Origin of the sequence: Ottowia sp. (genome assembly GCF_035444425.1) — a bacterium.
Taxonomy (GTDB): Bacteria; Pseudomonadota; Gammaproteobacteria; order Burkholderiales; family Burkholderiaceae_C; genus Ottowia.
In genome coordinates this window covers 51,026-106,336 of sequence record NZ_DAOMOQ010000006.1, presented here as the reverse complement: position 1 = coordinate 106,336, position 55,311 = coordinate 51,026, and the positions used below count along the sequence as shown (strand labels likewise).

The window sequence follows — 55,311 nt, the reverse complement described above, 5'->3', positions numbered from 1 at the left end:
GCTCGACGCCGATCCGGCGCATGGCTTCCTCCAGCGGCGCAGGGTGCGGCTTGGCATGCGGCGTGGTGTCGCCGCTGACGATGACGCTGGCCGAGGCGAACAGGGTAATCGAAGCGGTGAGCGGCACGGTGAAGCGCTGTGACTTGTTGGTGACCACGCCCCAGTTCAGCCCACGCCGGTGCAGCGTCGACAGCAGGTGGTCGACCTCGGCAAACGGCGCCGTCAGCCGCGTCATCCGGCGTTCGTAGTTGCCGAGGAACTCGTCCTTGAGGGCTTCGAAACCAGGATCATCCGGCGTCACGCCAAAGGCGACACCGAGCATGCCGCGCGCGCCGGAGCCGGCGCTGCTGCGGTAACGCTCCACCGGCAGCGATGGCAGACCGCGGCGCACGCGCATTTCGTCGGCGGCCAGCGCCAGGTCGGGCGCGCTGTCGATCAGGGTGCCATCGAGGTCGAACAGCACGCAGCGGATGTCGCGGAACATGGCGCGCGTCAGGCCGCTGGCACCGGCTTGCGCGCCGCCACCATGTAGTTGACGCTGGTGTCCGCGCTCAGGCGAAAGCGCTGCGTGAGGGGGTTGTATTGGAGACCGCGGCTGTGCTGCAGGTCGAGCCCAGCCTCACGGCAGAAGCGACCCAGCTCGCTCGGCCGCAGCAGGCGCGCGTACTCGTGCGTGCCGCGCGGCACCAGGCCGAGCATGTACTCGGCGCCGACGATGGCCAGCAGAAAGGATTTCGGGTTGCGGTTGATGGTGGAAAGAAACACCCAGCCGCCCGGTCGGACCAGCGCCGCGCAGGCCTGCACGATGGCGGCGGGATCGGGCACGTGCTCCAGCATCTCCATGCAGGTGACGGCGTCGAACTCGCCGGGCATCTCGGCGGCCAGCGCCTCGGCGGCGACCTGGCGGTAGCTCAGGCCCGTCACCTCGGCCTCCAGCGCGTGCAGCTGCGCCACCTTGAGCGACTTGTCGGCCAGGTCGATGCCCAGCACCTCGGCGCCCTTGCGCGCCATGGCCTCAGCCAAGATGCCGCCGCCGCAGCCAACGTCGAGCACGCGCTGCCCGCTCAAGGGGCTGATCGAGTCGATCCAGTCGAGCCGCAGCGGATTGATCTGGTGCAGCGGCGCGAACTCGCCATCCAGGTCCCACCAGCGGTGGGCCAGCGCGGAGAACTTGGCCAGTTCGGCCTGATCGACGTTGGCTGCGTTCATGGGCGCATTGTCCCATGGCTGTCCGCGTGTCCGGCCTCGATCGGCGACTGGCGGGCCGCCCGAACGCGGCTATGGTGCCAGCCCGTGCGCGCGGGCGAAGCGCGCTCGTTCATCCCGCACCGCCTGCTGCGTGATGCAGGCCTGCGGCGCCGGTTTGCCCGCCTGGCGCCAGCGCTGGCGGTAGTTCTCGCTCTGGTACGGATCGACGATGACGTAGCCCGCTTGCTTCGGGCAGCGCTGGGTGTCGGCGCAGTCGTGCCAGGTGGCGCCGTAGATGACTCGGCCGTCACGCGTCAGGCCCGGGAACGCGGTTGCGAGCACGCGGTGCCTAGCGTGCTCGAGCCGGACGGATTGACCCAGTTCGCGGTCGTGCACGTACACATAACCAAGGTCGCTGTACGTCAGCCAGGGAGCACCCTGCGGTCGCGAATAACCGAACACCGCCTTGCCGGGAGAATCGCCCAGGTCGGCGCGCAAGCCGCACTCGTGCTCAGTGGCATCGGCCTGGGCACTCAAGCCGTAGACGCGCATGGATGGTCGGCCGCTCCGCGGCACCTGGGGAATGGCGGAAAACTCGGCGCCATCGATCGAGATCATCGGCAGGGCATAGACGTCGCCATCTGCAGCCTTGCGGTCCGCGCAGATGAAGCGCGGGCCGGTGCTGGCGACCACGCGCGCCTGGCGACCGTCGTCCTGCACCGTGATGGTGGCCAGTTGCAGCGGACCGACGCCCTGGTCGTCGGGGTTGGCGTTCTGCGGCCAGCTCAGGGAACGGATGTGGACCAGTGCGCGTGCGGTGTCGGCAGCCGCTTGCGGGGCCAACTCGGACGCCGCCGCGTAGAAACCGGTCATGCCGCCGCGAAACAGCGGCCTAGCCCTGGTTTGCTGGCGCAGGACCTCGGCAAACCGGTAGTGTTCACCGGTCACGTCGACCAGGTAGCGCCACGTGCCCTGGACCGGAAACGTCTCGTTGGAAAACGGCGTGCGGTAGGCCTTGATCGGACCGCTGCCGGTGGCGGGCAGCTCCATCAGGCTCACGCGGCCGAGTTGGGCGCCCGAGTACGAGCGCAGGACGTAACGCCCGTCCGGACTGATGCGCTCGTAGGTGCCCAGCGCCGCCAGGCCGTGCGCGTCGCGCCCGACCTGTTCGGCGTCGAGCGGCAGGTAGCTGATGTAGGGGATGCACACCTCGGCGCTCGTCGTTTCGGACGCCACCGCTGGCCAGACGCATGCGCCCAGCATGGCGACCAGGGAAAGCGTTCGGCGAGATGCCTGGCTCAGGAGCATGCGACGGCCTCCCGACGCTCGTTCAGCACCGCCAGCCAGGGGCCATCGGGCATCACGCCGAGTACCGGCCACGCATGCCAGCGGCCGCAGCGCCCGACCAGGGCGCTCGGCGCGTGGTTGAGCAAACGGCAGTCGGCTGCGACCTGCTGATCGAGTACCGGCGCAGCCCTTAACTCAGGCAGACCGGCCGCTTCAAGGCCTGCCTCCCATTCCGATGACGGCACACCGGGATCCCGAAACGCCACGATCTGGAACCCGGCCTGCTCGGCCAGGGCTCTCATGCGCGGCCATTCCTGCAAGGCGTAGGGCATGCGCGGCGACAGCACGACCAGCACCGTGGGCGCTGCAGGAGGCGAGACCGACTGGTGCAAACCCTCTTCGCACCTCGACGGCACGGGTTCCGCCGCGGCACTGACGCCGCATGCAAGGCCGAACACCAGGACCTGCCAGCAGCGGCGTCCGAAGCGGGCGGTAAGGGGCCGATCAGGGCGCACGGCCATGGCTCCAAGAATGCAAAAAGCCTTGGGGGCTCGCGCCCCCAAGGCTTTCAAACACGCGTCCGATTGAAGCGGATCAGTTGGCGCGGGTGCCGACCACTTCCACTTCCACGCGGCGGTTCTTGGCGCGGCCCTGGGCGGTGCGGTTGTCGGCGACCGGCTGGGTTTCACCCTTGCCTTCGGTGTAGACGCGGTTGCGCTCGATGCCCTTGGACACCAGGTAGGCCTTCACGGCCTCGGCGCGACGCACCGACAGACGCTGGTTGTAGGCGTGGCTGCCGATCGAGTCGGTGTGGCCAACGGCGATGATGACTTCCAGGTTGATGCCCTTGATCTTGCTGACCAGGTCATCCAGCTTGGCGCGGCCTTCGGGCTTCAGCACCGACTTGTCGAAGTCGAAGAAGGCGTCGGCGGCGTAGGTCACCTTCTGGGCGGCCACAGGAGCGGGAGCCGGAGCCGGAGCGGGCTTGGCGGCAGGTGCAGCCGGAGCAGCGGCAGGAGCCGGGGCCGGGGCAGCCTTGGGAGCCTCGAGGGCGCCGTCGCAGCCCGGAGCGGCGGTGGCCGGGGTCCAGAAGGCATCGCGCCAGCACAGTTCGTTGGTGCCGTTCTTCCAGATCAGGTTGCCGTGGCCATTGCGCCAGTTATCGGAGTTGATCGTCGAACCAGCTGCGAAGGCGGAACCAGCCACGGATGCAACGGCGAAAGCGATCGCCACTTTGTTGAGTTTCTTCATGGTTCTCCTCATGGGAAAAAAGCCGCAGCGTGGCTGCGAAAAATCGGACGCTTCAAGTGACCACCACCAAAAACGTTGAATTGATTGTGCCACACGTCCTTGCGCATTCTTAGCAGAACCGGGGCCGCCAGCGTCAGACAAGGCCGTAAATACAGGGTTATGTTGCTTGGACGCGACAACTCAAAGCACCTAGAATCCAGGGCTTTCATCGCCTTCGGGTTGCCTGACTGTATATATGACCTCGTTCGCCAAGGAAACACTCCCCATCAGTCTAGAAGAGGAGATGCGGCGAAGCTACCTGGATTACGCCATGAGCGTGATCGTGGGTCGCGCCCTGCCCGACGCCCGCGACGGCCTCAAGCCGGTGCACCGGCGCGTGCTGTTTTCGATGCACGAGGCCAACAACCACTGGAACCGCCCCTATGTGAAGTGCGCCCGCGTCGTGGGTGACGTGCTGGGCCGCTTTCACCCGCACGGCGACTCGGCCACCTACGAGGCGCTGGTGCGGATGGCGCAGGACTTCTCGCTGCGCCACCCGCTGATCGACGGCCAGGGCAACTTCGGCTCGGTCGACGGCGACAGCGCCGCGGCCTACCGCTACACGGAATGCCGGCTGGAGAAAATTTCCGCCGAGATCCTTGCCGACATCGACAAACAAACCGTCGACATGGTGCCGAACTACGACGGCAAGGAGCTCGAGCCCACCGTCCTGCCGACACGCCTGCCGAACTTGCTGATCAACGGCTCGGGCGGCATCGCGGTCGGCATGGCGACCAACATCCCGCCGCACAACCTGAACGAGGTGGTCGACGCCTGCCTGCACCTGCTGCGCCAGCCCGAGGCGACGATCGACGAGCTGATGGAGATCGTGCCGGCGCCCGACTTTCCCACCGGCGGCATCATCTACGGCATCCAGGGCGTCAAGGACGGCTACCGCACCGGGCGCGGGCGCGTGGTGATGCGCGCGAAGGTGCATTTCGAGGACATCGACAAGGGCCAGCGGCAGGCGATCATCGTTGACGAGATCCCCTACCAGGTCAACAAGAAGACGCTGCAGGAGCGCATGGCCGAGCTGGTGCACGAGAAGAAGCTCGAGGGCATCAGCCACATCCAGGACGAGTCCGACAAGTCGGGCATGCGCCTGGTGATCGAGTTGAAGCGCGGCGAAGTGCCCGAGGTGGTGCTGAACAACCTGTACAAGCAGACCCAGCTGCAGGACACCTTCGGCGTCAACATGGTGGCGCTGATCGACGGCCAGCCCAAGCTGTGCAACCTCAAGGAGCTGCTGCAGGTCTTCATCCAGCACCGCCGCGAGGTGGTGACTCGGCGCACCGTGTTCGACCTGCGCAAGGCGCGCGAGCGCGGCCACGTGCTGGAAGGCCTGGCGGTGGCGCTGGCCAACATCGACGAATTCATCCGCATCATCCGCGAGTCGCCCACGCCACCGGTGGCCAAGGCCGAGCTGATGGCGCGCAGCTGGGACAGCGCGCTGGTGCGCGAGATGCTGACCCGCACGCGCGAGGACGGCGCCACCATCAGCGCCGACGACTACCGGCCCGAGGACCTGGAGCGCGACTACGGCCTGCAGGCCGACGGCCTGTACCGCCTGTCGGACACGCAGGCGCAGGAAATCCTGCAGATGCGCCTGCAGCGCCTCACGGGCCTGGAGCAGGACAAGATCATTGCCGAATACAAGGACGTGATGGCGGTGATCGAGGACCTGCTCGACATCCTGGCCAGGCCGGCGCGGGTGTCGACCATCATCGGCGAGGAACTCGCGGCGCTGAAGAACGAATTCGGCCAGACCAAGGACGGCGCACGCCGCTCCATCGTCGAGCACAACGCCCAGGATCTAGCCACGGAGGACCTGATCACGCCCACCGACATGGTGGTCACGCTCAGCCACACCGGCTACATCAAGGCCCAACCCCTGAGCGAATACCGCTCGCAGAAGCGCGGCGGCCGCGGCAAGCAGGCCACGGCCACCAAGGAAGACGACTGGATCGACCAGCTCTTCATCGCCAACACGCACGAGTACATCCTGTGCTTCTCCAACCGCGGGCGCCTGTACTGGCTCAAGGTGTGGGAAGTGCCCTCCGGCTCGCGCGGTTCGCGCGGACGGCCGATCGTCAACATGTTCCCGCTCGAGGAAGGCGAGAAGATCAACGTGGTGCTGCCGCTGACCGGCGCCGCCAGCCAGTTCCCCGACGACCGCTACGTGTTCATGGCGACCTCGATGGGCACCGTGAAGAAGACCGCGCTGTCGGATTTCAGCAACCCGCGCAAGGCCGGCATCATCGCGGTCGGCCTGGACGATGGCGACTATCTGATCGGCGCTGCGCTGACCGAGGGCACGCACGACGTGATGCTGTTCTCGGACGGCGGCAAGGCGGTGCGCTTCGACGAGAACGATGTGCGCCCGATGGGCCGCAACGCACGTGGCGTGCGCGGCATGCAGCTGGAAGAGGGCCAGAGCGTGATTGCCATGCTGGTGGCCGATGCCGAGGTTGCCGACGCCGGCATGGTGCCGGGCGCGCGCAGCAGCGTATTGACCGCGACCGAGAACGGTTACGGCAAGCGCACGCACATTTCCGAGTACACGCGCCATGGCCGCGGTACCAAGGGCATGATCGCCATCCAGCAGAGCGAACGCAACGGCAAGGTCGTCGCGGCGACGCTGGTCGGCGTTGATGACGAGATCATGCTGATCACCGACAAGGGCGTGCTGGTGCGCACCCGCGTGGCCGAGATCCGGGAAATGGGTCGCGCCACGCAGGGCGTGACCCTGATCGCGCTCGACGACGGTGCCCAGCTGAGTGGCCTGCAGCGTGTGGTCGAGAACGACGCCCAGGATGCGGCAGGCGAGGATTCACCGAACAACCCCACGGAGTAAACACCTTGAAATTCACCACTTCCAAACTCGTGCTCGCCGCCGTGCTGGCGACCGGCCTGGCCTTCACGACCGGCGCGTCGGCACAGAACGACGGCAAGCGCGCGCTGGCCGTCAAGCTGGCCCAGATCCAGCAGAAAGCCGATGGCGGCGCCATGGCCGATCAGCTCACCGCCAGCGCGGTGCAGCCGCTGCTGGCAAGCTGGTCGCAACGCCTCGATGAGACCGTGCCGCCGGCGCGCCAGAAGGACGTGCGCGACAAGCTCGACGTCGAACTGAAGAAGTTCACCGACAACACCGAGAAGTCGATCGAGGCCGAGGTGGCCAAGTCGGCCGAACCAGCACTGGTGCCGATCTTCATGGAGAAGCTGACCGAGGACGAGATGAAGACCATCATCGCCTACCTCGAATCGCCGGTCAGCGCCAAGTTCCAGGCGCTCGGCCCGGAAGCGGCCAACGCCTGGGCCAAGCGCGTCGTCGACGCCACGCGCGCCGGCGTCGAAAGCGGCCAGAAGAACTTCGACGCCGCGGCCAGCCGGATCGTGAAATCCTCCGCCGGCGCCGCATCGGGCGCCGACAGCAAGAAGTAGTTTCCATCGACCCCGACCGGCGCGGCGCTCCTGGTGGCCGCGCCGGTGTTCGTTGCACCACGGCATGAGTCAATCCCCCATCCAATCCGACGCCCTCGCCAGACTGCGCGTGCAGATCGACAGCCTGGACGCCCAGCTGCTGGCATTGCTGAACCAGCGCGCGCGCGTGGCCGAGGAAGTGGGCGAACTCAAGCGCCAGGAAGGCACGCCCTTCTTCCGCCCCGATCGTGTGGCCCAGGTCATCGCCAAGGTGCAGGCCGCCAACCCGGGACCGCTGCTGAACCAGCACGTGGCCGCCATCTGGCGCGAGATCATGTCGGCCTGCCTGGCGCTGGAAGTGCCGCAGCGCGTGGCCGTGCTGGGCCCGCAGGGCACCTTCTGCGAGCAGGCGGCGATCGAGTTCTTCGGCAGCGCTGCCAACCTGATCTACTGCAACAGCTTCGACGAGGTATTCCACGCCACCGCCGCCGGCACTTCGCAGTTCGGCGTGGTCGGCATGGAGAACACCACCGAGGGCGTGGTGGCGCGCTCGTTCGACCTGTTCCTGCACTCGCCGACGCACGTGATCGGCGAGGTCAGCCTGCTGGTGCGCCACAACCTGCTGCGCCAGGTCAACGGGCTCGACGGCATCGAGGTGGTGCTGGCGCACCCGCAGGCGCTGATGCAGTGCCAGGGCTGGCTGTCGCAGCACCTGCCGCAGGCCGAGCGCCGCGCCGTCTCCAGCAACGCCGAGGGCGCACGCCTGGCCGCCACCAACCCGGCCTGGGCCGGCCTGGCGAGCGAGCGCGCGGCCGCGCAGTTCGGCCTGCACATCGTCGCCCACGCGATCCAGGACGAGGCCACCAACCGCACCCGCTTCGCCGTGATCTGCCTGCCGCAGACGCTGGCCACGCCGACCGCCACCGGTCGTGACTGCACCAGCCTGGTGGTGTCGGTGCCGAACCGGCCCGGCTCGGTGCACGACATGCTGACACCGCTGAAGAAGCACGGCGTCAGCATGACACGCTTCGAGTCGCGCCCGGCCAAGTCGGGCCAGTGGGAGTACTACTTCTACATCGACCTCGCCGGCCATCCGTCCGAGCCGCACGTGCACGCGGCGCTGGAGGAGCTGCAGGCGCAGTGCGCGTTCTACAAGGTGCTCGGCGCCTACCCGCTCGGTCCGGATGTTTGAGCGCCTCGGTCTGATCGGCTGCGGGCTGATGGGCGGCTCGTTCGCGCTGGCCCTGAAGCGCGCCGGCCTAGTGCAACGCGTGGTCGGCTACAGCCGGTCGCCGGCAAGCAGCCGGCGCGCGCGCGAACTGGGCGTGATCGACGAGGATGTGGCCACGGCCGCACAGGCCGCGACCGGTGCCGACCTGGTGCTGCTGGCGGTGCCGGTGGCGGCCACCGAGAGCACGCTGCGCGCGCTGCAGCCCGCACTGGCGGCCGACACGCTGATCATGGATGTCGGCTCGACCAAGGCCGATGTGGCGGCGGCGGCCGAGCGCGCACTCGGCGAGCGCGCCGATGTCTTCGTGCCCTGCCATCCGATCACCGGCCGCGAGGTGGCCGGCGTCGAACACGCCGACCCGCATCTGTACCGGGGCACGCAGGTCATCGTCACGCCGACCGGGCGCACGCCAGCCGCCCGGCTCGAACAGGCCGTCGCCGTGTGGCGGGCGCTGGGCTGCAAGGTGCTGAGCATGCCGCCGGCCGCGCACGATGCGGCGCTGGCAGCGGTCAGCCATTTGCCGCACCTGCTGGCGTTCGCGTTCATGAACAGCCTCGTCGAGCAGGCCGATGGACCGAGCTACCTGTCGATGGCCGGACCGGGTTTCCGCGACTTCAGCCGCATCGCCGCCGGTGATCCCGCACTGTGGCGCGATGTGCTGATCGCAAACCGCGAGCAGATCGGCGCCCAGTTACGGCATTTCCAGCAGGCGCTGGCCGACTTGCAGCAGGCGATGGACCACAGCAGCAGCGACGTGCTGATGCAGCTGATCGAGCGCGCCAGTACGGCGCGTGCCGGTTGGGCCGGACCCGCCCTCGCACCGGCGGACCCAGTGCCACCAAGCCATGTTTGACACCGACTTCCTCGACCTCCCGGCGCTGCGCTCGGTGCACGGCCGCGTGCGCCTGCCCGGCTCCAAGAGCATCTCCAACCGCGTGCTGCTGCTGGCGGCGCTGTGCCAGGGCCGCACCGTGGTGCGCGACCTGCTCGACTCCGACGACACGCGCGTGATGCTGCAGGCCTTGCGCCAACTCGGCTGCGGCGTTGAGCTCGACGGCACGCAGGCCTGCATCGATGGCCTCGGCGGGCGCGCACCGTCCGGTCAGGCGATCGAGCTGTTCCTCGGCAACGCCGGCACCGCGATGCGCCCGCTCACCGCCGCGCTGGCGGTGCTGGGTGGCGATTACCGCCTGAGCGGCATCACGCGCATGCACGAACGGCCGATCGGCGATCTCGTCGACGCCCTGCAGGCGCTGGGCTGCGCCATCAGCTACCTCGGCAACCCGGGATTCCCGCCGCTGCGCATCGGCCAGCCGACACTGGCGCTGGAGCGGCCGATTCCCGTGCGCGGCGACGTGTCGAGCCAGTTCCTGACCGCCCTGCTGCTGGCCCTGCCGCTGGCGGCCGGCCGCCCCGACGCGCAGGACATCGTCATCGAGGTGGTGGGCGAGTTGATCTCCAAGCCCTATGTCGAGATCACGCTGCGCCTGCTGGAGCGCTTCGGCGTGCGGGTGGAGCGCGACGGCTGGCAGCGCTTCGTCATCCCGCACGGCAGTGCGTATCGCTCGCCCGGCGAAATCCACGTCGAGGCCGACGCCTCGTCGGCCAGCTACTTCATCGCTGCCGGCGCGCTGTCGAGCGACGCCGGGCGGAACGGCCCCTTGCGGATCGAGGGTGTCGGCGCCGATTCGATCCAGGGCGACATCCGCTTCGTCGAGGCTGCGCGGCTGATGGGCGCGCGCATCGACAGCGGTGCCAACTGGCTCGAGGTGCGCCGCGGCACCTGGCCCTTGAAGGCCATCGATCTCGATGGCAACCATATCCCCGATGCCGCCATGACGCTGGCCGTGATGGCGCTGTACGCCGACGGCACCAGCATGCTGCGCAACATCGCCAGCTGGCGCGTGAAGGAAACCGACCGCATCGCCGCCATGGCGACCGAGCTGCGCAAGCTCGGCGCCACGATCGACGAGGGCCCGGATTTCATCCGCATCACGCCACCTGCCAGCCCGCAGGCATGGCGGGCGGCATCGATCCACACCTACGACGACCACCGCATGGCCATGTGCGGCTCGCTGGCGGCCTTCAACCCGGCTGGCCTGCCGGTGCGCATCGAGGACCCGAAGTGCGTCGCCAAGACCTTTCCGGACTACTTCGAGACCCTGTTCGCGGTCGCGCAGCCCGCGGTCCCGGTACCGGTGATCTGCATCGACGGACCAACCGCCTCCGGCAAGGGCACGCTGGCCAGTGCGCTGGCGCGGCGCCTTGGCTACCACTACCTGGATTCCGGTGCGCTGTACCGCCTCGCGGGCCTGGCGGCGCGGCGACGGGGCCTGGCGCCCGAGGCGACCAATGAAGCCGCCATCGCCGAACTGGCGCGGTGCTTGCCGGTCTGCTTCGACGCCGACTGCGTGCGGCTGGATGGCGAGGACGTGACCGAAGCGATCCGCAGCGAGGCCGCGGGCATGGACGCATCGCAGGTGTCCGCGCTGCCTGCGGTGCGCGAGGCGCTGCTGGAGCTGCAGCGCGGTTTCGCCCGCCTGCCTGGCCTGGTGGCCGACGGGCGCGACATGGGCACGGTGATCTTTCCGGCCGCGCTGCTCAAGGTCTACCTGACCGCGGACGCCGCGCAGCGCGCCGAACGGCGCCATAAGCAATTGATTTCCAAGGGTATTCCTGCTAAACTCGATAGTCTTCGCGCTGACTTGGAAGCGCGCGATGCGCGGGATCAGACCCGCATCGCGTCACCCCTCAAGCCGGCGCACGACGCCCTGCTGCTGGACAATTCGCAACTGACGATCGAGGCATCGGTCGATCAGGTTCTTGATTGGTGGCAGGCGCGGCAACCGTTTCAAGCCGCCAAGGCCTGAGCTGAGTTGCCCGACCCGGCCGAAACGTCTGCGGAATCTCGCTTGGGATCCGTGACGCCGTCGGCCTTTTACCGCCCAGGCAGCTTCCCGCCGCGCGTCCAAGCGCATCGAGCGGCCTGGTTGTTCAACCTCAACCGCGGTCCGTCCGCAACCCAAGCCTCCGCCGTCAGCCTTACAAACGATCGCAATGGTGCCGTCGTGAACCCGTGCGTGTGGAGAAGGAAACTTTCATGTCCGAATCTTTTGCCCAGTTGTTCGAGGAATCCCTGCAGCGCACCGAGATGCGCCCGGGTGAAGTCATCACCGCCGAAGTGGTGCGCGTCGAGCACAGCTTCGTCGTCGTGAACGCCGGCCTCAAGTCCGAAGCCTACATCCCGATCGAGGAATTCAAGAACGACCAAGGCGAGATCGAGGTCGAGCCCGGCGCCTTCGTGCCGGTGGCCATCGGCTCGATCGAGAACGGCTACGGCGACACCATCCTGAGCCGTGACACCGCCAAGCGCCTGGCTTCCTGGCTGGCGCTGGAAAAGGCGCTGGAGTCCGGCGAGTTCGTCACCGGCACCACCAGCGGCAAGGTCAAGGGCGGCCTCACCGTGCTGGTCAACGGCATCCGCGCCTTCCTGCCAGGCTCGCTGGTCGATACGCGTCCGACCAAGGATCTGACGCCGTACGAAAACAAGACCATGGAGTTCAAGGTCATCAAGCTCGACCGCAAGCGCAACAACGTGGTGCTGAGCCGCCGCGCCGTGGTCGAGGCCAGCATGGGCGAAGAACGCGCCAAGCTGATGGAGACGCTGAAGGAAGGCGCCGTCGTCAACGGCGTGGTCAAGAACATCACCGAGTACGGCGCCTTCGTCGACCTGGGTGGCATCGACGGCCTGCTGCACATCACCGACATGGCCTGGCGCCGCGTGCGCCACCCGTCCGAGGTGGTGCAGCCGGGTCAGGAAATCACCGCCAAGATCCTCAAGTTCGACGTCGAGAAGAGCCGCGTCAGCCTGGGCCTGAAGCAGATGGGCGACGACCCGTGGCTGGGCGTGAGCCGCCGCTACCCGCAGGGCACGCGCATGTTCGGCAAGGTCACCAACATCGCCGACTACGGCGCCTTCGTCGAGCTCGAGCCGGGCATCGAGGGCCTGGTGCACGTCTCCGAGATGGACTGGACCAACAAGAACGTCGCCCCGAGCAAGGTGGTGTCACTGGGCGACGAGGTCGAGGTCATGGTGCTCGAGATCGACGAGGACAAGCGCCGTATCTCGCTCGGCATGAAGCAGTGCCGCGCCAACCCGTGGCAGGAGTTCGCGCAGAACACCAAGCGCGGCGACCGCGTCACCGGCCCGATCAAGTCGATCACCGACTTCGGCGTGTTCGTGGGTCTTGCCGCCGGCATCGACGGCCTGGTGCACCTGTCCGACCTGTCCTGGAACGAGCCCGGTGAAGCCGCCGTGCGCAACTACAAGAAGGGCCAGGAAGTCGAGGCCATCGTGCTGGCGGTCGACGTCGACCGCGAGCGCATCAGTCTCGGCATCAAGCAGCTCGACCAGGATCCGTTCACCACTTTCGTGACCGTGAACGACCGCGGCCAGTCGGTGACCGGCAAGGTCAAGAGCGTCGATGCGCGTGGCGCCGAGATCGACCTGGGCAACGACGTGGTCGGCTACCTGCGCGCCAGCGAGATCAGCCGCGACCGCGTGGAAGACGCCAGCCAGGTGCTGAAGGTGGGCGACGAAGTGACCGCCGTGGTCGTCAACGTCGACCGCAAGTCGCGCAACATCCAGCTGTCCGTCAAGGCCAAGGATGCCGCCGACCAGCAGGAAGCCCTGGCCAGCCTGAGCCAGAGCACCGGCACCGCCGGCACCACCAGCCTCGGCGCCCTGCTGCGCGCCAAGCTGGATGGCAGCGACTCGAAGTAAGGTCCACCCCCGATGCGCCTTCTCGGCGTCTCCCCTTCAAGGCGGTGCACCCAGTGGCCGGGCCAGGCCCGCTCCACGGGTGCCCTTGAAGGGGCAGTGCTTGCTGGTGGCGTTTCGGGACATGCCAAGAGATGACCCGTTCCGACCTGGTTGAACTGCTGGCCGAACGCTTCGGCCAGTTGACACAGCGCGATGCCGACGCGGCGGTGAAGACGATCCTGGATGCGATGAGCGACGCCCTGGTGCGCGGCCACCGCATCGAGATCCGCGGCTTCGGCAGCTTCTCCATCAACCGCCGCCCGCCACGCATGGGGCGCAACCCGCGCACCGGCGAACGCGTGCAGATTCCCGAGCGGCGCGTGCCGCACTTCAAGCCGGGCAAGGCACTGCGCGAGGCCGTGGGCAACCAGCCGGTCGACACGGATGGCGACACGCGAACCTGACGCCGCCGCTAGAATCTTCCGAGTCCCGTAGAAGATTCATGAACAAGCTTGCCAGGCTGCTGAAGTGGATACTGAAGGCAGCCATTTTTTTTGCCCTGTTCGCCTTCGCACTGAACAACCAGCACGACGCCACCGTGCACCTGCTGTTCGGACGCCAGTGGCGTGCGCCGGTGACGCTGATCGTGCTCATCGCATTCGCGCTCGGCATGGTGATCGGGGTGCTGGGCATGCTGCCGGGCTGGTGGTCGCGCCGCGGCGAGACCAGGTCCGGAGCCAGGCGGGCGAATCCGCCGGTGCCGGATGAGCCCTTGAACCGCCCCCCGCATGGAGCTTGACCTCAGCTGGATCCTGCTCGGGCTGCCGATCGCCTTCACGCTCGGCTGGCTGGCCTCGCGCCTGGACTTGCGCCAGCTGCGCATCGAGAACCGCCAGGCGCCCAAGGCCTATTTCAAGGGCCTGAACTACCTGCTCAACGAGCAGCAGGACCAGGCCATCGACGCCTTCATCGAGGCGGTGCAGCGCGACCCCGACACTTCCGAGCTGCACTTTGCGCTCGGCAACCTGTTCCGCCGCCGCGGCGAGTACGAGCGTGCCGTGCGCGTGCACGAGCACCTGCTCTCGCGCGCCGACCTGAGCGCCAGCGACCGCGAGCGCGCCCAGCACGCGCTGGCGCAGGATTTCCTCAAGGCCGGTCTGCTCGACCGTGCCGAAGACGCGCTGCAGCGCCTGGAGGGCACGCGCTACCAGGAGCAGGCCTGGCTCAGCCTGCTGGCATTGCACGAGCGCGCGCGCGACTGGCCGCACGCCACCGAGATCGCCCGCCGCCTGCAGCAGGCCGAGCACGGCGACTTCGCGGCCCGGCTGGCGCACTACCAGTGCGAACTAGCCGCCACCGCACTGAGCAAGCACCAGGACCCGACGACCGCCCGTCGGCTGTTGACCGAGGCGATCGAGCAGTCGCCCGCCAGCGCACGCCCGCGCATCCAGTTGGCGGGGCTGCTGGCCGGCCAGGGCGACATGCCAGGCGCCTTCACCGAACTGGCCCGGCTGGAGCAACACGCGCCGCAGGCGATCCCGCTGGTGGCCAGCGAACTGGTGCGCATCGGCCAGGCCAGCGGGCAGTTGCCGCACGCCATAGAGTTGCTGCAACGCAGCTACGCCCTGCTGCCGTCGATCGATACCGCGGACGCCATCGTGCAGGCCCAGGTGGCCGCCGGGACACCGATGCCAGAGGCACGCGAAGGCTATGTGCGCCACATGACGCAGGAACCGTCGCTGATCGCCGCCATGCGCTGGCTCAGTCACGAACCGTTCGCACAGGACGGCGCGCATCCCATGGTGCAGCGCTCGCTCGAGCACGCAGCGCGCCCGCTGGCGCGTTACCGCTGTGCCGCCTGCGGCTTCGAGGCCCAGGGCTACTTCTGGCAATGTCCGGGCTGCCAGGCCTGGGAGAGCTTCCCGCCCAAGCGCATCGAGGAGTTGTAGCCGACCTACCCTGAACCGCGGGTGGGCGCATCCTCGTTACGGGTACGTGGATTCCGGGATCGGATGACAAGATGACTCGACCGGCCATGTCGGCCGGCACCCACCGATCCAGGGAGAGCACAGATGTTGAAGAAATTATTCGCCTTGCTGGCCATGCTGTACGCGGCCGCATCGTTCGCCGCCGTCGACTTGAACACCGCCAAGGCGGATGAGCTGGACGGCATCAAGGGCATTGGCCCCGCCATGTCCACCAGGATCCTGGACGAACGCAAGAACGGGAAATTCAAGGACTGGGGCGACTTCATCAACCGCGTCAAGGGCGTGGGTGAAAAGAACGCCGCCCGCTTCTCGGACAGCGGCTTGACCATCAACGGCGCCGCCTACAGCAGCGCGCCAGCCAAGCCAGCGCCGGCCACCAAGACCGGCCAGAGCACGAAGCCCTGAGCCGCCGCGCCGCACGATGGCACCCATGGCGTGGCAGCAGCGCAGGCTTTGCGCCACGCCAACACGTTGCGGCGCCGAGCGCTACAGCAGTTCGCCCTTGGGATCGCGCCCCATCAGCGCGGCAACCGCTTCAACCGGCTTGAGTTCGCCATCGAGCAATCCAACCACACATTCGGTGATCGGCATCTCGACGCCCAGGTGGTGCGCACGTTGCAGCACGGTGCGCGCGCTGTAGACGCCCTCGGCCACGTGCCCGAGCGATTGCACCGCCTGCTCCAGGCTCTTGCCCTCGGCCAGCAGCAGGCCGACGCGGCGGTTGCGGCTCAGGTCGCCGGTGGCGGTCAGCACCAGGTCACCCAATCCAGACAAGCCCATGAAGGTCTCGGGCTGCGCACCGAGTGCCACCCCCAGGCGGGCGATCTCGGCCAGGCCGCGCGTGATCAGCGCAGCGCGCGCGTTCAGCCCCAGATTCAGGCCATCGGCCAGGCCGGTGGCGATCGCCAGCACGTTCTTGACCGCACCGCCGACCTCGACGCCCACCAGGTCCTGGTTGCCATAGACGCGCAGCGTGGGGCCGTGGAAAGCCTCGACCAGCGCCTGCCGCACGGGCGGCTGCCGGCTGGCGGCCACCAGTGCGGTCGGCTGGCCGCGCGCGACTTCCTGCGCGAAGCTGGGGCCGCTTAAGGCGCCGGCCTGCAGGCCGGGCGCCACCTGCCGCTGGATCTCGTGCGGCATCAGTCCGAACGGACGCGCCACGGTCGGATCCTGCGCCGGCTCGAAACCCTTGCACAGCCAGCCGACCGGCACGCGCGCGTCGCGCAGCAGTTCCAGCGTCGGGCGCAAGCCGGCGACCGGCGTGGCGATGACCAGCAGATCCGCCTGCGGCACGGCATCAAGCAGCGAATCGACATCGCCGCCGCGCACCGTCAGCGCGCGCGGCAGCGGGATGCCGGGCAGGTAGCGCGCGTTCTCACGCGCGGTGTCCATGGCCTGCGCCTGCACCCCGTCGCGCGCCCACAGAACGGTGTGGTGCCCGACCGGGTTGCGCGCCGCGCTCACCGCCAGGGCAGTGCCCCAGGCGCCGGCTCCGATGACGATGATCTTCATGGCGTGGGGTCGGCCGGACGGCGGCTGGCAGGTTTACTGGGTGACGGCGGCCGCGCCTTCCTGCTGCGCGAGCTGCTGCTGCTCGTACATCGACTGGAAGTTGATCTCGGCCAGGTGCACCGGCGGGAAGCCGCCGCGCTGGATCAGGTCGGCGACGTTGCCGCGCAGGTACGGATAGACGATCTGCGGGCAGGCGATGCCGACCACGCCGCCCATCTGCTCCTCGGGGATGTTGCGGATCTCGAAGATGCCGGCCTGCTTGCACTCGCACAGGAATACGGTCTTGTCCTGGATCTTGGTCTGCACGGTGGCGGTGACGGTGATCTCGAACACACCCTCGGCCACGTTCTCGGCGTTCACACCCAGGTTGATCTCGACTTCGGGCTGCTCTTGCTCGAGCAGGATCGCGGGCGAATTGGGTTGCTCCAGCGAAGCTTCCTTGAGGTAGACGCGCTGGATCGTGAACACGGGATCGGTGTCGGCCATGTGATTTCTCTTTAAGGCAAAGGTTGGAAAAGCTCCGGGCAGGCGCCGGAATCGCGCGCCCTCATGGCGCCATTATCCCCGCTGGCCCAGTGGCAGCCGGCCTGCGCCGCGCTCAGGGCCGCCCGGCGAGCAGCGGATCGAGTTCGCCACGCTCGTCCAGCGCCACCAGGTCGTCGTGCCCGCCGACATGGGTAGCGCCGATGAAGATCTGCGGCACCGTGCGGCGGCCGGTGATCTCCATCATGACGCGGCGCTGGGCCGGCTCCAGATCGACGCGGATTTCGTCGATCTGCTCGACGCCCTTGGCATGCAGGATCTGCTTGGCCCGGATGCAATAGGGGCAGCTGGCAGTGGCGTACATCTTCACGGCTTGCATGACCGTTTCCTCTTTTCTTCCGGGTTCTGGGGAGCACGGTCGCCGCACACGGGCGCCGCGCCGAAGGCGCCGTGATCGTTCAGGTCTTCTCGATCGGCAGGCTGGCCTCGCGCCAGCTCTTCAGGCCACCGGACAGTGACTGGGCCTTCTCGTAACCCAGCTTCCTGGCGATCGCCACCGCCCGATTCGAGCGCATGCCGGAAGCGCACACCAGCACCAGCGGGGTGGCCTTGCTCTTCACCACGCCCGGGAGCTTCGCCTCCAGTTCGCCCAGTGGAATGCTCTTGGCGCCGCCGACGTGGCCGGCCTGGTACTCGGCCGGCTCGCAGACATCGATCACCACCGCCTTCTCGCGGTTGATCAACTGCACCGCCCCTGCCGGCGTGACGCTGGCCGCACCCCCGCCGCCACGCAGCATCGGCATCAGCAGCATGGTGCCGGAGATCAGCGCCACCAGGATCAGCATCCAGTTCGCCAGCAGGAAATCCACGATCAATATCCTTCCAATGTGATTCGATTCAGCGGGCGCCACCGCACCCCTGCAGGGTAAGGATTCTAGAATGACGGGTTTTCGCCCGCCTGCCGGCGGTTATTGCCTTCTCGTCTGCCGCCTCCGATGTACAAGCTCGTCCTGATCCGCCACGGCGAATCCACCTGGAACCTCGAAAACCGCTTCACCGGCTGGACCGACGTGGATCTGACGCCGACTGGCGTCGAGCAGGCCAGGCAGGCCGGCCGCCTGCTGAAGGCCGAGGGCTACGATTTCGACCTCGCCTACACCAGCGTGCTGACGCGCGCCATCCGCACCCTGCACCTGGCACTGGACGAGATGCAGCGCCTGTGGCTGCCCACGGTCAAGCACTGGCGCCTGAACGAGCGCCACTACGGCGCGCTGCAAGGCCTGAACAAGGCCGAAACCGCGCAGAAGCATGGCGATGCCCAGGTGCTGATCTGGCGCCGCAGCTACGATATCCCGCCGCCGGCGCTGGAGCCGAACGACCCGCGCTGGGAACGCGACGATCCGCGCTACGCCCGGCTGCAGACTGGCGAGGTGCCGCTCACCGAATGCCTCAAGGACACCGTGGAGCGCGTGCTGCCGTTCTGGAACGAATCGATGGCCCCCGCCATCCGGGCCGGCAAGCGCCTGGTGGTGTCGGCGCACGGCAACTCGATCCGGGCGCTGGTGAAGTACCTGGACGACGTTTCCGAGTCCGACATCGTCGAGTTGAACATCCCCAACGGCATTCCGCTGGTGTACGAGCTGGATGCCGAGCTGAAGCCGATCCGCAGCTACTACCTCGGTGACGCCGAAGCCATCGCCCGGGCTGCAGCGGCCGTCGCCAGCCAGGGCAAGGCCTGAGCAGCACGGCAAGGCGCCACAAGCCCCGGCCGATGCGGAACTTCGATCCATCGCGCGCGCCCTAAGCAGGCAACATCTGGGTATATTGAGCGACCGTGTCGCAAGGAAGTCACACACCATGAGTCAGAGAACCAAGATCGCCGGCTGGATTGCCGTAGGCGCGCTGGCCGGTGCGCTGACCACGGTGTCGCTGCAGACCGTGGCGCGCGGCACCATGGCGCCGCTGCCGCTGGAAGAACTGCAGCAGCTCGCCGCCGTGTTCGGCATGATCAAGTCCGACTACGTGGAGCCGGTGGACGAGCGCAAGCTGATCACCGACGCCATCTCGGGCATGGTCTCCAGCCTGGACCCGCACTCGCAGTATTTCGACAAGAAGTCGTTCAAGGAATTCCGCGAGGGCACCACCGGCAAATTCGTCGGCGTGGGCATCGAGATCACGCAGGAAGACGGCCTGATCCGCGTGGTGTCGCCGATCGAGGGCTCGCCGGCCGACCGTGCCGGCCTCAAGCCGGGCGACCTGATCACCCGCGTCGACGACACCGCAGTGCGCGGGCTGACGCTCAGCGAAGCCGTCAAGCGCATGCGCGGCGAACCCGGCACCAAGGTCATCCTAACCATCCTGCGCCGGGACGAGAACCGCAGCTTTCCGGTCACGATCGTGCGCGAGGAGATCCGTACCCAGTCGGTCAAGGCCAAGGTGGTCGAGCCGGGCTACGCCTGGGTCCGCCTGTCGCAGTTCCAGGAACGCACGGTGGACGACTTCGTCACCAAGCTGGAAGCCATCTACCAGCAGGAACCGCACTTGAAGGGTCTGGTGCTGGACCTGCGCAATGACCCGGGTGGTCTGCTCGACGCCGCGGTGGCGGTGTCGGCCGCCTTCCTGCCGGAAGGCGTGACGGTGGTATCCACCAACGGCCAGATCGAGGACAGCAAGGCGATCTACAAGGCCCGACCCGAGGACTACCTGCGCCGGCGCGGCCACGACCCGCTCAAGCGCTTGCCGGCGGCACTGAAGACGGTACCGATGGTGGTGCTGGTCAACGAGGGCTCGGCCTCGGCCAGCGAGATCGTGGCCGGCGCGCTGCAGGACCACAAGCGGGCGGTCGTGATGGGCAGCCAGACCTTCGGCAAGGGCTCGGTGCAGACGGTGCGTCCGCTCGGCCCCGACACCGCGCTGAAGATCACCACCGCGCTCTACTACACGCCGAACGGCAAGACCATCCAGGCCAAGGGCATCGTGCCCGACGTCATGGTCGACGACACCGCCGATGGCAGCCCGTTCGCGGTGCTGCGGATGCGCGAGGCCGACCTGGAGAAGCACCTCGGCGGCGGCGAAGCCGAGCAGAAGGACCCGGCCATCGAGAAGGAGCGTGAAGCGGCACTCAAGCGGCTCGAGGAAGAATCGCGCAAGCCGGCATCCGAGCGCCGTCCGCCCGAGTACGGCAGTGCCAAGGACTTCCCGCTGCAGCAGGCGCTGCTGCAACTCAAGGGCCAGCCGGTCAAGGTCAGCAAGACCCTGGTCGAGCGCAAGGAAGAGCCGAAGACGGAGTAAGCGCCGCCGCTGGCCGGCGGTGGACAGCAGGTGATGGACGATCGGCAACTGCTGCGCTATTCGCGCCACCTGCTGCTTGACGATATCGGCATCGAGGGCCAGCAGAAGCTGCTCGCTGCGCACGCGCTGATTCTCGGTGCCGGCGGGCTGGGTTCGCCGGCAGCCCTGTACCTGGCGAGTGCCGGCGTCGGCCGGATCACCCTGGTCGATGACGATGCGGTCGATCTGACCAACCTGCAGCGCCAGATCGCGCACACGCAAGCGCGCGTGGGCATGCCCAAGGTCGAGTCCGCGCGCCAGGCGATCGCCGAGATCAACTCCGACGTGCAGGTGCACACCATCGCCCGGCGCGCCGACCAGGCCTTGCTGGACGAACTGGTCGGCGGCGCCGACATCGTGCTCGACTGCAGCGACAACTTCGGCAGCCGCCATGCGCTGAATCGCGCCTGCGTGCGGCATCGCAAACCGCTGGTGGCCGGCGCCGCCATCGGCTTCGACGGCCAGATTTCGGTGTACGACCTGCGCCAGCCCGATTCGCCCTGCTACGCCTGCGTGTTCCCGCCCAGCCAGACCGTGGAGGAAGTGGCCTGCGCCACCATGGGCGTGTTCGCACCGCTGGTCGGTATCATCGGCACCATTCAGGCAGCCGAGACGCTGAAGCTGCTGTGCGGTATCGGCCGTCCGCTGTCAGGCCGTCTGCTGATGATCGACACGCGGCGCGCCGAATTCAGCGACGTCCGCGTGAAGCGCCAGCCGGCTTGCGGCGTCTGCGGCCAGGCCGCGCAGGCGCTGTAGGCTTTGTCCTACATCGCACCGGAGCAAGCACTGTCACGTCGAGCGAGCGGTGCTGCCTACACTGCAAGGCAATTCCGATTTCGGCAGCGCGGTGCATTCAAGTCGCCGCGCGTTGCCGCAGAACAAGTGACTTGAAGTAGCCATGGCTGGTCGCAATTCCGTGCGAACATATATCGTCGAAGACAACCCCACCATTCGCGAGAACCTCGTCGCCACGCTCGAGGAACTCGGGGGCGTCGCGTCGATCGGCTTTGCCGAAACCGAGCAGCAGGGAAGCCACTGGCTGACCCAGAACGCAGGGCAATGGGATCTGGCGATCGTCGATCTGTTCCTCAAGCAGGGCAGTGGCCTCGGCGTGCTGCAGGCCTGCCGCAACCGCGATCCGGCGCAGAAGGTGATCGTGCTCACCAACTACGCCACGCCCGACATCCGCGTCCGCTGCAAGGAACTGGGGGTGGACGCGGTATTCGACAAGTCCACCGACATCGATGCCCTGATCGACTTCTGCCTGGATCTTGGCAGCGGCACTCACTGAGTGCCGATCATGGACGAACCAGGCCGGACGGCGTCAGGCGGATCAGTCGATCAGCTTGTTCTTCAGCGCATAGTAGGTCAGGTCGCTGTTGGAGTTCAGCGCCATCTTCTCCATCAGCCGGGTGCGGTAGGTGCTGACGGTCTTCACGGACAGCGACAGCGACTCGGCGATGTCGCCCGCGGTCTGCCCCTTGGCCAGCTTGAGGAAAACCTGGAATTCGCGCTCCGACAACTGCTCGTGGGGCAGCGCGTCGTTCTTGCGATTGAGCTGCTGCGCCAGCAGCTCGGCCACCGACGGCGTGATGTAGCGCTTGCCCAGCGCGATGGTGCGGATCGCCTCGACGATCTCGCTCGGCTCGCATTCCTTGTTCAGGTAGCCGCTGGCGCCCTGGCGGATCAGGTTCATCGCGTAGTGCTCTTCCGGGTAGCCCGACAGGATCAGGATGCCGACGTCGGGCGCCTTGGCGCGGATCATGGCCAGCGCATCGATGCCGCTCTGGCCGGGCATCGACAAGTCCATCACCAGCACGTCCATCTCGGTCGTGCGCACCAGGTCGATCGCCTCGCGGCCGCTGGCGGCCTCGCCGACCACGCGCAGATCGACATGCTCGGAAAAGAACTGCTTGAGACCCGAACGCACGATGGCGTGGTCGTCGACGATGCCGATTCTGATCACGATGCTTCCTACAATAAGTTGCGACGCTGCGGCGCCGGTCGCGGCGCCGCGCAGTCATTCTAGTTCCTGCCACCATGCTCGCCCTGCCATCCATCCAACACGTTTCGGTGCGCAAGCTGCGGCCCCTGTCGCTGCGCGTCACGCTGATCGTGGCAGCGCTGTGTGCACTGGCCATGATCTGGCTCAACGAGAGCACACACCACCGCACCACCGAGGCGATGCAGAACATCCAGCAGGCGCACCGCGCCCGCCTGACGGTCGATGGATTGAGCCGCGGGCTGGTGGAAGCCGAATCGAGCCAGCGCGGCTACATCCTCACCGGCGATCGCGAGTACCTGCTGCCCTACAACGCGGCGCTGACGGAAATCGAGCGCCTGCTCAGGGTACTGAGCACCGACACGCCGCCTGCCATGGCCGAATCGGCCGCCATGGCGACTTTCTCCAGCCTGCTGTCGCAGAAGATCGGCGAGATGGCGCTGACGGTGCGCATGCGCCAGGAAGACCGGCCGGAAGTGGTCAACTTCGTCGTCACGTCCAACGTCGGGCTGGAGCAGATGCGGGCGTTCCAGCTGCAGGCCAATGCGCTGCGCACGCAGGCCGAATCGCTGATCGCAGGCAGGCGCGCGGAACTCTACCGCCTGCTCAACGTATCGCGTTTCGGACTCGCCGCCGGCGTACTGGCGGCCTTCTTCGCATTCTTCCTCTACGTCAACCAGATCCGCGCCATGCGCAAGGCCGATGCACAGCAGCAGGACCTGCTCGAAGCCGAACGCGACGCGCTGGAATCGCAGGTGCGCGAGCGCACGGCGCGCCTGGCCGAACTGGCGACGCACCTGCAGCAGGCGGTGGAGGACGAGCGTGCCCACCTGGCGCGCGAACTGCACGACGAGATGGGCGCCCTGCTCACCGCCGCCAAGCTGGACGTCGCACGCCTGAAGTCCAGGGTTCCCAAGGATGCCGATGACCTGCTCGAACGGCTGCAGCACCTCACCGCGACGCTCAATCAGGGCATCGCGCTGAAGCGCCGCATCATCGAGGATTTGCGGCCGTCGTCGCTGTCCAACCTGGGGCTGGTGGCCTCGCTCGAGATCCTGTGCCGCGAATTCGCCGACCGCGCGGCGCTGAAGGTCGATACCGCGCTGGAGCCGGTCGATCTGGACGACGCCAGCGAGCTGACGATCTACCGCGTGGTGCAGGAGGCCCTGACCAACATCGGCAAGTACGCGCAGGCGAAGAAGGTCATGGTCACGCTCAAGAACTACGTCTACCACGTCGAAGTCTCGGTGACCGACGACGGTGTCGGCTTCGATCCCGCCAAGCTGCCGAACGCCTCGCACGGCCTGCTCGGCATGCGCCACCGCGTGGAGGCCAGCGGCGGCCGCCTGGACATCAACGCTGGCCCCGGACGCGGCGCGCGCATCACCGGCACCATCCCGCGCGGCAGCGCCAAGAAGCAGAGCGCGCTGGCCGATGCCATGGCCGCCATGTCGCTGTCAGCGGAATCCTACGCGGGCGAGGAGACGGCACCGACAGCTTCCGCAGCACCCAACTGATGCGGCCGGCGGCTGCCGTGACAGAAACTCTTCACCAGATTCCGGATCGAACATTCATTGCCACCCCTCATCCCACGGCGTCACCACGCCACGAAAGGAAGTCACCCATGAACACGCAAAGCACCGTCGAAAAGATCACCGAGAGCGCCCACAGCGCCACTGAGAAAATCGCCGACAGCGCCGAGCGCACCGTCGATTCCGCGCGCCTTTACGCCAACGAGGCACTGGACAAGGCCGACGCCAAGGTCCGCTCGCTGCGCGAGGAAGTCCAGCCGGCCATCGATGCCATCTCCAACCGCGTGCACGACATGGCCGCGCGCGGCAAGGCCGCGGCCAGCGAGACCGGCGCTCACGCGCGCGACAAATTCCAGCAGTACAGCGACAAGACCAGCGCCTACGTGCAGGAGCAGCCGCTCAAATCCATGGCCATCGCCGCCGCAGCCGGCGCCGTGGTGGCGCTGCTGATGGGTCGCCGTCGCCACTGATCTCTTCGAGCGACTCAAACCGCTCGCTGGCATCCAGCATCTACCGCTGGGGCTGCTCTTGGGTGCCTGCCACCATGCGGTCCGCCTGCTGGCGCAGGTGGTGCAGCAGTCGTTCAAGTTCGGCCGCCTCCGCTTCATTCAGCACCGACAGCACCTCGCGGTTGATGCTGGCCACACGCGGCAGCAGCGCCGCGTGAACGGCTCTGCCTTCGTCCGTCAGGTGAAGCAGTACTTCGCGCCGGTTGCCCTGGCGCGGTGCCCGCGTGAGCAGGCGCTTGGCCGCCAGTCGTCCGATCGCACGTGAAGTCTGCGCGCGGTCGAGACTGGCACGCTCGGCCAGTGCTGAAGAAGACAGCCCCTCATGGCGGGCCAGTTGCGCCAGCACGCGCCATTCCCTGCGGCTGATGCCGAACTCGGTTTCGCAAAGGCGCACCACCATCCGTCCCGCCGCCGCCTGCAAGCCCCAAAGCTGGTACAGCAACATGTCGTCCAGCGTCTTGGGTTGGATCAAACGATTGGTCGGCATTAGGGAAATTCCCGAGAACAGTTGATTTTGTCAATTCATCCGGTGCCTCCTACAGTGCCATCCTTTGCTTCAGGCTGCCACAAGGAGATTCCCGATGGACCGCAGACAAGTGCTACTGGGCGCCGGCGCGACAGGCGTCGGCTGGCTGATGAATGGCAGCCACGCCCACGCACAATCCGAGACGACGCTGCGCCTGGTCGTGCCCTATGCACCGGGCGGCTCCAGTGACCGGGCAGCGCGTCTGGTGGCCGACAAGCTCGGGCCCCGCCTGGGCCAGACGGTGGTGGTCGAGAACCGCACCGGCGCCGGCGGTCGCCTGGCCGCACAACAACTCAAGAACGCAGGTGCGCAGCAGAACGTGCTGCTGCTGGCCAACCCTGCCATCATGGTGGTTGCGCCGCTGGTGTTCAAGGACAACGGTTATGACCCGGACCAGGACTTCCAGCCGATCTCGCAGGTGAGCGAGTACGAGTTCGGTCTGGCGGTCTCCAGCGCCGTGCCCGTCAAGGCCCTGACACACCTGCTGGCCTGGCTGCGCGCCAACCCGGAGCAGGCCAACTTCGGCGTGCCGGCCACCGGCAGCCTGCCGCACTTCTTTGCCTTGATGACGGGCGGAAAGGCGCAGGTCAAGGCGCAGGTCGTCGGCTACCGTGGCTCGGCTCCGCTGATCACCGACCTGATCGGCGGCCAGATTCCGGTGGCCTTCGACACCCTGGACACGCTGCTGCCGCAGCACCAGGCCGGCAAGCTGCGCATCCTGGCCAGCTCGGGCGCCAGGCGTTCGCCGTTTGCCGATGACATCCCGACCTACAGGGAAGCCGGGCTCGACCTGGTCGCCACCGGCTGGAACGCGTTCTTCGCCCCCCGCAGCATGCCGCCTGAACAGGCGGCACGCCTGAGCGCAGCGATCCGCGACGTCATGAGCGACGCCGATACGCGCCGCAGGTTCGGCGACGCCAAGACGGCCCCGATCAGCCGCACCGCCACGCAGACCGCCGCGATGCTGAAGATCTATCGCGCCCAATGGGCGCCGGTCGTGCAGAAGTCGGGCTACCAGCCCTGAGCACCGCTTTTCCCGATCCACCCATACCCCATCCGACGCCCTCGTATGAACCGCGTTTTTCGCAGCATTGCGGCAGCTCTCATCGCTGCCTCGACCAGCCTCGTCGCATCCGCGCAAGGTTTTCCTTCCAAGCCCGTCAAGATCATCAACAGCTTTCCCCCCGGCGGCCCTTCGGACATGATCGCGCGCTCGGTCGCCGATGTGCTGCAGCAGAGCTTGAAGCAGCCTTTTCTGGTCGAGAACAAGGCCGGCGCCGCAGGCAACATCGGCACCGCCGAAGTCGCGCGCAGTCCGGCGGACGGCCACACCATCCTGATCGGCATCGACACCACGTTCACCGTCAACCCGCACATCTACAAGTCACTGTCGTTCAAGCCGGACGACTTCAAGCCGCTGATGGTGATGGCTTCTTCCGGCCTGCTGGTCGGCGCACATCCTGCTACCGGCTTCAAGAAGCTGGGCGACATGGTGAAGGCAGGCAAGACCACGGCCGTCACCTTCAGTTCTGCCGGTGCCGGCAGTCCCGGCCACCTGGCCGCCGAACTGTTCCACGAAGCCACCGGCATGCAGATCACGCATGTGCCGTACCGCGGCAACACACCAGCGGTAACCGCCATTCTTGCCGGCGAAGTGAACGGCGGCGTGCTCGCCACGCCGGGTATGCTGCCCCACGTGAAGGCGGGCAAGATCAACGCCCTGGCTGTCACCAGCCGGCAGCGCTCGACGCTGGCGCCCGAGGTGCCCACCGTGGCGGAGGCCGGCCACCAAGGTCTGGAGCAGGAGGTGCTCTACATCGCCATGCTGCCGGCAGCGACACCGGAACCCGTGGTACAGATCCTGCAGCGGGCCTTCGCCGAAACGCTGGCAAGACCCGAGGTGAAGAAGCGGCTGGAAGGCCTCGACCTGTTCTATGAAGGGCTGACCGGCGCCGCGGCAAGAAAACGCCTTGACGAGTTGTCACGGCACTACGGCCGCATCATCCAGGCAACCGGAATGAAGGTGGATTGAAAGCCGCATCACAACACTGGCGGATTGCACGAGGACAGCCATGACGCGCCCCAACATCATCTTCATCGTTGCCGACGACCTCGGCTACGCCGATCTGGGCTGCTACGGCGGCCGCGATGCCGAGTTCGGACCGGTGTCGCCGGTGCTGGACGCGCTGGCTGCGCGAGGCATGCTGTTCACCCAGGGTTACAGCAACTCGCCAGTGTGCTCGCCCACGCGCTTCGGCCTCATGACCGCGCGCTACCAGTACCGCCTGCGCGGCGCCGCCGAGGAGCCCATCAACAGCAAGTCCAAGGGCAGCACCACGCTCGGCCTGCCGCCCGAGCATCCGACCCTGCCCTCGCTGCTGAAGGACGCCGGCTACCGCACCGCGCTGATGGGCAAGTGGCACCTCGGCTACCCGCCGGTGTTCGGGCCGCTCAAGTCGGGCTACGAGGAATTCTTCGGCCCGATCTCCGGCGGTGTCGACTACTTCACCCACTGCAGCAACAACGGCACGCATGACCTGTACCTGGGTGATGCCGAGCACCATGCGGAAGGCTACCTGACCGACCTCATCACCGATCGCTCGGTCGACTACATCCAGCGCATGGGGGTCGGCGCCCAGGCCGGCACACCGTTCTTCCTCAGCGTGCACTACACCGCGCCGCACTGGCCGTGGGAGACGCGCGACGATGCGGCGCTGGCCGAGGAACTTAAGGACAACCTGTTCCACCTGCACGGCGGCAACATCCACACCTACCGCCGCATGATCCACCACATGGACGAAGGCATCGGCCGCCTGGTCGAGACCTTGCGCACCCTGGGCCTGCTGGACGACACGCTGATCGTGTTCACCAGCGACAACGGCGGCGAGCGCTTTTCCGACAACTGGCCGCTGGTGGGCGGCAAGATGGACCTGACCGAAGGTGGCATCCGCGTACCCTGGATCGCCCACTGGCCAAGGCGCATCGCCGCCGGCGGCACCAGCACCCAGCACTGCATGACCATGGACTGGTCGGCCACCATGCTGGACGCGGCCGGCGTCGCCGCTCATCCGGACTACCCGCTCGACGGCGTGTCGCTGTTGCCGGTGCTCGATGATGCTGCACACCGCTTCGAGCGCCCGCTGTTCTGGCGCATGAACCACCGCAGCCAACGCGCCCACCGCGATGGCGACTGGAAGTACCTGCGCGTGGATGGCCACGACTACATGTTCGACCTGTCACGGGACGAGCGCGAGCGCGCCAACCTGGGTCCACACCACCCCGACCGGCTGGGCGCCATGCGCGCGGCCTGGGAAGCCTGGGACGCCAGCATGCCCGCCATCCCGGCGGACGCGTCGGTCAGCCTCGGTTATGGCGCCAAGGACATGCCGCAGCGCTGATGGCCGCGCCACGCACAAAGCCCATGTGACCGCCGACTAGGAGTTTCGTCCTCCGGACCCGAGGCAACGGCGGATTGGAGCCGCCACCGCTTCACTGCCCAGGCACTGCCTGATCCTTAGCCCGCCACTGCCATACTACGGGCTACCCCATGCCCCCTCGAATCGAGCGACTGCTGCCCTTCCTGCGCTGGCCGCGCCCTTCGGCGGCGCTGCTGCGTGGCGAAGCCATGGCGGGGCTCGCCGTCGGCTTGATGGTGATCCCGCAGGGCGTGGCCTACGCGCAACTGGCCGGAATGCCGCTGGTGACGGGCATCTACGCCTCGATGCTGCCGGCGCTGGCAGCGGTGCTCTTCTCGGCTTCGGCGCGCCTGTCGGTGGGGCCGACTGCGCTGACAAGCCTGCTCATCTACGCCTCGCTCAGCCCGCTGGCTACGCCGGCCAGCCCTGAGTGGGTGGAACTGGCGGTGTGGCTGGCGCTGTTGTCGGGCGGGCTGCAGGTGGTGCTGGGCGCAGCACGCTTCGGCTGGCTGCTGAACCTGGTGAATTCGCCGGTATTGATGGCGTTCACGCAGGCGGCGGCAATCCTGATCATCAGCTCACAGCTCCCGGCGCTGCTGGGCTTTCGGGTCGGCTGGGCGCAGATGCTGCAGACGCCATCGCTGCACGGGGTAGCGGCGGCTTTCGGGTTGGTGGCGCTGGCGCTGCTGATGCTGGCGCGGCGCTGGCGGCCGACCTATCCAACAGTGCTGGTCATCGTGGTGGCCGCGGCGGCACTGAGCTGGGCGATGGGGCTGGAAGCCAATGGCGTCGCCGTGGTCGGCCCGCTTCCCGGGGGGTTGCCCGCCACCTACCTGCCCGGTTGGCCGGGCTGGCAGATGTTGGGGCAACTGGTGCTGCCGACGCTGGTGATCACGCTGGTGAGCTTTCTGGAAACGGCTGCCAGCGCCAAGGTGGACAGCCAGCGCAAGGGCGAGCGCTGGGACCAGGACCAGGACCTGATCGGCCAGGGCCTGGCCAAGATCGTTTCGGGCTTTTCCGGCGCGTTCGCCACCAGTTCGTCGTTCTCGCGCTCGGCGCTCAACCTGTATGCCGGCGCGCAGACCGGCTGGGCCACGGTGTTCTCAGTGGTGGTGGTTCTGGCGGCGCTGCTGGTGTTCACGCCCGTGCTGCGCCATGTGCCGCAGGCAGTACTGGCGGCCATCGTCGTCGCGGCGGTGGTCGGCCTGCTGAAGCCGCGCGAGTTCCTGCGGCTGTGGCATATCTCGCGCGTCGAGGCCTGCATCGCGGCGATCACCTTCGTCATCACCATCGCTGCGGCGCCGGCGCTCTACTGGGGCGTGCTGGCCGGGGTGCTGATGGCGCTGTCGTACTTCCTCTACCAGCGCCTTCATCCGCGCATCATCGAGGTCGGCCTGCACGCCGACGGCAGCCTGCGCGACCGCCACCTGTGGCAGTTGCCGGCGCTGGCGCCGCTGACCTACGCGCTGCGCATGGACGCGGCGCTGGACTTCGCCACCGCCAGCCAGTTCGAACGCAACGTGACCGAATACCTGACGGCGCATCCATCGACCCGCCATGTCTACCTGCTCGCGCAACCGATCAACCGCATGGACGCCACCGGCGCCGAGGCTTTTGCGCGCCTGATGACGCAGTTGCAGCAGCGCCGCGTGACGCTGCACATCAGCGGCATGAAGCTGCCGGTGGAGCAAGTGCTGCAGGCGGTCGGCGCGCTGGCGCCGCATCCACTGCTGCAGCTTTATCGGACCGACGCCGAAGCCGTTGCCGCGCTGAAGAAACTGGCCGAGAAAAGCCATCCCCTGCCCGCCGACCTGCCGGCGGCGGCGATCTGAAACGGGATAGCCGGGTACGCGGCATCCACCGCGCGGGAAGCGGTGCGATCAGGCGTGGCCGACGATGCTGGCGGTGGCCATCAGCTCTTCCAGCAGCGCCATCGAGACCTTGCCCGACACCGTGTACGGATCGAGTTCCGCGCGCTCGGAATACTTCAGCAGCACGCTGGCATTGACGCGACCGACATCGACCAGGCCCATGGTCCAGCCGCCGAAGCGGCGCTCGAGGATTTCCTCGTAGTGCAGCAGCATCACGTCGGTGTGGCGCGGATCGCGCTGGATGGTGCCGTACAGGTCGCTGATGACCTGGCGCCAGCCCTCGATGGCCTGCATGAAGACGCCGCCGCCGTAGACCAGAATGCCGGTCACGCCCTGCTCGTGGTTGTGCTGGCGGGCCGAGTTCAGGATGCTATCGATGGCCGATTGCGTCGGGTCGACTGCGCGGCTGGTGTAGAGCAGGCGGACAAGCATGGTCAAGCCTTCTTCGGAATGAGCGACAGGAACTCGCGCCGCAGGTTCATGTCCTTGAGGAACACGCCGCGCATCACCGAGTTGATCATCTTGCTGTCGAGGTCCTTCACGCCGCGCCAGGCCATGCAGTAGTGCGTGGCCTGCATCACCAGCGCCAGGCCGTCCGGCTTGGTCTTGGTCTGGATCAGGTCGGCCAGCTGCACCACGGCCTCCTCCTGGATCTGCGGCCGGCTCATGATCCATTCGGCCAGGCGCGCGTACTTGGACAAGCCGATGACGTTGGTGTGCTCGTTCGGCATCACGCCGATCCAGAGCTGCCCGACGACCGGCACGAAATGGTGGCTGCAGGCCGAGCGCACGGTGATCGGGCCGACGATCATCAGCTCGTTCAGGCGCTCGGCGTTGGGAAACTCGGTGATGGTGGGCGGCTGGCGGTAGCGGCCCTTGAACACCTCGTTCAGGTACATCTTGGCGATGCGGCGCGCCGTATCGGCGGTGTTGTGGTCGCCGTCGGTGTCGATCACCAGGCTGTCCAGCACGCCCTGCATCTTGCCCGACACCTCGTCGAGCAACTGCTCGAGTTCGCCCGGCTGGATGAACTCGGCGATGTTGTCGTTGGCGTTGAAACGCTTGCGCGCGGCCTCGATGCGCTCACGGATCTTGACCGACACGGGCGTGCCCTCGTCGGCGTCGGCGCAGGTGGCGGGCAGGTCGGGTTGCGGCTTCATGAGAATGCGCGATGGTAGCAGCAATGCCCCGGCAAGCCGGGCCGGCCAGCCGCGGTGCCGTCGGCGGCGCTCATGAGGCCGCCAGCTGGAACTCGGCGATCAGCGGCAGGTGGTCGGACATGCGGCTCCAGACACGGCCGCGCGGCACCGCCAGGCTGAGCGGCTGCATGCCGCGCGCGTAGATGTGGTCGAGCTGCGCCACCGGAAAGCGCGACGGGTAGGTCAGCGTGCGCGGCCCCTCGAACACCTCCAGCGAATCCATATGCAGCAGGCGCCGCACGCGCGTGCCCCAGTCGTTGAAGTCGCCCGCCACCACCACCGGCGCCTGCAGTGGAATCTCGCGCGCGATGTAGCGCTTGAGCTGGTCGGTCTGGCGCACCCGGCTGGCCGGCATCAGGCCGAAGTGCACCACGATCACGTGCACGCTGACACCGGCGATCTGCACCTCCACATGCAGCAGCCCGCGCTGCTCGAACCGGTGATCGGACATGTCCTCGTGCCGGTGCCCGATGATCGGCCAGCGCGACAGCAGGGCATTGCCGTGTTCACCGTGCTTGGTGATCGCGTTGGTGCAATAGACCGATTCGTAGCCTTCCGGTGCCAGGTACTCGGCCTGCGGCAGCTTGGGCCAGCCGCTGAAGTGATCGGCTTCGCGCCGGTTCAGCGAGCGCACTTCCTGCAGGCAGACGATGTCGGCGTCCAGCGTCTCGATCGCCAGGCCCAGGTTGTGGATCTCCAGCCGGCGTGTCGGCCCCAGGCCCTGCACGCCCTTGTGGATGTTGTAGGTGGCCACGCGCAGCACCGCGGGGCGGTCATCGAGAAGCACCGGACCGGTCGTCATGCCGCGCCCCCGGCGGAGAACTGCGGCAGCAGCAGGCAAGCCTCGGCGTTCGATGGCGAGAAACAGCGGTCGGCGGCCTCGCGCCAGGGCAGCCAGACGTACTGCGTGTGCTCGCGCGGATCGAGCCGCACGCCGATCCCGGCCCGCACCCGCAGGCCGAACACGTGCTCGGTGTTGTGCGTGACGCCGGGCGCGTAACGCGCCGCCCAGCGCGGATAGATCGGGTACACGTTCTCCAGTTGCCAGTCGGTCAGGCAGCAGTCGTCGCAGCGCGCGTCGATGCCGGTTTCCTCGCGCACCTCGCGCACGGCGGTCAAATGCAGCGGCTCATCCTCGCTGTCCTTGCTGCCGGTGACCGACTGCCAGAACTCGGCGTCGGTATCCGCGCGGCGCAGCAGCAGCACATCCAGCGCCGGCGTGTGGATCACCACCAGCACCGATTTCGGGATCTTGTAGCGTCGGACTTCCAGCATTGCGCGTGCCTCGCGACACGTTCCATCCGCGTCGCCCGGGCGGCAGCCTACAGCAGCTGACGCATGAACGCATTGACCATCGGCCGTACCCTCCGGAACAACTGCCAGCCCGACCAGGCGCGCAGGCCCAGATTGATGGTCGCACGCGGCCGCGCCAGCACGGCGCCGGCCAACGCGGCGCCCACCAGCAACACCAGCGTCTGGTTGCCGCGCACCGTGCGCACGCCATCGCGCACCCGGTCGGCGGCATTGAACGCCGGCCGCATCACGCGGCTGCGCCCTGCCAGCTGCTCGCGCAACTGGGCCGAGCGCAGGCGCAACTGCTCGCGCCGCGCTGCGAGGTCGGTATGTGGCTCCTCGGGCTTCATGCGCGCAGCCGCTCCTGGTCACGCCGCAACTCGTCGCGGCTGGCAGCAAACATGCGAAAGCCCTGCCGGGCCTTATGCCGAGCCAGCAGGGCCAGCACGATGCCGCCGCCGAGAAACAGCGTGGTGAAGATGCCGAGCGCAACCAGTCGGTGCGTGTCCCACAGCAGCACGGTCAGAAAAATACTGAGAAAGATCAGCCCGAAACTGACGAACACCACCGCCAGCGCACTCGTCACCGCCAGCCAGGTCAGGCGCGAGAGCTCTTCCCGCGCCTCAACCGTGAACAGCTCGAAGCGGACCTGCGCCAGCTCGATGACATCTGCGAACAGGCCGCGCACTTTCGCCGAGGTGCTGGCTTCGCTCGATATCCCGCTCATGGCTCGTGCTACCCAGGCCGGCGCAACAACCGGATCAGCGGCGGCCGAGCAGCACGCCGATCAGCATGCCGATGGCGGCGGCGGCACCGATGGAGGACCAGGGGTGGTCGTGCACGTATTCGTCGGTCACGGCGGCGGCGCGGCGGGCGCGCTCACGCATCGCCGCATCGGCATCGGCCAGGCGCTCGCGCGCGACCAACAGGTTCTCCTTGGCGCGCGCGCGCAACTCGGTGATCTTGCTGTCGGTCTGGCCGGCGGTGGCGGCCAGCAGATCCTCGGCATCGGACACCACGCGGCGCAGATTGGTGACCAGCTGTTCCTTGGTTTCGGCGGCCGAATCGGCCAGATCAGAGTAGTTCATGAGGGTTCTCCTTGAGCGACGAATTGATCGTAACAGAGCCCATCAGCAGCCTCGCGTAGGACGGCGCCGCTGCGCATCGGAATCCAGCCGGGCGAGCCTGGCCGGCACGGCAGCAGCCCATGCCGGCCGCAGCCGCGCCCGGTCCTGCGCCGGCGCTGCCTGCACTCTCTTCCCGAAGGGAGAAGAGGAAGAAGCGGGCCTGCCGCTTTAGGAAGCCGTGACGCTCACCGGGTTGCGCAGCCGGATGTGCAGCTCGCGCAACTGCTTCTCGTCCACCGGACTGGGCGCCTGGGTCAGCAGGCACTGCGCGCGCTGGGTCTTGGGGAAGGCGATGACGTCGCGGATCGACTCGGCGCGGGTCATCAACGTCACCAGGCGATCCAGGCCGAAGGCCAGGCCGCCATGCGGCGGCGCGCCGTACTGCAGCGCGTCGAGCAGAAAGCCGAACTTCTGCCGCTGCTCCTCGGGACCGATCCGCAGCGCCTCGAACACCTTGGCCTGCACCTCGGCGCGGTGGATACGCACCGAGCCGCCGCCCAGCTCCCAGCCGTTCAGCACCATGTCGTAGGCCTTGGCCATGCACTTGCCCGGGTCGGTGTCCATGACGTTCTCATGGCCGTCCTTCGGGCTGGTGAACGGATGGTGCATCGCATTCCAGCGGTGCTCGTCCTCATCCCATTCGAACATCGGGAAGTCGACCACCCACAGCGGCGCCCAGCGGTCCTCGAACAGGCCGGCCTTCCTGGCGAAATCGCCGTGGCCGATCTTCAGGCGCAGCGCGCCGATGGCGTCGTTCACCACCCGGGCCTTGTCGGCACCGAAGAACAGGATGTCGCCGCCCTGCGCACCGGTGCGCTCCAGGATCGCCGCGATCGCCGTGTCGTGCAGGTTCTTGACGATCGGCGATTGCAGTCCCTCGCGCCCTTTCGATGCGTCGTTGATCTTGATCCAGGCCAGACCCTTGGCACCGTAGATCTTGACGAACTCGGTATAGCCGTCGATCTCGCCGCGGCTGATCTCGGCGCCACCCGGCACCCGCAGGGCCACCACACGGCCGCCCGGCGTGGTGGCCGGGCCGCTGAAGACCTTGAAGTCGACGTCGGCCATCACATCGGTCAACTCGGTGAACTCGAGCTTGACGCGCAGGTCCGGCTTGTCGGAACCGAAGCGGTGCATGGCCTCGGCGTAGGGCAGCACCGGGAACTCGCCCAGGTCGACGTCCATCGTGGTCTTGAACACCTGCACGATCATGCGCTGGAACAGTGCGCGGATTTCCTCCTCGCCGAGGAACGAAGTCTCGATGTCGATCTGCGTGAACTCGGGCTGGCGGTCGGCGCGCAGGTCCTCGTCGCGGAAACACTTGGTGATCTGGTAATAGCGGTCGTAGCCGGCCACCATCAGCAGCTGCTTGAACAGCTGCGGCGACTGCGGCAGCGCGAAGAAATGGCCGTCGTGCACGCGGCTCGGCACCAGGTAGTCGCGTGCGCCCTCGGGCGTGCTCTTGGTCAGCATCGGGGTCTCGATGTCGACAAAGCCCTGCTCGTCGAGGAACTTGCGCACCGCCATGGTGACGCGGTAGCGCAGCATCAGGTTGTGCTGCATATAGGGCCGGCGCAGGTCCAGCACGCGGTGCGTCAGGCGCGTGGTCTCGCTCAGGTTGTCGTCGTCGAGCTGGAACGGCGGCGTCACCGAGGGGTTGAGCACCGTCAGCTCGTGGCACAGCACCTCGATCCTGCCGCTCTTGAGGTTGTCGTTGGTCGTGCCCTCGGGGCGCGCGCGCACCAGGCCCTTGACCTGGATGCAAAACTCGTTGCGCAGGTCCTCGGCGGTCCTGAACATCTCCGGGCGGTCCGGGTCGCACACCACCTGCACGTAGCCCTCCCGGTCGCGCAGATCGACGAAGATCACGCCGCCGTGGTCGCGCCGGCGGTTGACCCAGCCGCACAGGGTGACGGTCTGGCCGATCAGTGCCTCGGTGACGAGGCCGCAGTAGTGGGAGCGCATGGACATGGAGAGGGATCGCTTCTAATAAATGGGAAAGACTCAGAGTTCCGGCCGGGCCGCCGTCGGATCCACCATCGGATGCGTGGTCGGCGCTGACGGCGTGGGCGCCGGCGGGTTGCGCGGGCCGGTCACGCCCGGCACCTGCGGCGTCGGCAGCGGCTCGCCCGGGCGCGGCTCGCGCAGCGGCGGCACCACCACGCCCATCGAGATGATGTATTTGAGCGCCTCGTCGACGCTCATCTTCAGCTCGACGATGTCGGCGCGCGGCACCATCAGGAAGAAGCCCGAGGTCGGGTTGGGCGTGGTCGGCACGTAGACGCTGATGTAGTCGCCGTCCAGGTGGCGCGCCACCTCGCCGCCCGGCTTGCCGGTCAGGAAGGCGATGGTCCAGGCGCCCTGGCGCGGGTACTGGATCAGCAGCGCCTTCGAGAACGCCTGCCCGGAACCCGAAAACAGCGTGTCCGACACCTGCTTGACGCTGGAATAGATGCTGCGCACCACCGGGATGCGGTGCATCACGCGCTCCCACTGGCGCAGCCACCACTGGCCGAACATGTTGGCCACGAACACGCCGGTGCCGAGCACCACGATGCCGACCAGGATCACGCCCAGGCCGGGAATGTGGCGCAGCCGGTCGGTCAGCCCACCCAGGCCCGGAATCATCGCCTCGGCCGCCGACAGCACGCCGAGGAAGATGCCGTCCAGGATGCCGACCAGCCACAGCAGCACCCAGGCCGTGATGCCCACGGGCAGCCACACCAGCAGGCCGGTGATGAAGTACTGGCGCAGGCGGTGCATCATGGGGGCGGCAGCCGGGCGCGCGGGGCGTCAGCTGCCGGACGAGTCGGAGCCGCCGCCCGAAGCCGGTGCGGCCGGCGCGGACGCCGGTGCCGCGCTCTCGGACTTGGCGCTGCCGCCGTCGGCAGGCGGCGACGACGCCGCGCCCTTGCCGGCCGCGCCACCCTTGTTGCCGTCGCGGAAATCGGTCACGTACCAGCCGGAACCCTTGAGCTGGAAGCCGGCGGCGGTCAGCTGCTTGGAGAACGTGGCTTCGCCGCAGGACGGGCACTGCGTCAACGGTGCATCGGACAACTTTTGCAGCACATCCTTGGCAAAGCCACAGGAAGCGCACTTGTAGGCGTAAATGGGCATGGCGGCAGCCGGGGCTGGGCGCGCCCCGGAAAAACCCTTAATTATAGGCGGCGCCCCGTCTTGGCGCCGACCGTCGGCCGGCCTCGGATCAGGCCAGGCTGCCCTCGCGAGCGCCTTCGTGGCTGCCCTCGTAATGGTGAACGTGGCCCTTGTGGTCGGGCAGCCACTGCGGCGCCAGCGATCCGCCCACCATGCCGGCGATCGCCGCCAACACGCCGGCCAGCTGCTGCGGGAAGGCTTCATGAAGCATCGGGCTGGCCACCCACAGTAGCCACACGCCGATGCCCAGCACCACCGCCAGCAGCGCGCCCTGCGAGGTGGCGCGCTTCCAGTAGACGCCGAAGGCCAGCGGCACGAAGGCGCCCACCAGCGGCACCTGGTAGGCGCCGGCAACCAGTTCGTAGATCGACGAGCCCTCCATGGTGATGGCATAGGCCAGCACGCAGAAGGTGAACACCAGCACGCTGATGCGCATGGCCTTCAGCGTCTCGGCATCGCTCATGCCGGGGCGCAGATTGCGCAGGATGTTCTCGACGAAGGTGGTGGCCGGCGCCAGCAGCGTGGCCGAGGCGGTGGACATGATGGCCGACAGCAGCGCGCCGAAGAACGCCACCTGCAGCACGATCGGCATGTGGTCCATCACCAGGCGCGGCAGCACCTTCTGCGGGTCGTCGGCGATCAACTGGGCCGCCTCGGGCATGACCATCAGCGCCGCGACGACGATGAACATGGGCACGAAGGCGAACAGGATGTAGAGCGTGCCACCGATCACCGGGCCGCGCTGGGCGGTCTTGACGTCGCGCGAGGACATCACGCGCTGGAACACGTCCTGCTGCGGGATCGAGCCCAGCATCATGGTGATGCCGGCGCCGATGAAGAACAGCCACTCCTTGGCGCCGCCGGTGGGCCAGAACTGGAACTTGCCCTCGCGTGCCGCGTAGTCGATCACCTTGTCGGCGCCACCGGCCATGTTGCCGGCGTACCAGGCGATGGCCAGCAGGCCGATGGTGATGACGATCATCTGCACAAAGTCGGTCAGCGCCACCGACCACATGCCGCCGTACAGCGTGTAGACCAGCACCACCAGGGTGCCGATCACCATGCCCCAGGCCATGCTGATGGCACCCTGGCTGAGCAGATTGAACACCAGGCCCAGCGCCGTGACCTGCGCGCCGACCCAGCCCAGGTAGCTGAAGATGATGATCAGCGAGCACAGCACCTCGACCACGCGGCCGAAGCGCTGGCGGTAGTAGTCGCCGATGGTGATGATGTTGCGCAGGTACAGCTTGCGGGCGAAGAACAGGCCCACCAGCACCAGGCACATGCCGGCGCCGAACGGGTCCTCGACGATGCCGCCCAGGTTCGATTCGACGAAGGTGCCCGGCACGCCCAGCACCGTCTCGGAGCCGAACCAGGTGGCGAAGGTGGTGGCGATGACCACCGCCAGCGGCAGGCTGCGGCCCGCCACCGCGTAGTCGGCCGTGTTCTTGACCCGCGTCGCCGCGTACAGGCCGATGCCGATCGAAATCAACAGGTACACGATGATGAAGCTGATCAGCACGGGCGGTTCCTTCCACGCTCGGATGGCAAATCTGGACGCGCGATTATCCTTGCAATCACTTGCGCCGGAATCGGGGACTGCCCGCGCCGCGACCAGCGTGTCCGAACGGCCGGATCAGCAGGCGATCATGCCGACGGCCGGCGGCCGACCGAGGGCGGCGCGCAGGCCCTCAGAAGACCTTCACGCGCACGATCAGCTGCATCACGATCAGGCCGAGCACGAAGCCGATGCCGCCGTAGACGATCTTCTGCAGCAGGCCATTGGTGCGGCGCTGCTGGCGCACCAGCTCCTGCAGATCGGCGCGCAGATCGTCGAGCGGGCGCTGCCGCAGGTAGCCGTGCAGCAGCCGCGGCAGGTCGGGCAGCATCTTGGCGTAGTACGGCGCCTGCTCCTGCAGCTCGCGCAGGAAGCGCTTCGGGCCGATCTGGTCGACCATCCACTTTTCCAGGAACGGCTTGGCGGTGTTCCACAGATCCAGCTCGGGATCAAGCTGGCGCCCCAGACCCTCGACGTTGAGCAGCGTCTTCTGCAGCAGCACCAGCTGCGGCTGGATCTCGACGTGGAACCGGCGCGAGGTCTGGAACAGCCGCATCAGCACCATGCCGAGCGAGATCTCCTTCAGCGGACGGTCGAAGTAGGGCTCGCAGACGCTGCGGATCGCCGACTCCAGCTCGTCGACACGGGTATCGCGCGGCACCCAGCCGCTTTCCACGTGCAGCTCCGCGACGCGCTTGTAGTCGCGCCGGAAGAAGGCGGTGAAGTTCTGCGCCAGGTATTCCTTGTCGACCTGGGTCAGCGTGCCGACGATGCCGAAGTCGAGCGAGATGTAGCGCCCGAACGTGGCCGGATCGACGCTGACCATGATGTTGCCCGGGTGCATGTCGGCGTGGAAGAAGCCGTCGCGGAACACCTGGGTGAAGAAGATGGTGACGCCGTCGCGCGCCAGCTTGGGGATGTCGATGCCGGCATCGCGCAGGCGCTCGACCTGGCTGATCGGGATGCCGGCCATGCGCTCCATCACCAGCACGTCGGCGCGGATCAGGTCCCAGAACATCTCCGGGATCAGCACCAAGTCCAGCCCCGCCATGTTGCGCCGCAGCTGGGTGGCGCTGGCGGCCTCGCGCACCAGGTCGAGCTCGTCGTGCAGGTACTTGTCGAACTCGGCCACCACTTCGCGCGGCTTCAGGCGCTTGCCGTCGGCCGACAGGCGCTCGACCCAGACCGCCATCATGCGGATCAGGCTCAGGTCCTGCTTGATCACCTTCAGCATGCCCGGCCGCAGCACCTTGACGGCGACCTCGCGCTCGCGCCCGCTGGCATCGGTCAGGGTGGCGAAATGCACCTGCGCGATCGAGGCGCTGGCCACCGGTTCACGCTCGAAGCTGGTGAACAGTTCGGCCAGCGGCTTGCCGAACGAACGCTCGATGGTGGCGATGGCGACATCACCCGGGAACGGCGGCACCTGGTCCTGCAGCTTGGCCAGTTCGTCGGCGATGTCGGGCGGCAGCAGGTCGCGCCGCGTCGACAGCACCTGGCCGAACTTGACGAAGATCGGCCCCAGCTTCTGCAAGGCCTCGCGCAGGCGCTGCCCGCGCGGGGCCGACAGATCACGCCCGATCGACGCGATGCGCGCGATCACGCGCAACCAGGGTTTCTGGAAGCTGGTCAGCACCAGCTCGTCCAGACCGTAGCGCAAGGACACCCACACGATGTAGGCGGCGCGCACGAAACGCGTCATCTGCCGGCCTTGTCCTGACCCGGCAGCTTGCTGACGAAGGTGCGCAGGGCCTGCGCGACGCTGCGGCCGATGTTGGCCACCGTGTGCGCCGGCGCGTCGCCGATCAGGCGCGACAGGTCTTCCTCGGCGTCCCAGCGCAGCTGCTCGACCAGCCAGTTGACCTCGGCGGCGAACTGCACGTCGCCCTCGATGCGCACGCCCGGCTTGTCGCCGCGCACCGCGTTGCGGGCCAGCTCCAGCGGCGACGTGTCGGTGACGGTGAGCAGCAGATCCGGCTCGGCCACCGGCGCCAGTTCGCACAGCCCGGCCGGCGTGACGCCCAGCTGCAGGTGGAAATCACGCCACTGCAGCCGCACCACCCGCCCCTGCTGGCGCTTCAGGCGCGTCTGCGCCTCGGGCTCCTGCATCAGCACATGGTTGATGAACAGCACCAGCCGGTGCTGCACCTCATCGACCAGCCAGCCGGGCGCCTTCAGGTTCTTCGTCAACTGGCCGAAGGCATCGGCCAGCAATGAAAAAGGGGACTGTGTTGCCATGGTGCCCGATTATTGATGACAAATGACGCGGCTTCGCCGCACGACGTCGCTGGCGCTTCGATAACGGCGGCTGTACCACCATGAAAAAGCGCCACCCGGAGGTGGCGCTTCGCTTGTCGGTCATCGACGCCGCGCAGCGGCGAGGTCATGTCGGGCCGCCCGGCCCGGCGGTCATTGCAGCGCCTGAACGCCCGCCACCAGCCAACCGCCGCGGCCGCTGCGCGGCTTGGTCATGTTCCAGACCTCGCGGAACGGCGCCGGGCCGGCCGAGGGCTCCTCGCGGATCATGCCGCTGAACTCGACGCTGGCCATGTAGACGTCGCTGAGTTCCTCGATGCCCAGCAGCTGCGCATCCAGCATCACCACCTCGGTCTTGTTGGTCTGGCCCGGCGAGGCGCGCTCGCGCTCGGCCAGTTGCGACTGGATCTCGCCCAGCATGCCGTCGGTCATCATGGCGCGCAGCGTCGCCATGTCGGAGCGATCCCAGGCATCCTGCAAGGTGATGAAATTGCGCTTGGCCGCCTCGGTGAAGCCGGCGATGTCGAAATCGGCCGGCACGCCCCAATTCTGCGAGCCACCGAGCGCCGAGCCGATCATCGAGCCGCCTGCGCTGCCGTCGAACTGCGCCGCCTGGCCTTCCCACGGGCGCGCCGAGGCGTCGTTGCCGACCTTGGTCGGGTTGTACTGGCGCGGCGTCACCGGATTGGCGGCGCCAGCGCCCTGGTAGGCCATGCCGCCTTGCGCGCCGGCGCGTGAGCGCCGGATCATGCCGATCACCGCCATCACCACCACGCCGAGCAGCAGGAACAGCAGCAGGTTGGCGAACGCCGGGCCGAGGCCGAGCGAATTGGCCAGCCAGGCCAGGCCCAGGCCCGCCGCCAGACCGCCGATCATGGCACCCCAGGGCTTGCCCGCAGCGGCACCGGCCGCGGCGGTGCCGGCACCGGCCGCGCCGGCAGTGGCCGCCGATTGCGACGGGTTGGTCGGCGCTGCCGGTGGCGTCGCCTGGCGCTGCGTGACGTTGCTCGATTGCCGGCCCATGGACTTGCCACCGCCCAGACGGCGCGCTTCGGCGTCGAAAGTGAACGCGCCGATCAGCACCACTGCCAGCAGCAGCGTGAGAAGGCGCGAGACGAGGTGGCTCAATTTCATCCTGTGGGTTCTCCGGTTTCGTGAGGGTTTATGTCAGTTGGTAAATGGGCGCAAGCGGTGAAAGACTAACCGCATTTGATTCCGACGTGAAGGGCCACGACCCCGCCGGTCATGTTGTGATAGTCGACGTGCCCAAAGCCATTGACCTGCATCAGCGCCTTGAGTTCCTGCTGATTTGGGTGCATTCGTATCGATTCCGCCAGGTAGCGGTAGCTGTCGGCGTCGCCCGCCACCAGCCGGCCGAGTTTGGGCAACACACTGAATGAATACAGGTCGTAGGCCTTGCGCAGCGGCTTGGCGACCTCGGAGAACTCCAGCACCAGCAGCTTGCCGCCCTCCTTCAGCACCCGTGCCATCTCGCGCAGCGCGGCATCCTTGTGCGTCATGTTGCGCAGGCCGAAGGCGACGCTGACCAGGTCGAAATGGTTGTTGGGAAAAGGCAACTGTTCGGCATCGCAGACCAGGGTCGGCAGGATCACGCCGGCATCGACCAGCCGATCGCGCCCGGTGCGCAGCATGGCCTCGTTGATGTCGGTGTGCACCACCTGGCCGGTGCGGCCGGCTTTCCTGGCGAAGGCCAGCGCCAGATCGCCGGTGCCACCGGCGATGTCGAGCACGCGCTGGCCTTCCTGCACGTTGGCGACCATCACGGTGTAGGCCTTCCAGGCCCGGTGCAGGCCGCCCGACATCAGGTCGTTCATCAGGTCGTACCGGGACGCGACCGAGTCGAACACGCCGCGCACGCGGCGCGCCTTGTCGCGTTCGTCGACCGATTCGTAGCCGAAATGCGTGCTGCCCATGGGGATCTATTCTCGATGATGGTGTTGCGGCGGATCGCCCGCGGCGCCGGCATGCGCTCGCACGCAAGCCGTGGAAATTTCAGTGGCCGCAGCCACCGCCGCCACCTGCCGCGAGCGGCATCGGGGCGTCGCGGTCCATGCCGGCCGCGGCCAGGCGCTCGAGATACTGCTTCCACAGCTCGTCCTGCTGCGAGCCGAGGAAATACAGGTACTCCCAAGTGAAGATGCCGCTCAGGTGGCCGTCGGAAAAGGTCGGCTGCACCGCGTAGTTGCCGATCGGCGCCAGCTCGGTGATGTCGACGTCGCGCTTGCCGGTCTGCAGAACCTCCTGGCCCGGGCCGTGGCCCTGCACCTCGGCAGAGGGCGAATACACGCGCATCAGCTCGAACGGGATGCGGAAATGCGCACCGTCCGGCCAGCTCAGTTCGAGCAGGCGCGACTTCGCGTGCACGGTCAGGTTTTCGGGTGCGGAACGACGGGTTCGGGGGTTGGCCATGGTCGGTGAATGCAGTCGGTAGCGATGGCGTACAAGCTGGCATTGTGCCCGGCTTCGCCAACCCGCATCGGCGTGTCGGCTGACACGCCTCCGGCTGGCCGAACCGCTATAGTCGCCGCACGATGAACACGCCCCAGCTGCAACGCCTCGTCTTCCTGCTGCTGCTGGCGGGCGTGACGCTGGCTTTCCTGTGGGTGCTGGCGCCGTTTTTCGGCGCCGTGTTCTGGGCCATGGCGCTGGCCCTGCTGTTCAACCCGCTCTACCAGCGGCTGCGCCGGCGCCTGAAGGGCCGCGCCAACCTGGCGGCGCTGCTGACGCTGCTGCTGAGCCTGGTGATCGTGATCCTGCCGATGATCATGATCGGCGCTTCGCTGATCGACGACGCCACCAGCTTCGTGCAGCGCATGCGCGCCGGCGAGATCAACCTGCGCAGCTATTTCCAGCAGATCGTGGCGGCGCTGCCCGGCTGGCTGACCGACTGGCTGGGGCGCCTGGGGGTGTTCAACCTCGAATCGCTGATCGACAAGCTCTCCAGCGGGCTGCTGCAGGGCAGCCAGCTGCTGGCGACGCGCGCGCTGGCGATCGGCCAGAACACCTTCCAGTTCCTGCTGCAGTTCGCGGTGATGCTGTACCTGCTGTTCTTCCTGCTGCGCGACGGGGTGCCGCTGTCACGCCTGGTGCGCGACTCGGTGCCGCTGGCACGCAGCCACACGCAGTACCTGCTGAACAAGTTCGCCACCGTGGTGCGCGCCACCATCAAGGGCAACGTAGTGGTGGCGATCGTGCAGGGCATCCTCGGCAGCCTGGCGTTCTGGGCCCTGGGGATCAAGGGCGCCGTGTTCTGGGGCGTGGTGATGGCGATCCTGTCGCTGCTGCCCGCCGTCGGCGCGGCGCTGGTGTGGGCACCGGTGGCGATCTACCTGCTGGCCACCGGCTCGATCTGGCAGGGCGTGGCGCTGGCCCTGTGGGGCGTGCTGGTGATCGGCCTGTCGGACAACGTGCTGCGCCCGATCCTGGTCGGCAAGGACACCAAGCTGCCCGACTACATCGTGCTGATCTCGACCATCGGCGGCATGTCGCTGTTCGGCATCAACGGCTTCGTCATCGGCCCGACCATCGCCGCCATGTTCATGGCCTGCTGGGCGCTGTTCAGGCACGACGATCGCCAGCGGAGCCCGGATGCGCAGGGCGGCGAACCCGACGTGCCACCCAGCGCCGACGACGAGCACTGAGCCTAGGAACGGCAGTCGATCGCTGGTCATCCTTGGGCAACACGCACGAGCGCTGACTTTCACCGCTTCGATCACACTCACCTGTCGGGTGAGCGCGCTATGCGCCCGATCGCACCGCGCTGGCCGCGCCATGCGGCGTTGCTCGTCCTGGCGCACACGAGTGCGCGGCGTCCTCACGCCTCGCCTGGCACACCCATCACGGCACGCTCGCGCGCATCCAACTGCCGTTCCTAGGCTGAGCCGTCAGACCAGCACGCGCTCGATACCGCCGGCGTTGGCCTTGTCGACGTACTCGCGCAGCCAGTTCTCGCCCAGGATGTGGCGCGCCATCTCGATGACGATGTAGTCGGCCTCCAGCAGCCCGTTGCCCAGGTCGTCCTGGTAGCGGGACAGGCCCTGCAGGCAGCTCGGGCAACTGGTCAGGATCTTCAGGTTCTGCGGCGCCGCCACCAGGCCGGGGCCGGCGCCGGTGCTCTTCATCAGCTCGCGCAGGCGCGCCTCGTCCTGGCGGATCTCGGCTTCCTTGCGAAAGCGCACCTGGGTCGAGACGTCGGGCCGGGTCACACCCAGCGTGCCGCTCTCGCCGCAGCAGCGGTTGTTGCGGATCACGTTCTCGCCCAGCAGCGCCTTCACCGTCTTGGTCGAATCCTGCAGCTTCATCGGGTCGTGGCAGGGCTCGTGGTAGAGATAGGCGCCCTGTTGTTCGGCCGGCAGCGTGATGCCCTTCTCCAGCAGGTATTCGTGGATGTCGATGATGCGGCTGCCGGGGAAGATCTTGTCGAACTGGTAGCCCGAGATCTGGTCGTAGCAGGTGCCGCAACTGACCACCACGGTCTTGATGTCGAGGTAGTTGAGCGTCGTTGCCACGCGGTGGAGCAGCACCCGGTTGTCGGTGATCATCTTCTCGGCCTTGTCGAACTGGCCGCTGCCGCGCTGCGGGTAGCCGCAGCACACGTAGCCGGGCGGCAGCACGGTCTGCACGCCGGCATGCCACAGCATGGCCTGCGTGGCCAGGCCCACCTGGCTGAACAGGCGTTCGGAGCCGCAGCCCGGGAAGTAGAACACCGCCTCGCTGTTCACCGTGGTGCCATTCGGGTCACGGATCACCGGCACGTAGGCGCGGTCCTCGATGTCGAGCAGCGCGCGCGCCGTCTTGGTCGGCAGGCCACCGGGCAGCTTCTTGTTGACGAAGTGGATCACCTGCTCGCGGATCGGCGCCGTCCCCACGGTGGCGGGCGGGTGGCGCGTCTGCTGGCGGCCGGCGACCTTGAAGAAGTCGACCGCCGCGCGCTGCGCCGTGAACGCCGCCGCCAGGCCCAGCTTGGTGGCGTTGATGACGGTGGGTTCGGTCGCGTTGAGGAAGAACATGCTGGCCGCGTTGCCGGGCCGGAAGCTCTTCTTGCCCATCTTGCGCAGCAGGTTGCGCATGTTCATGGTGACGTCGCCGAAGTCGATCTTGACCGGGCACGGCGCCAGGCAGCGGTGGCACACGGTGCAGTGATCGGCCACGTCCTCGAATTCCTCCCAGTGGCGCAGGCTGACGCCGCGGCGCGTCTGCTCCTCGTACAGGAAGGCCTCGATCAGCAGCGAGGTAGCGAGGATCTTGTTGCGCGGGCTGTACAGCAGGTTGGCGCGCGGCACGTGGGTCGAGCAGTCGGGCTTGCACTTGCCGCAGCGCAGGCAGTCCTTGATCGAGTCGGCAATGGCGCCGATGTCGCTTTGCTGCAGCAGGATCGACTCGTGCCCCATCAGCCCGAAGCTGGGCGTGTAGGCGTTGCTGAGGTCGGCGCGCAGGCGGCGGCCCGGATGTGCCGGCAGTTCCTTGTTGCGCAGCAGCTTGCCGCGGTTGAAGCGGCCTTCGGGGTCGATGCGCTGCTTGTAGTCGGCGAAGGCGCTGAGCTCGTCGTCGCTCAGGTATTCGAGCTTGGTGATGCCGATGCCATGCTCGCCCGAGATCACGCCATCCAGGCTGCGCGCCAGCGCCATCACGCGGTCCACCGCCTCGTGCGCGGTCTGCAGCATCGCGTAGTTGTCGCTGTGCACGGGGATGTTGGTGTGCACGTTGCCGTCACCCGCGTGCATGTGCAGGGCAATCCAGACGCGCCCTTTCAACACGCGCTGCTGGATCTCGCCCAGCGCCGCCATCAGCGGCTCGAAGTCGCTGCCGGTGAAGATGTCGCCCAGCGGGTCGCGGATCTGCGTCTTCCAGCTGGCGCGCAGGCTGTGGTCCTGCAACTGCGGGAACAGCGCATCGACATCGCGTAGCCAGCCGCGCCACAGCGTGCGCGTCTCGCGCACCACGGCCAGCGCCAGCTGCAGCTTCTCGGCCAGCAGTTCGGGCGTCGGGATGGTGGCGCCCTGTTCGGCCTTGCCCAGCGGCAGTTGCCCGCCGGCGAGGAAGGCCTCCAGCTCATCGGCCAGTTCGATCTTGTTGCGCAGGCTGAGCTCGATGTTGATGCGCTCGATGCCGTCGGTGTACTCGGCCATGCGCGGCAGCGGGATCACCACGTCCTCGTTGATCTTGAAGGCGTTGGTGTGGCGGCTGATGGCGGCGGTGCGCTTGCGGTCGGCCCAGAACTTCTTACGCGCTTGCGGCTCGACGGCAATGAAGCCCTCGCCGCTGCGGCTGTTGGCGATGCGCACCACCTCGCTGGTGGCGCGCGCCACGGCATCGGGGTCGTCGCCGGCGATGTCGCCGATCAGCACCATCTTGGGCAGCCCGCCGCGCTTGGACTTGGTGGAATAGCCCACGGCGCGCAGATAGCGGTCGTCCAGGTGCTCCAGGCCGGCCAGCAAGGTTCCCGTCCGCTTTTGTTCGGCGAACATGAAGTCCTTGATCTCGACGATGCTTGGCACCGCGTCCTTGGCATGGCCGAAGAACTCCAGACACACGGTACGCGTGTGTTCGGGCATGCGGTGCAGGATCCAGCGCGCGCTGGTGATCAGGCCGTCGCAGCCCTCCTTCTGCACGCCGGGCAAACCGGCCAGGAACTTGTCGGTCACGTCCTTGCCCAGCCCTTCCTTGCGGAAAGTGGCGCCTGGGATGTCGAGGCGTTCGGTGCGCTTCAGCGTCTTGCCCGAGGCGTCGAAATACTTCAGCTCGAAGCTGGCCACCTCGGCGTCGTGGATCTTGCCCAGGTTGTGGCCCAGGCGCGTCACCTCCAGCCAACCACCATCGGGCGTCACCATGCGCCAGCTGGCCAGGTTGTCCAGCGCCGTGCCCCACAGCACGGCCTTCTTGCCACCGGCGTTCATGGCGACGTTGCCGCCGATGCAGGACGCTTCAGCGCTGGTCGGATCAACCGCGAACACCAGCCCGACGGCTTCGGCGGCATCGGCCACGCGCTGCGTCACCACACCAGCCTCGGTGTGGATGGTCGGCACCTCGCCCGCCACCCCCGGCAGCGCGATGCGCTCGACCTTGCCCATGCCGATGAGCTTCTCGGTGTTGATGACGGCACTCTTCCAGTCCAGCGGAATCGCGCCGCCGGTGTAGCCGGTGCCGCCGCCGCGCGGGATGACTGTGAGGCCCAGTTCGATGCAGCCCTGGACCAAGCCAGCCATCTCTTCTTCGCTGTCCGGCGTCAGCACCACCAGCGGGAACTCGACGCGCCAGTCGGTGGCGTCGGTCACGTGGCTGACGCGCGACAGGCCGTCGAACTTGATGTTGTCCTTGTGCGTGTGTCGCCCCAGCGCCTTGGCGGTGCGGCGGCGCAGCTCGGCGACCTTGCCGAAAGATCGGTCGAAGGCCTCGACCACGCGGTGCGCGGCCACCAGCAGCTCGGCCACCAGCGCGTCGCGGCCGGCGTCGTCACCCGGCGTGCGGCGCTTCTCGATCTCGGCCAGGCGGTGCTGCAGCGCTTCGACCAGCATGCGCCGGCGGCGCGGGTTGTCGAGCAGGTCATCCTGCAGGTAGGGGTTGCGCCGCACCACCCAGATGTCGCCCAGCACCTCGTACAGCATGCGCGCCGAGCGGCCCGTGTGGCGCTCGCCACGCAGTTGCTGCAGCACTTCCCAGGCGCGCGCGCCGAGCAGGCGCAGCACGATCTCGCGGTCGGAAAAGCTGGTGTAGTTGTACGGGATCTCGCGCAGGCGCGGAGCCGCGTCGTGCACGGCCTGCGGCTGATCCAGCATCACGGGAGCATTCATGGAGTGCCGAATGGCGACGCGTGCGCCGACCACCTAGGGAAAACCTTTAATTTTAGGCGCTTCATCACGCTGCTTCCACTCCAAGCCCTGACGCTGCGCACCAGGCAGGAAAGACAGGGTTTTCCGCCACCAAATTGCAACAAAACCGACATAGACTGCCCTTTTCCTTTTTCTCTGTCCAGGAGCACTCGCAAGATGAAACCGTCCTTCAAGATCGCCGCCGTCGGCGCGGCCCTGGCCGCAGCACTGGCCGGCCCGGTCCACGCACAGACCGAAATCCAGTGGTGGCACTCGATGGGCGGCGCCCTGGGCGAGTGGGTCAACGACCTGGCCAAGGAGTTCAACGCCAGCCAGACCGCCTACAAGGTCACGCCGACCTTCAAGGGCAGCTACGACGAGTCGATGACGGCCGCCATCGCCGCCTTCCGCGCCGGCAACGCGCCGCACATCCTGCAGGTGTTCGAGGTCGGCACCGCCACCATGATGGCCAGCAAGGGTGCCATCAAGCCGGTCGGCGAGGTGATGAAGCAGGCCGGCGTGCCGTTCAACCCCGCCGGCTACGTGCCGGCGGTGGCGGGCTACTACACGGCGCCCAACGGCCAGATGCTGAGCTTCCCGTTCAACAGCTCGACGCCGGTGTTCCACTACAACAAGGACGCCTTCAAGGCCGCCGGCCTGGATCCGGAACAGCCGCCCAAGACCTGGCCTGAGGTCGCCGCCGCCGCGGCCAAGCTGAAGATCAGCGGCCACAAGTGCCCGTTCACCACCAGCTGGATCAGCTGGACCCAGCTCGAGAGCTTCAGCGCCTGGCACAACGTGCTGTTCGCCACGCTCAACAACGGCTTCGGCGGCACGGGCACGCGCCTGGCCGTCAACACGCCGCTGCACCAGCGCCACATCGAGAACCTGGCCAACATGGCACAGCAGGGCCTGTTCGTCTACAAGGGCCGCGGCAACGCGGCCGACGCCACCTTCGTCTCGGGCGAGTGCGCCATGACCACCGGCTCGTCGGCGCTGTACGGCAACATCAGCCGCAACGCCAAGTTCGCCAGCGGCATCAGCACCCTGCCCTACTACCCCGACGTGCCGGGCGCGCCGCAGAACACCGTCATCGGCGGTGCCAGCCTGTGGGTGATGGCCGGCAAGAAGCCCGACGAGTACAAGGGCATCGGCCAGTTCTTCGCCTTCCTGAGCCAGCCCGAGGTGGCGGCCAAGAGCCACCAGCGCACCGGCTACCTGCCGGTGACCATCAAGTCGTTCGAACTGACCGACCAGTCGGGCTTCTACAAGAAGAACCCCGGCACCGACGTCAGCGTGACGCAGATGATCCGCAAGACCACCGAGAAATCGCGCGGCGTGCGCCTGGGCAACTTCGTGCAGATCCGCGCCATCATCGACGAGGAACTGGAAGGCGTGTGGGCCGGCAAGAAGTCGGCCAAGGATGCGCTCGACACCATCGTCAAGCGTGGCAATGAGCAGCTGCAGCGCTTCCAGAAAGCCAACCGCGGTTGATGCCGGCCACGGCGCGCGCTGCGCCGGTGCCTGATATCCGGATGTGCCGGCGACGCAAGTCGCCGGCCTTTTGTTTCAGGCCCATCGGCGACCCTCGGCCCCGGCACGTGTCGCGTCACGACGGTCGGCAAGCCGGATCATCGGCGCCACGTGTAACGACCTGATAATCAGCCTCCATGGAAAAGCGCGTCCGCTTCAAGTCCGCCTGGCTGCCCTGGGCGCTGGTGGCGCCCCAGTTGGCGATCGTGCTGGTGTTCTTCTTCTGGCCGGCGGGTCAGGCGATCTACCAGAGCCTGCTGCGCGAGGACGCCTTCGGCATCAGCACCGAGTTCGTCGGCCTGGAGAACTTCACGCAGCTGTTCGGCGATTCGAGCTACCTCGAATCGTTCCAGATCACGGTGCTGTTCTCGGTGCTGGTGGCCGTGCTCGGCATCGTCATCGCGCTGGCGCTGGCGGTGATGGCCGACCGCGTCATCAAGTTCGCCACCGGCTACAAGACACTGCTGATCTGGCCCTATGCGGTGGCGCCCGCCGTGGCCGGCGTGCTGTGGCTGTTCATGTTCGCGCCATCGATCGGCGTGGTGGCCTACGCGCTACGCAGCATCGGCTTCAACTGGAACCACCTGCTGAACGGCCAGCACGCGATGGCGCTGATCGTGCTGGCGGCGGCCTGGAAGCAGATTTCCTACAACTTCCTGTTCTTCCTGGCCGGCCTGCAGTCGGTGCCCAAGAGCCTGATCGAGGCCGCCGCCATCGACGGTGCCGGCCCCTGGCGCCGCTTCTGGAGCGTGCAGTTCCCGCTGCTCTCACCCACCACCTTCTTCCTGCTGGTGATGAACATCATCTACGCCTTCTTCGACACCTTCGGCATCGTCGACACGGCGACGCACGGCGGCCCCGGCAAGGACACCGCGATCCTGGTCTACAAGGTGTATTTCGACGGCTTCAAGGGGCTCGACCTGGGCGGCTCGGCCGCGCAGTCGGTGGTGCTGATGGTGATCGTCATCGCGTTGACGGTGGCGCAGTTCCGCTACGTCGAACGCAGGGTGCAGTACCAATGATTGAAAACCGGCCCGGCACCACCGCCATTGCCCACACCGTGCTGCTGCTCGGCGTGCTGGCGGTGGGCTTTCCGGTCTATCTGGCCTTCATCGCCTCGACCCAGACCTCGGCGGAGATCGTGCAGCGCACGCCGATGTCGCTGCTGCCCGGTTCGCACATGCTGGAGACCTACCGGCTGGCCCTGTTCGGCGGCGAGACCAGCTACGGCAGCCGCATCCCGCCGGCCGGGCGCATGCTGTGGGTGAGCTTCGTCACCGCCATCGTGATCGCGGTCGGCAAGATCGCCATCTCCATGCTGTCGGCGTTCGCGGTGGTGTACTTCCGCTTTCCCTTCCGCGGCCTGGTGTTCTGGATGATCTTCATCACCCTGATGCTGCCGGTCGAGGTGCGCATCCTGCCGACCTACAAGGTGGTGGCGGATCTGAACATGCTGAACAGCTATGCCGGCCTGACGATCCCGCTGATCGCCTCGGCCACCGCCACCTTTCTGTTCCGCCAGTTCTTCCTCACGGTGCCCGACGAGCTGACCGAGGCGGCGCGCATCGACGGTGCCGGCCCAATGCGCTTCTTCAAGGACGTGCTGCTACCGCTGTCCAAGACCAGCATGGCGGCGCTGTTCGTGATCCAGTTCATTTATGGCTGGAACCAGTACCTGTGGCCACTGCTGATGACCACCAGCGAGGACATGTACCCCATCGTCATGGGCATCAAGCGCATGTTCGCCGGCGGCGATGCGGCCAACGAATGGAACGTCATCATGGCCACCGCCATCCTGGCGATGATCCCACCGGCACTGGTGGTGGTACTGATGCAGAAGTGGTTCGTCAAGGGACTGGTGGATACGGAGAAGTGAACACCCCCCTGAGTCGCTTCGCGCCTTTCCCACCTGCTATGCGAGGGGGACAACGCCAGTGCCCGGCGCAGGTCCGGCCACGGTGTTCGCTGGACTGGCCTGCTCCGCGGCCCTTTGATTCTCGTCACCGCATAACCCATGGCTAGTATTGAGTTCAACAAAGTCGTCAAGCGCTACGGCACCGGCCCCAAGGCCAACCAGGTCATCCATGGCGTCAGCGCCGAGATCAAAGACGGCGAGTTCGTCGTTATCGTCGGACCCTCGGGCTGCGGCAAGTCGACGCTGCTGCGCATGGTCGCGGGGCTGGAGGAAATCACCGAAGGCACCATCAGCATTGGCGGCCGCGTGGTCAACCAACTGGAGCCGGCCGAGCGCGACATCGCCATGGTGTTCCAGAACTACGCGCTGTATCCGCACATGAGCGTGTTCGACAACATGGCCTACGGACTGAAGATCAAGAAGGTCCCGGTCGCCGAGATCAGGGCGCGCGTCGACAAGGCCGCCGCCATCCTGGAACTGGACGGCCTGCTGCAGCGCAAGCCGCGCGAGCTGTCGGGCGGGCAGCGCCAGCGCGTGGCCATGGGCCGCGCCATCGTGCGCGAGCCGCAGGTGTTCCTGTTCGACGAGCCGCTCTCGAACCTGGACGCCAAGCTGCGCGCACAGACCCGGCTGGAGATCGAGAAGCTGCACCGCGAACTCGGCATCACCAGCCTGTTCGTCACCCACGACCAGGTCGAGGCGATGACGCTGGCCGAGCGCATGATCGTGCTGAACGCCGGCCGCATGGAGCAGTTCGGCACGCCCGACGAGGTCTATCACCGCCCGGCCAGCACCTTCGTCGCCAGCTTCATCGGCGCGCCGCCAATGAACCTGCTCAAGGGTGTCGAGGGCGTGCGCGAAGGTGCGCTGCTGGGCATCCGGCCGGAGCATCTGCGGGTGGTCGATTCCGGCGGCTGGTCGCTGAACGTCGCCACCGTCGAGATGCTCGGCGCCGAGCGGCTGGTGTACGGACACCTCGGCGGACCACAGGGTCCGTGGACCATCCTGCGCATGCACGAGACCGAGGCACCACCCGCGCCCGGGCAACTGCTGCACGTGCTGCCGCTGGAAGACCGCATCCACGGCTTCGATGAAGCGACGGGCTTGCGCATCGAGCACTGAGGAGGATCAGGACATGAAAGCGGCCTACATCACCGGCCACGGCGGCATGGAAGTCGTCATCGTGGGCGAGCGCCCGTTGCCCGCGCGCGCGCCAGGCGAAGTGCGCATCCGCCTGCACGCCGCCACGCTGAACCGGGTCGACCTGTACATGCGCAACAGCGGCGCCGGCATCACGCACCCGATCCCGATGATCCTGGGGCTCGACGGCGCCGGCGTGATCGACGAGGTGGATGCCGATGACCCGCTGCTCAAGCCCGGCCAGCGCGTGTTCCTGCACCCCGGCGTGTCGTGCCAGCGCTGCGAGTTCTGCCTGCGCGGCGACGACGTGCTGTGCACCCGCTACAAGATGCTGGGCGAGCACCGCGACGGCACTTTCGCCCAGTACGTCACGGTGCCGGCGCGCAACGTGCTGGCGCTGCCGGATGACTGGTCGTTCGCCGAAGGCGCCGCGCTCGGCGTCAACCACCTGACCGCCTGGCGCATGCTGACCACCCAGGCGCAGCTCAAGAGCTGGGAGACACTGCTGATCTTCGGCATCGGCGGCGGCGTGTCGCTGGCGGGGCTGCAGATCGCCAAGGTGCTGGGCGCACGCGTCATCGTCACCTCGCGCCATGCCGACAAGCTGGAACGCGCCCGTGCGCTGGGTGCCGACCACGTGATCGACTCCAGCCGCGAGGACGTCGCCAAGGCGGCGCTGGCCGCCACCGGCGGGCGCGGCGTCGACGTGGTGTTGGAGAACGTCGGCGAGGCGGTCTGGAGCGCGGCGCTGAAGTCGCTGGTGCGCGGCGGGCGCCTGGTGACCTGCGGCGCCACCAGCGGCGACCAGCCCGGCGCCGACATCCGCCGCCTGTTCATCCGCCAGCTCAAGATCCTGGGCTCGACCATGAGCACCATCGCGGAGCTGCACGACCTGCTGGCGTTCTGCCAGCGCCACGGCGTGCGGCCGCGGATCGAGAAGACCTATCCGCTGGGCGAGGTGCGCACCGCATTGGCCCGGCTGGAAGCCTACGAGCAGTTCGGCAAGACCGCACTGGCGATCGATTGAAGCCGCCCGCCATGGACGCCTGGCCCTACCCGTTCTGGATCGCCCACCGCGGCGCCGGCCGGCTGGCGCCGGAGAACACGCTGGCGGCATTCCGCCTCGGCGCCGAACACGGCTGGCGCATGTTCGAGTGCGACGTCAAGCTGTCGGCCGACGGCGTGCCATTCCTGCTGCACGACACTGCGCTGGATCGCACCACCAGCGGCCACGGCACGGCGGGCGAGCAGGGCTGGTCAGCGCTGGCCCGGCTGGATGCCGGCGGCTGGCATTCGCGCCGCTACGCCGGCGAGCCGTTGCCGACGCTGGAAAACCTGGCGCGCTGGTGCCTGGCCAACGGCCACCAGCTCGACATCGAGATCAAGCCGACGCCGGGGCTGGAGGAGCGCACCGGCCGCGTGGTCGCCGAACTGGCGGCGCACCTGTGGCAGGGCGCCACGACACCGCCACTGCTGACCTCGTTCCGCCCCGAATCGCTGTGGGGCGCGCTGCAGGCGGCGCCGCAACTGCCGCGCGGCCTGTTGCTGGACACGCTGTGGGACGGCTGCTTCGGCTACGCCGCGCAACTGCGCTGCGCCGCCATCGTCTGCAATCACGCGCTGTGGGATGCGGCGCTGGTCGAGCAAGTGCACGGCATGGGCATGCGCGTGCTGAGTTACACGGTGAACGATGAATGGGCGGCCGAGCGGCTGATCTCACTGGGCACCGACGGTATCGTCACCGACCGGATCGATCTGTTCAGCCCCGGCGCCTGAGTTGTCCGCGCGCCGTGCGGTTCAGGCCGCACCGCCCTCGCGCCCGGCGCGCCGCACATGCCAGGCCTGGCTGGCGCCCACCGCCAGCGCCAGCGCCCCGTAGGTCAGCATGCGGCCATCGCGGCCCGTCAGGGCCAGGCCCAGCATCAGCACGCCGAGTCCGACCGCGAAGTTGAGCCCGA

At 67.4% G+C, this 55,311-nt stretch carries 55 protein-coding genes (1 of these 55 running past the window's edge); 27 read left to right on the top strand and 28 right to left on the bottom strand.

From position 1 onward, the window contains the following. The 5 genes from PK606_RS04285 to ompA all read right to left on the bottom strand — a co-directional run. Positions 1–484 carry the 5' portion of an HAD-IA family hydrolase gene (locus PK606_RS04285; RefSeq protein ID WP_324561059.1) on the bottom strand. 182 nt of this gene lie to the left of the window's left edge, so the window shows 484 of its 666 coding nt (coding positions 1–484); it begins with the start codon at positions 482–484; its stop codon lies off the left edge, out of view. A gap of 8 nt (positions 485–492) precedes the next feature. Further along, a complete protein-coding gene (ubiG, locus tag PK606_RS04280) occupies positions 493–1,209 on the bottom strand; it encodes a bifunctional 2-polyprenyl-6-hydroxyphenol methylase/3-demethylubiquinol 3-O-methyltransferase UbiG (protein ID WP_324561057.1) in 717 nt (238 codons plus the stop codon). A 69-nt stretch (positions 1,210–1,278) separates the two neighbouring features. Then, positions 1,279–2,451, bottom strand: a complete 1,173-nt coding sequence (locus tag PK606_RS04275; RefSeq protein ID WP_324561055.1) for a hypothetical protein — start codon at positions 2,449–2,451, stop codon at positions 1,279–1,281. 35 nt (positions 2,452–2,486) lie between these two features. Then, positions 2,487–2,996 (bottom strand): hypothetical protein, encoded by a 510-nt coding sequence (locus PK606_RS04270; protein ID WP_324561053.1) that lies wholly within the window; start codon positions 2,994–2,996, stop codon positions 2,487–2,489. A 73-nt stretch (positions 2,997–3,069) separates the two neighbouring features. Next, positions 3,070–3,726 carry an outer membrane protein OmpA gene (gene ompA / locus PK606_RS04265; RefSeq protein WP_324561051.1) on the bottom strand — a complete coding sequence of 219 codons (657 nt, stop codon included), beginning with the start codon at positions 3,724–3,726 and terminating at the stop codon, positions 3,070–3,072. Positions 3,727–3,961: 235 nt separating this feature from the next. On the opposite strand from ompA, the gene gyrA reads away from it, so the two are divergent. The 10 genes from gyrA (at position 3,962) to PK606_RS04215 (ending at position 15,571) form a co-directional block, all read left to right on the top strand. Beyond that, complete coding sequence (gene gyrA / locus PK606_RS04260) at positions 3,962–6,619, top strand: DNA gyrase subunit A (RefSeq protein ID WP_324561049.1); 2,658 nt, start codon at positions 3,962–3,964, stop codon at positions 6,617–6,619. 5 nt (positions 6,620–6,624) lie between these two features. Further along, complete coding sequence (locus PK606_RS04255; RefSeq protein ID WP_324561047.1) at positions 6,625–7,206, top strand: DUF2059 domain-containing protein; 582 nt, start codon at positions 6,625–6,627, stop codon at positions 7,204–7,206. A gap of 64 nt (positions 7,207–7,270) precedes the next feature. Next, the gene (pheA, locus tag PK606_RS04250; protein WP_324561046.1) at positions 7,271–8,377 is read left to right on the top strand and encodes a prephenate dehydratase; all 1,107 of its coding nucleotides are present in this window, start codon (positions 7,271–7,273) and stop codon (positions 8,375–8,377) included. After that, entirely contained in the window at positions 8,370–9,269 is a 900-nt protein-coding gene (locus tag PK606_RS04245; protein WP_324561044.1) for a prephenate dehydrogenase, read from the top strand. Before pheA ends, PK606_RS04245 begins: the two co-directional genes overlap by 8 nt. Next, positions 9,262–11,286, top strand: coding sequence for a bifunctional 3-phosphoshikimate 1-carboxyvinyltransferase/cytidylate kinase (locus tag PK606_RS04240; RefSeq protein WP_324561042.1), 2,025 nt, complete (start codon positions 9,262–9,264; stop codon positions 11,284–11,286). Before PK606_RS04245 ends, PK606_RS04240 begins: the two co-directional genes overlap by 8 nt. A 212-nt stretch (positions 11,287–11,498) precedes the next feature. Further along, positions 11,499–13,199: a 30S ribosomal protein S1 gene (gene rpsA, locus PK606_RS04235; RefSeq protein WP_324561040.1), complete on the top strand. Its 1,701-nt coding sequence runs from the start codon at positions 11,499–11,501 to the stop codon at positions 13,197–13,199. 131 nt (positions 13,200–13,330) lie between these two features. Next, positions 13,331–13,642, top strand: coding sequence for an integration host factor subunit beta (locus PK606_RS04230; protein ID WP_324561038.1), 312 nt, complete (start codon positions 13,331–13,333; stop codon positions 13,640–13,642). 38 nt (positions 13,643–13,680) lie between these two features. Continuing rightward, positions 13,681–13,977, top strand: coding sequence for a lipopolysaccharide assembly protein LapA domain-containing protein (locus PK606_RS04225; protein WP_324561036.1), 297 nt, complete (start codon positions 13,681–13,683; stop codon positions 13,975–13,977). After that, positions 13,967–15,127 (top strand): lipopolysaccharide assembly protein LapB, encoded by a 1,161-nt coding sequence (gene lapB, locus PK606_RS04220; protein ID WP_324561034.1) that lies wholly within the window; start codon positions 13,967–13,969, stop codon positions 15,125–15,127. Before PK606_RS04225 ends, lapB begins: the two co-directional genes overlap by 11 nt. Positions 15,128–15,250: 123 nt before the next feature. Further along, positions 15,251–15,571, top strand: a complete 321-nt coding sequence (locus tag PK606_RS04215; protein WP_324561032.1) for a ComEA family DNA-binding protein — start codon at positions 15,251–15,253, stop codon at positions 15,569–15,571. An 81-nt stretch (positions 15,572–15,652) separates the two neighbouring features. On the opposite strand, the gene PK606_RS04210 is transcribed toward PK606_RS04215, so the two are convergent. From PK606_RS04210 to PK606_RS04195, 4 genes are all read right to left on the bottom strand, one after another. Beyond that, entirely contained in the window at positions 15,653–16,678 is a 1,026-nt protein-coding gene (locus PK606_RS04210) for an NAD(P)H-dependent glycerol-3-phosphate dehydrogenase (RefSeq protein ID WP_324561030.1), read from the bottom strand. Between the two features lie 33 nt (positions 16,679–16,711). Continuing rightward, entirely contained in the window at positions 16,712–17,164 is a 453-nt protein-coding gene (gene secB / locus PK606_RS04205) for a protein-export chaperone SecB (protein ID WP_324561028.1), read from the bottom strand. 112 nt (positions 17,165–17,276) lie between these two features. Then, a complete protein-coding gene (gene grxC, locus PK606_RS04200) occupies positions 17,277–17,540 on the bottom strand; it encodes a glutaredoxin 3 (protein ID WP_324561027.1) in 264 nt (87 codons plus the stop codon). Between the two features lie 79 nt (positions 17,541–17,619). Then, the gene (locus PK606_RS04195; protein WP_502920786.1) at positions 17,620–18,006 is read right to left on the bottom strand and encodes a rhodanese-like domain-containing protein; all 387 of its coding nucleotides are present in this window, start codon (positions 18,004–18,006) and stop codon (positions 17,620–17,622) included. A gap of 150 nt (positions 18,007–18,156) precedes the next feature. On the opposite strand from PK606_RS04195, the gene gpmA reads away from it, so the two are divergent. The 4 genes from gpmA to PK606_RS04175 all read left to right on the top strand — a co-directional run bounded on the left by gpmA (position 18,157) and on the right by PK606_RS04175 (position 21,782). After that, on the top strand, positions 18,157–18,900 hold the full coding sequence (gene gpmA, locus PK606_RS04190) for a 2,3-diphosphoglycerate-dependent phosphoglycerate mutase (RefSeq protein WP_324561023.1): 744 nt from the start codon (positions 18,157–18,159) through the stop codon (positions 18,898–18,900). 118 nt (positions 18,901–19,018) lie between these two features. Then, positions 19,019–20,452, top strand: a complete 1,434-nt coding sequence (locus PK606_RS04185) for a S41 family peptidase (protein ID WP_324561021.1) — start codon at positions 19,019–19,021, stop codon at positions 20,450–20,452. Between the two features lie 33 nt (positions 20,453–20,485). Continuing rightward, positions 20,486–21,247, top strand: coding sequence for a HesA/MoeB/ThiF family protein (locus tag PK606_RS04180; RefSeq protein ID WP_324561019.1), 762 nt, complete (start codon positions 20,486–20,488; stop codon positions 21,245–21,247). Between the two features lie 142 nt (positions 21,248–21,389). Next, the gene (locus tag PK606_RS04175; protein ID WP_324561018.1) at positions 21,390–21,782 is read left to right on the top strand and encodes a response regulator; all 393 of its coding nucleotides are present in this window, start codon (positions 21,390–21,392) and stop codon (positions 21,780–21,782) included. Between the two features lie 42 nt (positions 21,783–21,824). Here the strand turns inward: PK606_RS04175 and PK606_RS04170 are convergent, their stop codons facing one another. Next, positions 21,825–22,457, bottom strand: a complete 633-nt coding sequence (locus PK606_RS04170) for a response regulator (RefSeq protein ID WP_324561016.1) — start codon at positions 22,455–22,457, stop codon at positions 21,825–21,827. A 74-nt stretch (positions 22,458–22,531) separates the two neighbouring features. Between PK606_RS04170 and PK606_RS04165 the strand changes: the two genes are divergently transcribed. Next, entirely contained in the window at positions 22,532–24,010 is a 1,479-nt protein-coding gene (locus PK606_RS04165; RefSeq protein WP_324561014.1) for a sensor histidine kinase, read from the top strand. Between the two features lie 107 nt (positions 24,011–24,117). Beyond that, positions 24,118–24,495, top strand: a complete 378-nt coding sequence (locus PK606_RS04160) for a glycine zipper domain-containing protein (protein WP_324561012.1) — start codon at positions 24,118–24,120, stop codon at positions 24,493–24,495. A gap of 40 nt (positions 24,496–24,535) precedes the next feature. On the opposite strand, the gene PK606_RS04155 is transcribed toward PK606_RS04160, so the two are convergent. Further along, a complete protein-coding gene (locus PK606_RS04155) occupies positions 24,536–25,021 on the bottom strand; it encodes a MarR family winged helix-turn-helix transcriptional regulator (RefSeq protein ID WP_324561010.1) in 486 nt (161 codons plus the stop codon). Between the two features lie 94 nt (positions 25,022–25,115). Between PK606_RS04155 and PK606_RS04150 the strand changes: the two genes are divergently transcribed. The 4 genes from PK606_RS04150 to PK606_RS04135 all read left to right on the top strand — a co-directional run bounded on the left by PK606_RS04150 (position 25,116) and on the right by PK606_RS04135 (position 30,308). Then, positions 25,116–26,084, top strand: a complete 969-nt coding sequence (locus tag PK606_RS04150; protein ID WP_502920784.1) for a Bug family tripartite tricarboxylate transporter substrate binding protein — start codon at positions 25,116–25,118, stop codon at positions 26,082–26,084. Positions 26,085–26,129: 45 nt separating this feature from the next. After that, entirely contained in the window at positions 26,130–27,092 is a 963-nt protein-coding gene (locus PK606_RS04145) for a Bug family tripartite tricarboxylate transporter substrate binding protein (protein WP_324561008.1), read from the top strand. Between the two features lie 40 nt (positions 27,093–27,132). Next, a complete protein-coding gene (locus PK606_RS04140) occupies positions 27,133–28,458 on the top strand; it encodes a sulfatase family protein (RefSeq protein ID WP_324561006.1) in 1,326 nt (441 codons plus the stop codon). A 149-nt stretch (positions 28,459–28,607) separates the two neighbouring features. Then, entirely contained in the window at positions 28,608–30,308 is a 1,701-nt protein-coding gene (locus PK606_RS04135; protein WP_324561005.1) for a SulP family inorganic anion transporter, read from the top strand. A 48-nt stretch (positions 30,309–30,356) separates the two neighbouring features. Here PK606_RS04135 and PK606_RS04130 read toward each other — a convergent pair whose 3' ends face one another. From PK606_RS04130 to PK606_RS04055, 16 genes are all read right to left on the bottom strand, one after another. Continuing rightward, positions 30,357–30,779 (bottom strand): BLUF domain-containing protein, encoded by a 423-nt coding sequence (locus PK606_RS04130; protein ID WP_324561003.1) that lies wholly within the window; start codon positions 30,777–30,779, stop codon positions 30,357–30,359. Between the two features lie 2 nt (positions 30,780–30,781). Beyond that, positions 30,782–31,507 (bottom strand): GTP cyclohydrolase I, encoded by a 726-nt coding sequence (gene folE, locus PK606_RS04125; protein WP_324561001.1) that lies wholly within the window; start codon positions 31,505–31,507, stop codon positions 30,782–30,784. Positions 31,508–31,577: 70 nt separating this feature from the next. Beyond that, complete coding sequence (locus PK606_RS04120) at positions 31,578–32,348, bottom strand: endonuclease/exonuclease/phosphatase family protein (RefSeq protein ID WP_324560999.1); 771 nt, start codon at positions 32,346–32,348, stop codon at positions 31,578–31,580. Continuing rightward, on the bottom strand, positions 32,345–32,821 hold the full coding sequence (nudB, locus tag PK606_RS04115; RefSeq protein ID WP_324560997.1) for a dihydroneopterin triphosphate diphosphatase: 477 nt from the start codon (positions 32,819–32,821) through the stop codon (positions 32,345–32,347). Before nudB ends, PK606_RS04120 begins: the two co-directional genes overlap by 4 nt. A gap of 47 nt (positions 32,822–32,868) precedes the next feature. After that, the gene (locus PK606_RS04110) at positions 32,869–33,189 is read right to left on the bottom strand and encodes a YqjK family protein (RefSeq protein ID WP_324560995.1); all 321 of its coding nucleotides are present in this window, start codon (positions 33,187–33,189) and stop codon (positions 32,869–32,871) included. Then, positions 33,186–33,566 carry a phage holin family protein gene (locus PK606_RS04105; protein ID WP_324560993.1) on the bottom strand — a complete coding sequence of 127 codons (381 nt, stop codon included), beginning with the start codon at positions 33,564–33,566 and terminating at the stop codon, positions 33,186–33,188. The genes PK606_RS04110 and PK606_RS04105 overlap by 4 nt, the downstream gene beginning before the upstream one ends. 34 nt (positions 33,567–33,600) lie before the next feature. Continuing rightward, positions 33,601–33,927 carry an ElaB/YgaM/YqjD family protein gene (locus PK606_RS04100; RefSeq protein ID WP_324560991.1) on the bottom strand — a complete coding sequence of 109 codons (327 nt, stop codon included), beginning with the start codon at positions 33,925–33,927 and terminating at the stop codon, positions 33,601–33,603. 207 nt (positions 33,928–34,134) lie between these two features. Continuing rightward, positions 34,135–35,937: an aspartate--tRNA ligase gene (aspS, locus tag PK606_RS04095; protein ID WP_324560989.1), complete on the bottom strand. Its 1,803-nt coding sequence runs from the start codon at positions 35,935–35,937 to the stop codon at positions 34,135–34,137. A 33-nt stretch (positions 35,938–35,970) separates the two neighbouring features. Continuing rightward, entirely contained in the window at positions 35,971–36,732 is a 762-nt protein-coding gene (locus PK606_RS04090) for a DUF502 domain-containing protein (protein ID WP_502920783.1), read from the bottom strand. A 27-nt stretch (positions 36,733–36,759) separates the two neighbouring features. Next, the gene (locus tag PK606_RS04085; RefSeq protein ID WP_324560987.1) at positions 36,760–37,083 is read right to left on the bottom strand and encodes an FmdB family zinc ribbon protein; all 324 of its coding nucleotides are present in this window, start codon (positions 37,081–37,083) and stop codon (positions 36,760–36,762) included. Between the two features lie 88 nt (positions 37,084–37,171). Then, positions 37,172–38,644, bottom strand: a complete 1,473-nt coding sequence (locus PK606_RS04080; protein ID WP_324560985.1) for a high affinity choline transporter 1 — start codon at positions 38,642–38,644, stop codon at positions 37,172–37,174. 169 nt (positions 38,645–38,813) lie between these two features. Further along, the gene (gene ubiB / locus PK606_RS04075) at positions 38,814–40,382 is read right to left on the bottom strand and encodes a ubiquinone biosynthesis regulatory protein kinase UbiB (protein ID WP_324560983.1); all 1,569 of its coding nucleotides are present in this window, start codon (positions 40,380–40,382) and stop codon (positions 38,814–38,816) included. Then, positions 40,379–40,918, bottom strand: coding sequence for a ubiquinone biosynthesis accessory factor UbiJ (locus PK606_RS04070; protein WP_324560981.1), 540 nt, complete (start codon positions 40,916–40,918; stop codon positions 40,379–40,381). Before PK606_RS04070 ends, ubiB begins: the two co-directional genes overlap by 4 nt. Before the next feature lie 171 nt (positions 40,919–41,089). Further along, complete coding sequence (locus PK606_RS04065) at positions 41,090–42,070, bottom strand: Tim44 domain-containing protein (protein ID WP_324560979.1); 981 nt, start codon at positions 42,068–42,070, stop codon at positions 41,090–41,092. A gap of 65 nt (positions 42,071–42,135) precedes the next feature. Further along, positions 42,136–42,870 carry a bifunctional demethylmenaquinone methyltransferase/2-methoxy-6-polyprenyl-1,4-benzoquinol methylase UbiE gene (ubiE, locus tag PK606_RS04060; RefSeq protein WP_324560977.1) on the bottom strand — a complete coding sequence of 245 codons (735 nt, stop codon included), beginning with the start codon at positions 42,868–42,870 and terminating at the stop codon, positions 42,136–42,138. Positions 42,871–42,949: 79 nt separating this feature from the next. Beyond that, on the bottom strand, positions 42,950–43,366 hold the full coding sequence (locus PK606_RS04055) for a gamma-butyrobetaine hydroxylase family protein (protein WP_324560976.1): 417 nt from the start codon (positions 43,364–43,366) through the stop codon (positions 42,950–42,952). Between the two features lie 122 nt (positions 43,367–43,488). On the opposite strand from PK606_RS04055, the gene PK606_RS04050 reads away from it, so the two are divergent. After that, positions 43,489–44,598, top strand: a complete 1,110-nt coding sequence (locus PK606_RS04050; RefSeq protein WP_324560974.1) for an AI-2E family transporter — start codon at positions 43,489–43,491, stop codon at positions 44,596–44,598. 243 nt (positions 44,599–44,841) lie between these two features. On the opposite strand, the gene PK606_RS04045 is transcribed toward PK606_RS04050, so the two are convergent. Beyond that, the gene (locus PK606_RS04045; protein ID WP_324560972.1) at positions 44,842–48,747 is read right to left on the bottom strand and encodes a DUF3683 domain-containing protein; all 3,906 of its coding nucleotides are present in this window, start codon (positions 48,745–48,747) and stop codon (positions 44,842–44,844) included. A 195-nt stretch (positions 48,748–48,942) separates the two neighbouring features. Here PK606_RS04045 and ugpB point away from each other — a divergent pair, with 195 nt between their 5' ends. From ugpB to ugpQ, 6 genes are all read left to right on the top strand, one after another. Beyond that, positions 48,943–50,259, top strand: a complete 1,317-nt coding sequence (gene ugpB / locus PK606_RS04040; RefSeq protein WP_324560970.1) for a sn-glycerol-3-phosphate ABC transporter substrate-binding protein UgpB — start codon at positions 48,943–48,945, stop codon at positions 50,257–50,259. Between the two features lie 176 nt (positions 50,260–50,435). Then, positions 50,436–51,320 (top strand): sn-glycerol-3-phosphate ABC transporter permease UgpA, encoded by an 885-nt coding sequence (gene ugpA / locus PK606_RS04035; protein WP_324560968.1) that lies wholly within the window; start codon positions 50,436–50,438, stop codon positions 51,318–51,320. Beyond that, the gene (gene ugpE / locus PK606_RS04030) at positions 51,317–52,174 is read left to right on the top strand and encodes a sn-glycerol-3-phosphate ABC transporter permease UgpE (protein WP_324560966.1); all 858 of its coding nucleotides are present in this window, start codon (positions 51,317–51,319) and stop codon (positions 52,172–52,174) included. The genes ugpA and ugpE overlap by 4 nt, the downstream gene beginning before the upstream one ends. A 138-nt stretch (positions 52,175–52,312) precedes the next feature. Beyond that, entirely contained in the window at positions 52,313–53,335 is a 1,023-nt protein-coding gene (ugpC, locus tag PK606_RS04025; protein ID WP_324560964.1) for a sn-glycerol-3-phosphate ABC transporter ATP-binding protein UgpC, read from the top strand. A gap of 13 nt (positions 53,336–53,348) precedes the next feature. Next, positions 53,349–54,380, top strand: coding sequence for a zinc-binding dehydrogenase (locus tag PK606_RS04020; protein WP_324560962.1), 1,032 nt, complete (start codon positions 53,349–53,351; stop codon positions 54,378–54,380). 11 nt (positions 54,381–54,391) lie between these two features. Continuing rightward, the gene (gene ugpQ / locus PK606_RS04015) at positions 54,392–55,129 is read left to right on the top strand and encodes a glycerophosphodiester phosphodiesterase (RefSeq protein WP_324560960.1); all 738 of its coding nucleotides are present in this window, start codon (positions 54,392–54,394) and stop codon (positions 55,127–55,129) included. The last annotated feature ends 182 nt before the right edge of the window (positions 55,130–55,311 follow it).

What these genes read in the sequence shown, in the direction of transcription:
- ubiG (WP_324561057.1), bottom strand. Translation starts at nt 1,209, where the DNA reads ATGAACGCAGCCAACGTCGATCAGGCCGAACTGGCCAAGTTCTCCGCG.
- PK606_RS04275 (WP_324561055.1), bottom strand. Translation starts at nt 2,451, where the DNA reads ATGCTGGGCGCATGCGTCTGGCCAGCGGTGGCGTCCGAAACGACGAGC.
- PK606_RS04270 (WP_324561053.1), bottom strand. Translation starts at nt 2,996, where the DNA reads ATGGCCGTGCGCCCTGATCGGCCCCTTACCGCCCGCTTCGGACGCCGC.
- ompA (WP_324561051.1), bottom strand. Translation starts at nt 3,726, where the DNA reads ATGAAGAAACTCAACAAAGTGGCGATCGCTTTCGCCGTTGCATCCGTG.
- gyrA (WP_324561049.1), top strand. Translation starts at nt 3,962, where the DNA reads ATGACCTCGTTCGCCAAGGAAACACTCCCCATCAGTCTAGAAGAGGAG.
- pheA (WP_324561046.1), top strand. Translation starts at nt 7,271, where the DNA reads ATGAGTCAATCCCCCATCCAATCCGACGCCCTCGCCAGACTGCGCGTG.
- PK606_RS04245 (WP_324561044.1), top strand. Translation starts at nt 8,370, where the DNA reads ATGTTTGAGCGCCTCGGTCTGATCGGCTGCGGGCTGATGGGCGGCTCG.
- PK606_RS04240 (WP_324561042.1), top strand. Translation starts at nt 9,262, where the DNA reads ATGTTTGACACCGACTTCCTCGACCTCCCGGCGCTGCGCTCGGTGCAC.
- PK606_RS04230 (WP_324561038.1), top strand. Translation starts at nt 13,331, where the DNA reads ATGACCCGTTCCGACCTGGTTGAACTGCTGGCCGAACGCTTCGGCCAG.
- PK606_RS04225 (WP_324561036.1), top strand. Translation starts at nt 13,681, where the DNA reads ATGAACAAGCTTGCCAGGCTGCTGAAGTGGATACTGAAGGCAGCCATT.
- lapB (WP_324561034.1), top strand. Translation starts at nt 13,967, where the DNA reads ATGGAGCTTGACCTCAGCTGGATCCTGCTCGGGCTGCCGATCGCCTTC.
- PK606_RS04215 (WP_324561032.1), top strand. Translation starts at nt 15,251, where the DNA reads ATGTTGAAGAAATTATTCGCCTTGCTGGCCATGCTGTACGCGGCCGCA.
- PK606_RS04210 (WP_324561030.1), bottom strand. Translation starts at nt 16,678, where the DNA reads ATGAAGATCATCGTCATCGGAGCCGGCGCCTGGGGCACTGCCCTGGCG.
- secB (WP_324561028.1), bottom strand. Translation starts at nt 17,164, where the DNA reads ATGGCCGACACCGATCCCGTGTTCACGATCCAGCGCGTCTACCTCAAG.
- grxC (WP_324561027.1), bottom strand. Translation starts at nt 17,540, where the DNA reads ATGCAAGCCGTGAAGATGTACGCCACTGCCAGCTGCCCCTATTGCATC.
- PK606_RS04195 (WP_502920786.1), bottom strand. Translation starts at nt 18,006, where the DNA reads ATGCTGATCCTGGTGGCGCTGATCTCCGGCACCATGCTGCTGATGCCG.
- gpmA (WP_324561023.1), top strand. Translation starts at nt 18,157, where the DNA reads ATGTACAAGCTCGTCCTGATCCGCCACGGCGAATCCACCTGGAACCTC.
- PK606_RS04185 (WP_324561021.1), top strand. Translation starts at nt 19,019, where the DNA reads ATGAGTCAGAGAACCAAGATCGCCGGCTGGATTGCCGTAGGCGCGCTG.
- PK606_RS04180 (WP_324561019.1), top strand. Translation starts at nt 20,486, where the DNA reads ATGGACGATCGGCAACTGCTGCGCTATTCGCGCCACCTGCTGCTTGAC.
- PK606_RS04175 (WP_324561018.1), top strand. Translation starts at nt 21,390, where the DNA reads ATGGCTGGTCGCAATTCCGTGCGAACATATATCGTCGAAGACAACCCC.
- PK606_RS04165 (WP_324561014.1), top strand. Translation starts at nt 22,532, where the DNA reads ATGCTCGCCCTGCCATCCATCCAACACGTTTCGGTGCGCAAGCTGCGG.
- PK606_RS04160 (WP_324561012.1), top strand. Translation starts at nt 24,118, where the DNA reads ATGAACACGCAAAGCACCGTCGAAAAGATCACCGAGAGCGCCCACAGC.
- PK606_RS04155 (WP_324561010.1), bottom strand. Translation starts at nt 25,021, where the DNA reads ATGCCGACCAATCGTTTGATCCAACCCAAGACGCTGGACGACATGTTG.
- PK606_RS04150 (WP_502920784.1), top strand. Translation starts at nt 25,116, where the DNA reads ATGGACCGCAGACAAGTGCTACTGGGCGCCGGCGCGACAGGCGTCGGC.
- PK606_RS04145 (WP_324561008.1), top strand. Translation starts at nt 26,130, where the DNA reads ATGAACCGCGTTTTTCGCAGCATTGCGGCAGCTCTCATCGCTGCCTCG.
- PK606_RS04140 (WP_324561006.1), top strand. Translation starts at nt 27,133, where the DNA reads ATGACGCGCCCCAACATCATCTTCATCGTTGCCGACGACCTCGGCTAC.
- PK606_RS04135 (WP_324561005.1), top strand. Translation starts at nt 28,608, where the DNA reads ATGCCCCCTCGAATCGAGCGACTGCTGCCCTTCCTGCGCTGGCCGCGC.
- PK606_RS04130 (WP_324561003.1), bottom strand. Translation starts at nt 30,779, where the DNA reads ATGCTTGTCCGCCTGCTCTACACCAGCCGCGCAGTCGACCCGACGCAA.
- folE (WP_324561001.1), bottom strand. Translation starts at nt 31,507, where the DNA reads ATGAAGCCGCAACCCGACCTGCCCGCCACCTGCGCCGACGCCGACGAG.
- PK606_RS04120 (WP_324560999.1), bottom strand. Translation starts at nt 32,348, where the DNA reads ATGACGACCGGTCCGGTGCTTCTCGATGACCGCCCCGCGGTGCTGCGC.
- nudB (WP_324560997.1), bottom strand. Translation starts at nt 32,821, where the DNA reads ATGCTGGAAGTCCGACGCTACAAGATCCCGAAATCGGTGCTGGTGGTG.
- PK606_RS04110 (WP_324560995.1), bottom strand. Translation starts at nt 33,189, where the DNA reads ATGAAGCCCGAGGAGCCACATACCGACCTCGCAGCGCGGCGCGAGCAG.
- PK606_RS04105 (WP_324560993.1), bottom strand. Translation starts at nt 33,566, where the DNA reads ATGAGCGGGATATCGAGCGAAGCCAGCACCTCGGCGAAAGTGCGCGGC.
- PK606_RS04100 (WP_324560991.1), bottom strand. Translation starts at nt 33,927, where the DNA reads ATGAACTACTCTGATCTGGCCGATTCGGCCGCCGAAACCAAGGAACAG.
- aspS (WP_324560989.1), bottom strand. Translation starts at nt 35,937, where the DNA reads ATGTCCATGCGCTCCCACTACTGCGGCCTCGTCACCGAGGCACTGATC.
- PK606_RS04090 (WP_502920783.1), bottom strand. Translation starts at nt 36,732, where the DNA reads ATGATGCACCGCCTGCGCCAGTACTTCATCACCGGCCTGCTGGTGTGG.
- PK606_RS04085 (WP_324560987.1), bottom strand. Translation starts at nt 37,083, where the DNA reads ATGCCCATTTACGCCTACAAGTGCGCTTCCTGTGGCTTTGCCAAGGAT.
- ubiB (WP_324560983.1), bottom strand. Translation starts at nt 40,382, where the DNA reads ATGACGCGTTTCGTGCGCGCCGCCTACATCGTGTGGGTGTCCTTGCGC.
- PK606_RS04070 (WP_324560981.1), bottom strand. Translation starts at nt 40,918, where the DNA reads ATGGCAACACAGTCCCCTTTTTCATTGCTGGCCGATGCCTTCGGCCAG.
- PK606_RS04065 (WP_324560979.1), bottom strand. Translation starts at nt 42,070, where the DNA reads ATGAAATTGAGCCACCTCGTCTCGCGCCTTCTCACGCTGCTGCTGGCA.
- ubiE (WP_324560977.1), bottom strand. Translation starts at nt 42,870, where the DNA reads ATGGGCAGCACGCATTTCGGCTACGAATCGGTCGACGAACGCGACAAG.
- PK606_RS04055 (WP_324560976.1), bottom strand. Translation starts at nt 43,366, where the DNA reads ATGGCCAACCCCCGAACCCGTCGTTCCGCACCCGAAAACCTGACCGTG.
- PK606_RS04050 (WP_324560974.1), top strand. Translation starts at nt 43,489, where the DNA reads ATGAACACGCCCCAGCTGCAACGCCTCGTCTTCCTGCTGCTGCTGGCG.
- PK606_RS04045 (WP_324560972.1), bottom strand. Translation starts at nt 48,747, where the DNA reads ATGAATGCTCCCGTGATGCTGGATCAGCCGCAGGCCGTGCACGACGCG.
- ugpB (WP_324560970.1), top strand. Translation starts at nt 48,943, where the DNA reads ATGAAACCGTCCTTCAAGATCGCCGCCGTCGGCGCGGCCCTGGCCGCA.
- ugpA (WP_324560968.1), top strand. Translation starts at nt 50,436, where the DNA reads ATGGAAAAGCGCGTCCGCTTCAAGTCCGCCTGGCTGCCCTGGGCGCTG.
- ugpE (WP_324560966.1), top strand. Translation starts at nt 51,317, where the DNA reads ATGATTGAAAACCGGCCCGGCACCACCGCCATTGCCCACACCGTGCTG.
- ugpC (WP_324560964.1), top strand. Translation starts at nt 52,313, where the DNA reads ATGGCTAGTATTGAGTTCAACAAAGTCGTCAAGCGCTACGGCACCGGC.
- PK606_RS04020 (WP_324560962.1), top strand. Translation starts at nt 53,349, where the DNA reads ATGAAAGCGGCCTACATCACCGGCCACGGCGGCATGGAAGTCGTCATC.
- ugpQ (WP_324560960.1), top strand. Translation starts at nt 54,392, where the DNA reads ATGGACGCCTGGCCCTACCCGTTCTGGATCGCCCACCGCGGCGCCGGC.